The sequence below is a fragment of the Rhizobium herbae genome (assembly GCF_019511375.1).
Taxonomy (GTDB): domain Bacteria; phylum Pseudomonadota; class Alphaproteobacteria; order Rhizobiales; family Rhizobiaceae; genus Pararhizobium; species Pararhizobium herbae_A.
The window spans coordinates 285,872-339,571 of the sequence record NZ_JAEUAO010000004.1 but is presented as its reverse complement, the minus strand read 5'-3'; the positions used below and the strand labels follow the sequence as shown (position 1 = coordinate 339,571).

At 61.5% G+C, this 53,700-nt stretch carries 62 protein-coding genes, 1 other RNA gene and 1 pseudogene (2 of these 64 only partly in view); 24 read left to right on the top strand and 40 right to left on the bottom strand.

Annotated elements, in window-relative coordinates:
- The 8 genes from ftsH to tolQ form a co-directional block, all read right to left on the bottom strand.
- Positions 1–1,189 carry the 5' portion of an ATP-dependent zinc metalloprotease FtsH gene (gene ftsH, locus JNB71_RS18410; RefSeq protein ID WP_018327837.1) on the bottom strand. It extends 755 nt beyond the left edge of the window, so only the first 1,189 of its 1,944 coding nucleotides appear in the window; its start codon is at positions 1,187–1,189; its stop codon lies off the left edge, out of view.
- A gap of 99 nt (positions 1,190–1,288) precedes the next feature.
- On the bottom strand, positions 1,289–2,647 hold the full coding sequence (gene tilS, locus JNB71_RS18405) for a tRNA lysidine(34) synthetase TilS (protein ID WP_431029266.1): 1,359 nt from the start codon (positions 2,645–2,647) through the stop codon (positions 1,289–1,291).
- The gene (ybgF, locus tag JNB71_RS18400; RefSeq protein WP_220373248.1) at positions 2,637–3,632 is read right to left on the bottom strand and encodes a tol-pal system protein YbgF; all 996 of its coding nucleotides are present in this window, start codon (positions 3,630–3,632) and stop codon (positions 2,637–2,639) included. The genes tilS and ybgF overlap by 11 nt, the downstream gene beginning before the upstream one ends.
- Before the next feature lie 179 nt (positions 3,633–3,811).
- Positions 3,812–4,339: a peptidoglycan-associated lipoprotein Pal gene (gene pal / locus JNB71_RS18395; protein WP_018327840.1), complete on the bottom strand. Its 528-nt coding sequence runs from the start codon at positions 4,337–4,339 to the stop codon at positions 3,812–3,814.
- A gap of 177 nt (positions 4,340–4,516) precedes the next feature.
- On the bottom strand, positions 4,517–5,821 hold the full coding sequence (gene tolB, locus JNB71_RS18390; RefSeq protein WP_220373378.1) for a Tol-Pal system beta propeller repeat protein TolB: 1,305 nt from the start codon (positions 5,819–5,821) through the stop codon (positions 4,517–4,519).
- Between the two features lie 39 nt (positions 5,822–5,860).
- Positions 5,861–6,934 carry a cell envelope integrity protein TolA gene (tolA, locus tag JNB71_RS18385; RefSeq protein WP_220373247.1) on the bottom strand — a complete coding sequence of 358 codons (1,074 nt, stop codon included), beginning with the start codon at positions 6,932–6,934 and terminating at the stop codon, positions 5,861–5,863.
- Between the two features lie 9 nt (positions 6,935–6,943).
- Positions 6,944–7,396 (bottom strand): protein TolR, encoded by a 453-nt coding sequence (gene tolR, locus JNB71_RS18380; protein ID WP_037120659.1) that lies wholly within the window; start codon positions 7,394–7,396, stop codon positions 6,944–6,946.
- A 27-nt stretch (positions 7,397–7,423) separates the two neighbouring features.
- A complete protein-coding gene (gene tolQ, locus JNB71_RS18375; protein WP_220373246.1) occupies positions 7,424–8,146 on the bottom strand; it encodes a protein TolQ in 723 nt (240 codons plus the stop codon).
- 316 nt (positions 8,147–8,462) lie between these two features.
- Between tolQ and JNB71_RS18370 the strand changes: the two genes are divergently transcribed.
- A complete protein-coding gene (locus JNB71_RS18370; protein WP_220373245.1) occupies positions 8,463–8,735 on the top strand; it encodes a hypothetical protein in 273 nt (90 codons plus the stop codon).
- A 238-nt stretch (positions 8,736–8,973) separates the two neighbouring features.
- Positions 8,974–11,598 (top strand): DNA ligase D, encoded by a 2,625-nt coding sequence (ligD, locus tag JNB71_RS18365; RefSeq protein ID WP_220373244.1) that lies wholly within the window; start codon positions 8,974–8,976, stop codon positions 11,596–11,598.
- Here ligD and ybgC read toward each other — a convergent pair whose 3' ends face one another.
- Positions 11,599–12,042: a tol-pal system-associated acyl-CoA thioesterase gene (gene ybgC, locus JNB71_RS18360; protein WP_018327848.1), complete on the bottom strand. Its 444-nt coding sequence runs from the start codon at positions 12,040–12,042 to the stop codon at positions 11,599–11,601.
- 122 nt (positions 12,043–12,164) lie between these two features.
- Here ybgC and JNB71_RS18355 point away from each other — a divergent pair, with 122 nt between their 5' ends.
- The 3 genes from JNB71_RS18355 to JNB71_RS18345 are packed head-to-tail and all read left to right on the top strand — an operon-like array spanning position 12,165 to position 15,155.
- Positions 12,165–13,385, top strand: a complete 1,221-nt coding sequence (locus JNB71_RS18355) for an NAD-dependent epimerase/dehydratase family protein (protein WP_220373243.1) — start codon at positions 12,165–12,167, stop codon at positions 13,383–13,385.
- A complete protein-coding gene (locus JNB71_RS18350) occupies positions 13,382–14,254 on the top strand; it encodes a glycosyltransferase (protein WP_220373242.1) in 873 nt (290 codons plus the stop codon). The genes JNB71_RS18355 and JNB71_RS18350 overlap by 4 nt, the downstream gene beginning before the upstream one ends.
- A gap of 13 nt (positions 14,255–14,267) precedes the next feature.
- Complete coding sequence (locus JNB71_RS18345) at positions 14,268–15,155, top strand: NAD-dependent epimerase/dehydratase family protein (RefSeq protein ID WP_220373241.1); 888 nt, start codon at positions 14,268–14,270, stop codon at positions 15,153–15,155.
- Between the two features lie 11 nt (positions 15,156–15,166).
- Here JNB71_RS18345 and JNB71_RS18340 read toward each other — a convergent pair whose 3' ends face one another.
- The 8 genes from JNB71_RS18340 to ruvC all read right to left on the bottom strand — a co-directional run bounded on the left by JNB71_RS18340 (position 15,167) and on the right by ruvC (position 19,715).
- Positions 15,167–16,069, bottom strand: coding sequence for a metallophosphoesterase (locus tag JNB71_RS18340; RefSeq protein ID WP_220373240.1), 903 nt, complete (start codon positions 16,067–16,069; stop codon positions 15,167–15,169).
- Entirely contained in the window at positions 16,070–17,110 is a 1,041-nt protein-coding gene (gene ruvB / locus JNB71_RS18335) for a Holliday junction branch migration DNA helicase RuvB (protein WP_112846852.1), read from the bottom strand.
- Positions 17,107–17,511 (bottom strand): PIN domain-containing protein, encoded by a 405-nt coding sequence (locus tag JNB71_RS18330; protein ID WP_220373239.1) that lies wholly within the window; start codon positions 17,509–17,511, stop codon positions 17,107–17,109. The genes ruvB and JNB71_RS18330 overlap by 4 nt, the downstream gene beginning before the upstream one ends.
- Positions 17,511–17,789, bottom strand: a complete 279-nt coding sequence (locus JNB71_RS18325; protein WP_220373238.1) for an AbrB/MazE/SpoVT family DNA-binding domain-containing protein — start codon at positions 17,787–17,789, stop codon at positions 17,511–17,513. The genes JNB71_RS18330 and JNB71_RS18325 overlap by 1 nt, the downstream gene beginning before the upstream one ends.
- A gap of 63 nt (positions 17,790–17,852) precedes the next feature.
- Positions 17,853–18,470, bottom strand: a complete 618-nt coding sequence (gene ruvA, locus JNB71_RS18320; protein WP_220373237.1) for a Holliday junction branch migration protein RuvA — start codon at positions 18,468–18,470, stop codon at positions 17,853–17,855.
- A gap of 13 nt (positions 18,471–18,483) precedes the next feature.
- Positions 18,484–18,903: a type II toxin-antitoxin system VapC family toxin gene (locus JNB71_RS18315; RefSeq protein WP_220373236.1), complete on the bottom strand. Its 420-nt coding sequence runs from the start codon at positions 18,901–18,903 to the stop codon at positions 18,484–18,486.
- Positions 18,881–19,147, bottom strand: coding sequence for an AbrB/MazE/SpoVT family DNA-binding domain-containing protein (locus tag JNB71_RS18310; RefSeq protein WP_220373235.1), 267 nt, complete (start codon positions 19,145–19,147; stop codon positions 18,881–18,883). Before JNB71_RS18310 ends, JNB71_RS18315 begins: the two co-directional genes overlap by 23 nt.
- 55 nt (positions 19,148–19,202) lie before the next feature.
- On the bottom strand, positions 19,203–19,715 hold the full coding sequence (ruvC, locus tag JNB71_RS18305) for a crossover junction endodeoxyribonuclease RuvC (RefSeq protein WP_220373234.1): 513 nt from the start codon (positions 19,713–19,715) through the stop codon (positions 19,203–19,205).
- A gap of 170 nt (positions 19,716–19,885) precedes the next feature.
- Between ruvC and JNB71_RS18300 the strand changes: the two genes are divergently transcribed.
- Positions 19,886–20,887 carry an LLM class flavin-dependent oxidoreductase gene (locus JNB71_RS18300; RefSeq protein ID WP_220373233.1) on the top strand — a complete coding sequence of 334 codons (1,002 nt, stop codon included), beginning with the start codon at positions 19,886–19,888 and terminating at the stop codon, positions 20,885–20,887.
- A gap of 43 nt (positions 20,888–20,930) precedes the next feature.
- On the opposite strand, the gene JNB71_RS18295 is transcribed toward JNB71_RS18300, so the two are convergent.
- The 5 genes from JNB71_RS18295 to JNB71_RS18275 form a co-directional block, all read right to left on the bottom strand.
- Entirely contained in the window at positions 20,931–21,677 is a 747-nt protein-coding gene (locus JNB71_RS18295) for a YebC/PmpR family DNA-binding transcriptional regulator (protein ID WP_220373232.1), read from the bottom strand.
- A gap of 88 nt (positions 21,678–21,765) precedes the next feature.
- Positions 21,766–22,242, bottom strand: a complete 477-nt coding sequence (locus JNB71_RS18290) for a hypothetical protein (protein WP_220373231.1) — start codon at positions 22,240–22,242, stop codon at positions 21,766–21,768.
- A gap of 31 nt (positions 22,243–22,273) precedes the next feature.
- Positions 22,274–23,113, bottom strand: coding sequence for an MBL fold metallo-hydrolase (locus tag JNB71_RS18285; RefSeq protein WP_220373230.1), 840 nt, complete (start codon positions 23,111–23,113; stop codon positions 22,274–22,276).
- Positions 23,114–23,234: 121 nt separating this feature from the next.
- Positions 23,235–24,059, bottom strand: coding sequence for a TIGR00282 family metallophosphoesterase (locus JNB71_RS18280; RefSeq protein WP_220373229.1), 825 nt, complete (start codon positions 24,057–24,059; stop codon positions 23,235–23,237).
- Complete coding sequence (locus JNB71_RS18275) at positions 24,037–24,648, bottom strand: 5-formyltetrahydrofolate cyclo-ligase (RefSeq protein ID WP_220373228.1); 612 nt, start codon at positions 24,646–24,648, stop codon at positions 24,037–24,039. Before JNB71_RS18275 ends, JNB71_RS18280 begins: the two co-directional genes overlap by 23 nt.
- A gap of 269 nt (positions 24,649–24,917) precedes the next feature.
- Here JNB71_RS18275 and JNB71_RS18270 point away from each other — a divergent pair, with 269 nt between their 5' ends.
- Positions 24,918–25,130, top strand: coding sequence for a transcriptional regulator (locus JNB71_RS18270; protein WP_220373227.1), 213 nt, complete (start codon positions 24,918–24,920; stop codon positions 25,128–25,130).
- Here the strand turns inward: JNB71_RS18270 and JNB71_RS18265 are convergent.
- Complete coding sequence (locus JNB71_RS18265) at positions 25,125–25,349, bottom strand: hypothetical protein (protein WP_220373226.1); 225 nt, start codon at positions 25,347–25,349, stop codon at positions 25,125–25,127. The genes JNB71_RS18270 and JNB71_RS18265 overlap by 6 nt on opposite strands.
- A 106-nt stretch (positions 25,350–25,455) precedes the next feature.
- On the opposite strand from JNB71_RS18265, the gene JNB71_RS18260 reads away from it, so the two are divergent.
- On the top strand, positions 25,456–26,337 hold the full coding sequence (locus tag JNB71_RS18260; protein ID WP_220373225.1) for a LysR family transcriptional regulator: 882 nt from the start codon (positions 25,456–25,458) through the stop codon (positions 26,335–26,337).
- A 15-nt stretch (positions 26,338–26,352) separates the two neighbouring features.
- On the opposite strand, the gene ssrS is transcribed toward JNB71_RS18260, so the two are convergent.
- The 3 genes from ssrS to JNB71_RS18245 form a co-directional block, all read right to left on the bottom strand.
- A non-coding RNA gene (ssrS, locus tag JNB71_RS18255) (6S RNA) lies at positions 26,353–26,512 on the bottom strand.
- A gap of 60 nt (positions 26,513–26,572) precedes the next feature.
- Complete coding sequence (locus tag JNB71_RS18250) at positions 26,573–26,947, bottom strand: cell division protein ZapA (RefSeq protein WP_220373224.1); 375 nt, start codon at positions 26,945–26,947, stop codon at positions 26,573–26,575.
- Between the two features lie 31 nt (positions 26,948–26,978).
- Positions 26,979–27,251 (bottom strand): DUF4164 domain-containing protein, encoded by a 273-nt coding sequence (locus JNB71_RS18245; RefSeq protein ID WP_220373223.1) that lies wholly within the window; start codon positions 27,249–27,251, stop codon positions 26,979–26,981.
- 340 nt (positions 27,252–27,591) lie between these two features.
- Here JNB71_RS18245 and tkt point away from each other — a divergent pair, with 340 nt between their 5' ends.
- The 6 genes and pseudogenes from tkt to JNB71_RS24750 form a co-directional block, all read left to right on the top strand.
- On the top strand, positions 27,592–29,574 hold the full coding sequence (tkt, locus tag JNB71_RS18240; protein ID WP_220373222.1) for a transketolase: 1,983 nt from the start codon (positions 27,592–27,594) through the stop codon (positions 29,572–29,574).
- A gap of 73 nt (positions 29,575–29,647) precedes the next feature.
- Positions 29,648–30,658, top strand: coding sequence for a type I glyceraldehyde-3-phosphate dehydrogenase (gene gap / locus JNB71_RS18235; protein ID WP_220373221.1), 1,011 nt, complete (start codon positions 29,648–29,650; stop codon positions 30,656–30,658).
- A 4-nt stretch (positions 30,659–30,662) separates the two neighbouring features.
- Complete coding sequence (locus JNB71_RS18230) at positions 30,663–31,229, top strand: putative glycolipid-binding domain-containing protein (protein WP_220373220.1); 567 nt, start codon at positions 30,663–30,665, stop codon at positions 31,227–31,229.
- A 13-nt stretch (positions 31,230–31,242) separates the two neighbouring features.
- On the top strand, positions 31,243–32,442 hold the full coding sequence (locus tag JNB71_RS18225; RefSeq protein ID WP_220373219.1) for a phosphoglycerate kinase: 1,200 nt from the start codon (positions 31,243–31,245) through the stop codon (positions 32,440–32,442).
- A 221-nt stretch (positions 32,443–32,663) separates the two neighbouring features.
- The gene (locus JNB71_RS18220; protein WP_220373218.1) at positions 32,664–33,689 is read left to right on the top strand and encodes a class I fructose-bisphosphate aldolase; all 1,026 of its coding nucleotides are present in this window, start codon (positions 32,664–32,666) and stop codon (positions 33,687–33,689) included.
- Positions 33,690–33,808: 119 nt separating this feature from the next.
- A pseudogene (locus JNB71_RS24750) lies at positions 33,809–34,024 on the top strand (PhzF family phenazine biosynthesis protein); the annotation flags it as partial.
- On the opposite strand, the gene JNB71_RS18210 reads toward JNB71_RS24750, so the two are convergent.
- Entirely contained in the window at positions 34,021–34,176 is a 156-nt protein-coding gene (locus JNB71_RS18210) for a hypothetical protein (protein ID WP_018327874.1), read from the bottom strand. The pseudogene JNB71_RS24750 and the gene JNB71_RS18210 sit on opposite strands and share 4 nt — an antisense overlap.
- 171 nt (positions 34,177–34,347) lie before the next feature.
- Here JNB71_RS18210 and JNB71_RS18205 point away from each other — a divergent pair, with 171 nt between their 5' ends.
- The 3 genes from JNB71_RS18205 (at position 34,348) to JNB71_RS18195 (ending at position 36,716) form a co-directional block, all read left to right on the top strand.
- On the top strand, positions 34,348–35,625 hold the full coding sequence (locus JNB71_RS18205) for an MFS transporter (RefSeq protein WP_220373217.1): 1,278 nt from the start codon (positions 34,348–34,350) through the stop codon (positions 35,623–35,625).
- Entirely contained in the window at positions 35,622–35,813 is a 192-nt protein-coding gene (locus JNB71_RS18200; RefSeq protein ID WP_220373216.1) for a DUF1192 domain-containing protein, read from the top strand. Before JNB71_RS18205 ends, JNB71_RS18200 begins: the two co-directional genes overlap by 4 nt.
- A 384-nt stretch (positions 35,814–36,197) precedes the next feature.
- Entirely contained in the window at positions 36,198–36,716 is a 519-nt protein-coding gene (locus tag JNB71_RS18195; protein ID WP_018327877.1) for a DUF1465 family protein, read from the top strand.
- Between the two features lie 146 nt (positions 36,717–36,862).
- Here the strand turns inward: JNB71_RS18195 and JNB71_RS18190 are convergent, their stop codons facing one another.
- The 5 genes from JNB71_RS18190 to rpmE form a co-directional block, all read right to left on the bottom strand.
- Entirely contained in the window at positions 36,863–37,279 is a 417-nt protein-coding gene (locus JNB71_RS18190) for a GFA family protein (RefSeq protein WP_220373215.1), read from the bottom strand.
- A gap of 179 nt (positions 37,280–37,458) precedes the next feature.
- A complete protein-coding gene (locus JNB71_RS18185) occupies positions 37,459–38,217 on the bottom strand; it encodes a DUF899 domain-containing protein (protein WP_220373214.1) in 759 nt (252 codons plus the stop codon).
- Positions 38,218–38,278: 61 nt separating this feature from the next.
- On the bottom strand, positions 38,279–38,761 hold the full coding sequence (locus JNB71_RS18180; protein WP_220373213.1) for an SRPBCC family protein: 483 nt from the start codon (positions 38,759–38,761) through the stop codon (positions 38,279–38,281).
- Positions 38,758–39,087, bottom strand: a complete 330-nt coding sequence (locus tag JNB71_RS18175) for an ArsR/SmtB family transcription factor (protein WP_220373212.1) — start codon at positions 39,085–39,087, stop codon at positions 38,758–38,760. Before JNB71_RS18175 ends, JNB71_RS18180 begins: the two co-directional genes overlap by 4 nt.
- A gap of 141 nt (positions 39,088–39,228) precedes the next feature.
- A complete protein-coding gene (gene rpmE, locus JNB71_RS18170) occupies positions 39,229–39,450 on the bottom strand; it encodes a 50S ribosomal protein L31 (protein WP_018327882.1) in 222 nt (73 codons plus the stop codon).
- 217 nt (positions 39,451–39,667) lie between these two features.
- Here rpmE and JNB71_RS18165 point away from each other — a divergent pair, with 217 nt between their 5' ends.
- Positions 39,668–41,473, top strand: coding sequence for an ABC transporter transmembrane domain-containing protein (locus tag JNB71_RS18165; protein ID WP_220373211.1), 1,806 nt, complete (start codon positions 39,668–39,670; stop codon positions 41,471–41,473).
- Between the two features lie 145 nt (positions 41,474–41,618).
- Entirely contained in the window at positions 41,619–42,608 is a 990-nt protein-coding gene (locus tag JNB71_RS18160) for a Bug family tripartite tricarboxylate transporter substrate binding protein (protein WP_220373210.1), read from the top strand.
- Between the two features lie 225 nt (positions 42,609–42,833).
- On the opposite strand, the gene JNB71_RS18155 is transcribed toward JNB71_RS18160, so the two are convergent.
- The 7 genes from JNB71_RS18155 to JNB71_RS18125 form a co-directional block, all read right to left on the bottom strand.
- Positions 42,834–44,477: an FAD-binding dehydrogenase gene (locus tag JNB71_RS18155; RefSeq protein ID WP_220373209.1), complete on the bottom strand. Its 1,644-nt coding sequence runs from the start codon at positions 44,475–44,477 to the stop codon at positions 42,834–42,836.
- Positions 44,478–44,605: 128 nt separating this feature from the next.
- Entirely contained in the window at positions 44,606–45,637 is a 1,032-nt protein-coding gene (locus tag JNB71_RS18150) for a peptidoglycan -binding protein (RefSeq protein ID WP_220373208.1), read from the bottom strand.
- Positions 45,638–45,640: 3 nt separating this feature from the next.
- Positions 45,641–46,738: a MotA/TolQ/ExbB proton channel family protein gene (locus JNB71_RS18145; protein WP_220373207.1), complete on the bottom strand. Its 1,098-nt coding sequence runs from the start codon at positions 46,736–46,738 to the stop codon at positions 45,641–45,643.
- 156 nt (positions 46,739–46,894) lie between these two features.
- Positions 46,895–47,695, bottom strand: coding sequence for an inositol monophosphatase family protein (locus JNB71_RS18140; protein WP_220373206.1), 801 nt, complete (start codon positions 47,693–47,695; stop codon positions 46,895–46,897).
- Positions 47,696–47,765: 70 nt separating this feature from the next.
- Positions 47,766–48,329, bottom strand: coding sequence for an elongation factor P (gene efp, locus JNB71_RS18135; protein WP_220373205.1), 564 nt, complete (start codon positions 48,327–48,329; stop codon positions 47,766–47,768).
- 219 nt (positions 48,330–48,548) lie between these two features.
- Positions 48,549–49,748 carry a tetratricopeptide repeat protein gene (locus JNB71_RS18130; RefSeq protein ID WP_220373204.1) on the bottom strand — a complete coding sequence of 400 codons (1,200 nt, stop codon included), beginning with the start codon at positions 49,746–49,748 and terminating at the stop codon, positions 48,549–48,551.
- Between the two features lie 9 nt (positions 49,749–49,757).
- On the bottom strand, positions 49,758–50,411 hold the full coding sequence (locus JNB71_RS18125) for a thiamine phosphate synthase (RefSeq protein ID WP_220373203.1): 654 nt from the start codon (positions 50,409–50,411) through the stop codon (positions 49,758–49,760).
- Positions 50,412–50,514: 103 nt separating this feature from the next.
- Here JNB71_RS18125 and JNB71_RS18120 point away from each other — a divergent pair, with 103 nt between their 5' ends.
- Together JNB71_RS18120 and JNB71_RS18115 are read left to right on the top strand one after the other, a co-directional pair.
- Complete coding sequence (locus tag JNB71_RS18120) at positions 50,515–51,294, top strand: sulfite exporter TauE/SafE family protein (RefSeq protein WP_220373202.1); 780 nt, start codon at positions 50,515–50,517, stop codon at positions 51,292–51,294.
- Positions 51,295–51,418: 124 nt separating this feature from the next.
- Positions 51,419–51,679, top strand: coding sequence for an ArsR/SmtB family transcription factor (locus tag JNB71_RS18115; RefSeq protein ID WP_018327893.1), 261 nt, complete (start codon positions 51,419–51,421; stop codon positions 51,677–51,679).
- Between the two features lie 191 nt (positions 51,680–51,870).
- Here the strand turns inward: JNB71_RS18115 and JNB71_RS18110 are convergent, their stop codons facing one another.
- Positions 51,871–52,044: a YdcH family protein gene (locus tag JNB71_RS18110; RefSeq protein ID WP_018327894.1), complete on the bottom strand. Its 174-nt coding sequence runs from the start codon at positions 52,042–52,044 to the stop codon at positions 51,871–51,873.
- 208 nt (positions 52,045–52,252) lie between these two features.
- Between JNB71_RS18110 and JNB71_RS18105 the strand changes: the two genes are divergently transcribed.
- From JNB71_RS18105 to JNB71_RS18095, 3 genes are all read left to right on the top strand, one after another.
- Positions 52,253–52,456, top strand: coding sequence for a YdcH family protein (locus tag JNB71_RS18105; protein WP_018327895.1), 204 nt, complete (start codon positions 52,253–52,255; stop codon positions 52,454–52,456).
- A 78-nt stretch (positions 52,457–52,534) separates the two neighbouring features.
- On the top strand, positions 52,535–52,999 hold the full coding sequence (gene purE, locus JNB71_RS18100) for a 5-(carboxyamino)imidazole ribonucleotide mutase (protein WP_018327896.1): 465 nt from the start codon (positions 52,535–52,537) through the stop codon (positions 52,997–52,999).
- A protein-coding gene (locus tag JNB71_RS18095) for a 5-(carboxyamino)imidazole ribonucleotide synthase (protein ID WP_220373201.1) crosses the window boundary here: on the top strand, positions 52,996–53,700 show its 5' portion. 345 nt of this gene lie beyond the right edge of the window; 705 of the gene's 1,050 nt are visible here — the first part of the coding sequence; the start codon lies at positions 52,996–52,998; its stop codon lies off the right edge, out of view. Before purE ends, JNB71_RS18095 begins: the two co-directional genes overlap by 4 nt.

The following is a 53,700-nucleotide window of genomic DNA, read 5'->3' as shown; positions in this document are numbered from 1 at the left end:
TGTCCTTGGCGTCTTCGAATTCCTGCATGGTGACGACGCGCTTGTTCCGGCGCGCAGCCATCAGGGCGGCTTCGTTGACGAGGTTCATCAGATCCGCGCCCGAAAAGCCGGGCGTGCCGCGTGCAAGGACCTTGAGATCGACATTCGGCGCCAGCGGCACGTTGCGGATATGCACCTTGAGGATACGTTCACGGCCGTTGATGTCGGGGTTGGGAACGACGACCTGGCGGTCGAAACGGCCCGGGCGCAGCAGCGCCGGGTCGAGAACGTCCGGGCGGTTGGTTGCGGCAATCAGGATGATGCCTTCATTGGCCTCGAAGCCGTCCATCTCGACCAGCAGCTGGTTCAGGGTCTGTTCGCGCTCGTCGTTACCGCCGCCGAGACCGGCACCGCGATGGCGACCGACTGCGTCGATTTCGTCGATGAAGATGATGCATGGTGCATTCTTCTTCGCCTGCTCGAACATGTCGCGGACACGCGATGCGCCGACACCGACGAACATCTCGACGAAGTCCGAGCCGGAAATCGTGAAGAAGGGCACATTGGCCTCGCCAGCCACGGAGCGGGCAAGCAACGTCTTACCGGTGCCGGGGGGGCCAACGAGCAGAACGCCGCGTGGAATGCGGCCGCCAAGGCGCTGGAACTTCTGCGGATCGCGCAGGAATTCGACGATTTCCTCGAGATCCTGCTTGGCTTCGTCAACACCGGCAACGTCGTCAAACGTCACGCGGCCGTGCGCTTCGGTAAGCAGCTTCGCCTTGGACTTGCCAAAGCCCATTGCGCCGCGCGAGCCGCCCTGCATCTGCCGCATGAAGAACAGCCAGACGCCGAGGATGAGAAGCATGGGCAGCAAAGTGCCGACATAGCTCAGGAAGCCGGAGGAACCGTCGGTTTCGGGGCGAACCGTCACGGTTACGTTCTTGGCTTCCATGCGTTCGGTCAAAGCCGTGTCGATCGCAGGCGCATAGGTCTGGAAGGTCGCACCGCTCTCGGTGTAGGAGCCGATCACCTTGTTGCCGGTGATCAGCACTTCCTTGACGCGGCTGCCGTCGACGTCCTTCAGGAACTGGGAAAAGGGAATATCCTTGGACCCGGTGCGCTCCGTCGGCTGCTGAAACATGCTGAACAGCGCGATCAGCAGCAGGGCAATGATTGCCCAAAGGGCAAAATTTCGAAAATTAGGGTTCATCGAACTCCCCGGAACCTGTCGCAACCCTCAATGATTTGTGGCTGCATTGTTATGTCTAACATAGGGTTGCGCGACCGGCTTGCCAAGGTAAACTCAGGTTCAACCTGTCTTTTCCGTCAAAACATCGTGAACCGGAGGAGCAAGGTACCGGTCACGGCCAAAGAGCGCAGCAATGCTGTTGGCCATCATCAGGTCGAAACGCGGCAAAAAGGTGTCGTACAAGCCGATACTGGTTTCCACAAAGGGCTTGGAAGACAAGGCGCCCTGGCCCACCCTAGAGAAGACCGGAGCGGATTTGGCCGCGCGCTTGACGATCGCCTCCGGCAGACCTGCGGCATTCGGTCTCGCCGCAAACTCCTTGGCGTCGACACCACCGGCGACCACCACCGGCTCTTGCCCGGTATTCGAAATGAGGAAACGGCCGTCCCAGATCGCTTTCTGGCGAGGCGGAATAACGATTTCCGGCAAATTCCTTGCCTCGCGATAGACATACACACCTGAACGGCGGCGGTCGAAAACCACCCGCCCGGCCGTCATTCGGCCGTCCCGTCCCGCGGCCAGGAACGCGGCAAGCCGCGCCGCCGTCTCGCGCCCCGGCAGATGGCGCCTGCCACCGAGGACCGCGGTGAGCGACAGGATTGCCCTTTGACAATCGAAGTCCGACATATCTTCGCCAAGCGCCGGATCGATCCGTGCGACAGACCCCTCGAAGACAGCGACATGCCGCTCGAGCAGGTCGGCGACGCGTGCGCTGGAGCGGCGCCGCGCTTCGGTGGCCGCCATGATGTGATCTGTGGTCGAGCGAGCGTCATCGTGGAGCGCCTGGCGCACCCGGACCCGCTCGAAGCGAGGATTGGCATTGCTCGGGTCGTCGAACCATTCTTCGCCACGCAGCGCGAGGTAGCCGCGGATATCGGCCCGACGCTGCTTCAGAAAAGGCCGCAGCACCCAGACGCGACGGTCGACAAGCATCCCGTCCGCCATTCCGGCCAAGCCTGGCGCATCCGGCCGCGAGCGGCTTTGCCGCATGACAACGGTTTCAGCCTGATCTTCGGCGGTATGCGCAGTCACGATGCATTGAGCCCCCGCCTCCTCCGCTGCATCAGCCAAAAGCATGTAGCGAGCCTCGCGGGCGGCAGCCTGAAGGCCGGTCGCCGGCTTTTCACCCCGCCAGCGGCGCGTCAGATGAGGAATGTTCCGGCCCGCGCAAAACTGCGCGACGGCATGTGCTTCGCTGGCGGATTCCGGACGCAAGCCATGGTCGACGGTGCAGGCGGAAAGGGAAAATGCGGAAAAGCCGCGCGCAATCGCTTCGTGCAGCGCAAGCAACAGCCCCTTCGAATCGCTGCCGCCGGATACCGCGACCAGGATCATGCAGGGTGTCTTGAACGTCGAGAGAAATTGTCTGGCCGCTTCGACGACGGCGAGCGGCGCATCGCCATCTGCCTCAGCAGGCAAGGCGGCTCTGTTCGCTGGTAACCTTGGCCTTCACCGCCTGGGACGCCTTGGGATAGCGCTTGTTGACCTCGCGCAGCGTCGCGCAGGCTGTGTCCTTGTTGTCGAGGGCTGCGAGAGACATGCCGAGCTTCAACAGCATTTCCGGCGCCTTCGGCGACTTGCCGTACGTCTGGTGCGCATTCAGGAAAGTCTTGGCCGCGTCGTTGAACTTGCCCTGCGAATATTGCGCCTCGCCCATCCAGAAGCTGGCATCGGCGGCTTTTTCGCCATTCGGGAAGACGTCCAGATAGTCGCGGAATTCGTTTTCAGCCTGGCTGTAGTCGCCGGTCAGGACATGGCCGTAGGCGGACTGATAGAGATCGCCGGGATTGTCGAGCGCTGCCGTCTGCTGCTGGCTGTCGGGTGTCTCGTTGATGCCCTGATCGACACCTGGAAGCGTGGCTTCGAGATTGGTTGTGTTTCGATTTGCCGCAACAGGATTGCCGTTCTCATCGAAGACGATTTCCCCAAGCGTCGTCGGCGGAGCACCCATGTTACCGCCCGCAGTCGTCTCCGATCCCAAACCTGCGTTGGGATCGGTCGCCGCTGCCTGATCATCCGTTGCCGGCAAGCCGGCGGATGCAGTGTCGTTTGTCGCCGGCGTTTCCGCCTGGCTCTTCTTGGTCGAGCCCGACTTGCCACTTTCCAGGTCCTGGAAGCGGAACTCGTTGTCTTCCTGGAACTTGCGTATCTGCTCCTGCATCTGCAAAAGCTGGAAGCTCATTTCCTCGATACGCCCGTTGAGCGAGCGGATCTGTTCCTCGAGCTGCCCGATGCGTCCAATCTCGCTGGACTGGACCTTGAGCAGCGGCGCTTCCCCCGGCGACTTGCTCTCGCCCTGGATTGCGCGGTTGAAAAGTGCGGAAAGCGGCATGGCGGTCACTGTCTGCCCGAAACCCGCAAAGGCGGTGAGGCCGATCAATCCCGCCACGACAAAATGTTTCATGTCATGTGTCCCGTTTGTGTATCCACTCTCGCCCGCAACCGTTGCAAATCAGGCGCCGGGCGATTGCCGCACAGTTTTCCAATTGGCCTCAAAAAGCAACGGAGTTCGGTGAAAGTGTGACAAAAAAGAAAGGGCGGCCCGAAGTCCGCCCTTCCATAAGTTTTTCCGAATGTCGGCATTTACATGCCGGCGCCACCGAGAACCGTGACGGCGCGGCGGTTCTGCGACCAGCAGGAAATGTCGTCGCAGACGGCGACCGGCTTTTCCTTGCCGTAGGAGATCGTCTTCATCTTGCCGGCCGGGATGCCGCGCGAAGCGAGGTAGTCGCGCGTTGCGGCAGCGCGGCGTGCGCCGAGTGCAAGGTTGTATTCGCGGGTGCCGCGTTCGTCGGCGTGACCTTCGATCGTGATCGCATAGTTGGGGTAACGCTGCAGCCACTGGGCCTGCTTGTCGAGGGTCGCCTGAGCGTCGGCACGGATCGAGGTGGAGTCCGTATCAAAGAAGATGCGGTCGCCGACATTGACCGTGAAGTCCTGCGCCGAGCCCGGTGTCGCTGCGTTCAGGCCGAGTTCGCCAGCGCTGTTCGGCAGGTTGTTCTTCTTCGAGGCGCAGCCGGCAATCGCGAGCGTCATGAAGAGGGCAACCATGACCGGATTGCGAGCGAGGGTTTGCATGCGGCCTTCGGCCTTGGCGTGAATGCGGCTCATGGGCCGGTCTCCTTGGATGTCTAAATTCAGGGTTGCCAGACTGTAACCGGAAGCGGTTAATCCACTTTCAACAGGTATGGTTAACAGAGTGTCAAAATATGCGTGAAGGCTTGCTAGATCAGCCCTTTGCGGCAAGAAAGCGGCGGCTTGCCACTTTCTTGCCGCATCGCAGCAACGCTATTCGAGCAGCGGCGACCAGGCCGGATCGGATGCAAAGCCCTGGGTGGCGATCAGCTGCTCGTTGTAGCCGGTAAGGTCAATCGAGTAGAGCTGCGGCCCGCCGGCACCGGCGTTCTGGCGGAAGAACATGAGCACGCGGCCGTTCGGTGCCCAGGTCGGGCCCTCATTGTGGAAGCCCGTCGTCAGGATGCGCTCGCCCGAACCGTCCGGCTTCATCACGCCGATCGAGAACTTGCCGCCCGACTGCTTGGTGAAGGCGATCAGGTCGCCGCGCGGCGACCAGACCGGGGTCGAGTACGAGCCGTCGCCGAAGGAGATGCGGTTTTGACCGCCGCCGGAAGCGCTCATGACATAGAGCTGCTGGCGGCCGCCGCGGTCACTTTCGAAGACGATCTGGCTGCCATCCGGCGAATAGGAGGGCGAAGTGTCGATCGCGGCCGTCGAGGTCAGGCGCGTCGTCGTGCGCGAACGCAGGTCCATCGTGTAGATGTTGGCGTTGCCTTCCTGCTGCAGGCTCATGATGACCCGCTGGCCATCCGGCGAGAAGCGCGGAGCAAAGGTCATGCCGGGGAAATTGCCGACGACTTCGCGCTGTCCGGTCTCGAGCTGCAGCAGATAGACGCGCGGCTCGTTGCCCTCGAAGGACATGTAGGTGATTTCCTGCTTGTTCGGCGAGAAGCGCGGCGTCAGCACGATATCGTTGGAATTGGTGATCGCGCGCGCGTTGAAGCCGTCCTGATCCATGATCGCCAGCTGCCGCTTGCGTGCGGTCTTCGGCCCGCTTTCGGCGACATAGACGATGCGGGTGTCGAAATAACCCTTTTCGCCGGTGATCTGCTCATAGATCGCATCGGCGATGATATGGGCGACCCGGCGCCAGTTTTCCGGCTGGGTGAAGAACTGCTGGCCCGTCATCTGTTCGTTGGCAAATGTATCCCACAGACGGAACTCGGCCTTCAGGCGGCCATCGCCTTCCTGCGTCACGCGGCCGGTGACGAGCGCCTGCGCATTGATGACCTTCCAGTCCTCGAACCGCGGAGCGGCATCCGGATTGGAGATCTTCTCGATGAAGGCGGCCCGGTCGATCGGCGCAAACAGGCCGGAACGCTTCAGGTCGGATACCACCACGTCGGAAATCTTACGCCCCAGTTCGCCCTGCAGGAAATCACTGACAGCGATCGGCATGGGCTCGACATTGCCCTTGTTGATGTTCAGTTCGACGCGCGCGGAAACAGGCGAGGTCGACAGCGTGACCACCGCCGCAAGCGCGGCGAATATACGGAAGAAATTGCGTCTCAGCATATATCGAAGCCTTTCAGCCATTCATTCATTCATTTCGTGTCATTGGATCGACATGGAACTCGGGTCGAAATTGACGACCATCTCTCTCCATGAATCGTATTTGTCTGCCGGCAGGCCCTGGAAGGGCAGCGACTTCAGGATAGCCCGGCGTACGCTGCCGATCATCGTCCGGCGGGCCGTTTCCGAGCCGCCCGTGGTCTCCACCTCGGGTTCGCCGACAATGTTGCCCTGCGGGTCAAGCTCGAAACTCACCGTCAGGATCATGCCCTCCAGGCCTTCGATGCCGGCAAAGGAGCTCCAGTTCTTCTGGATCTGCCCGCGCAACGCGTCCATCTCGTTCTGCGAAAGCGTGTTGCCGGTCGTCTTGGATGCTCCGAATGCCTTCTCGGTCTTGCCGCTCTTGGCACCGCCGTTCGCGGGGTCCGTCTTGTTGAGCAGCGCCGCCACCTCGTCCGCATTGAAGTCTGACTCGTTCTGCGACGAGGCCTTCTTCTTCTCTTTCTTGTTTTCTTCGTTCTTGCGCTCAGGCGTCTTTGCGGTCTGGGCGGGTTTTTCCAGCTTCGGCTTGGCCACCGGCGTCGGAACCTTGTCCGGCAACGCCTCCGCTTCGGGATTTTCCGCAGGCTGCTCCTCGACCGGCTGTTCCTCAGGCTTGGGGTCCGGCTTTACCTCCTGCTTGGGCTCGGGAAGAGACGCAACTTCAGTCGCAGGTTCGGAAGCCGGTTTTTCCTCGGTAATTTCCTTGCTGTCTTCCTTCGCCGGATCGGGTGTCGGCAGAGCCTTCTCTGTCTTTTCCGGTGCGGCTGCCGATTCGTTGTTGCTGGGCTTGGCATCCGGCTTGGGCGGGGTCTTTATGTCGACCTTGTTCTCGCCGACATTCTCCGCGTTTTCGACTGTATCCGGGCGCTTGGTCGGCGTGACCGACGGTACTTCGGCTTTGGGCGCTTCCTTGTCGCCTTGCTGCAGCTTGGTCAACTCTTCGATGGGGACCATATCGACAGGCATTGCCTCGACGTCGGCGACCTCGAAATCTGCCGGACTGCCGAGCGAAACCAGCGCCCAGGTCAGCACCAGGGCATGCAGCACAGCGGATGTGACGAGACTGGTCTTCATCGCAGCGCTCTACTGGTCCTTCTTCGGCTGGGTCACAAGGCCGATGTTCTTGAAGCCGGCCTCCTGGATGCGCGACATCACGTCGGCGATCACGCCGTAGGGCGAAGTCGCATCGCCGCGCACGAAGATGCGCTCGCTATAGCCTGTCGTGGCGATCGCCTCGAGCTTGGCTGCGACTTCCTCGACTGGGATCGGCGTTTCCTGCAGGAACACCTGGCCGTCGCTCTTGACGGAGATGGTGATCGGCTGCGTTTCGGAATTGAGCGCCTTTGCCTGCGTTTCCGGCAGGTCGATCGGCACGCCGACCGTCATCATCGGGGCGGCAACCATGAAGATGATCAGGAGCACGAGCATCACGTCTACGAACGGCGTGACGTTGATTTCGCTCATGACGGCCTTGCCGCGGCCACGCCGGCGGCGTCCGCCGCCCGAACCCTTCGATCCGCCTACTGCCATACCCATAGCAAATACTCCGTCTCTTGGGTCCGGTTACTGCGCGGCCTGGCGCGGCTGCTGCAGCTTCTCGTCGATCTGGCGGGAAAGGATGGCCGAGAACTCGTCGGCAAAGCCCTCCATGCGGGCGGTGATCTTGCCGGCGTCGGCGGAGAACTTGTTGTAGGCGATGACTGCCGGGATAGCGGCGAGAAGGCCAATTGCGGTGGCAAGCAGCGCCTCGGCGATACCGGGCGCGACAACCGCAAGGTTGGTGGACTTCGAACCGGCGATCGCCTGGAACGAGGTCATGATGCCGACGACCGTACCGAACAGCCCGACGAACGGACCGGCCGAGCCAATGGTGGCGAGCGAACCGAGGCGCGCCTCGAGCGTTTCGGATTCGCGCGAAAGCGTGACGTCCATTGCCCGGTCGATACGCATCTGCAGACCGATCGGCGAGCGGGCGCCGCGCTCGAACGACTTCTTCCACTCTCGCATCGCCGAGACGAAGATCGCGCCCATGCCGGAGGTCTGCCGATCCGACAGCGTCCGATAGAGTTCCTCGAGCGACTGGCCCGACCAGAACACCTGTTCGAAGGCGTCCAGCTGGCGGCGTACCTTGCCGTATTTGAGTGTCTTGTCGACCACGATCGCCCAGGTCCAGACGGAGGCGCCAATCAGCCCCAACATGACCAGCTTGACGACGAAGCCCGCTTCCATGAAAAGCGACCACAGCGTTACGTCCGTCGTCGCCGCAGCCAATCCAACCTGTTCCATAGTCTCAAATCCCCGAATCCAAACACCCGGCAAGAGCAGTCTCATGCTCACAGCCAGGTAGCTCAAACGTCATTGTTGCAAGATTGACCCGGCAGCTGCCGATAACCGGCCTCATGCCGATCGTTAAGCTTCCTGTCTGCCTTCTTGCGTTCAATCTTGGTGAAAGGATGACGTGCACCGCACAAAATCCTAATACGGGCATTAAGACATCATTATGGTTAAGGGAGCGTTACTTTATTGCACTGCAATCGCGGTGGGCGAAACCAGACGGCGGGCCGCTCCGGGAACATTCCACCGCCCCCCGCGTTAGCCGGCCATGAGCACCAACACGCCCAAGAAATCGCCTAAACGTCCCGCACGGTCGCATTTCGATCACCGCGACCGCCTTATACTTGCACTCTATGCGCAACTGCGGGCCGAACGGGAGACCCGCGAGGCGCTGGAATGGGCGATCGAGAACGATGCGATATCGCCCGAGGTGCTGCAGGCCATGATCTCCGACCCCGTGCCCGTCATTACCAGTGAGGATGTTGCAGCGCTCGAGCGCCTGCTCGCCCGCGACACCAACACCAGGAACATTCCGCACTAGCCCGCTTGAACTCAAAAGGTGGAAACATGGCATCGCGTGCATTGTGGAAAGGGCAATTGCCCATCTCCCTCGTTTCCATACCTCTCGAAATCTCAGGGCGACTTTCGGCAGGAAGCCCGACGCCGCCCCATTCGATGCGGCGATGTCCGCCTGGAAAATCAGCCGCGAACGTGGCGGCGGGAAATCACCGGAGCCCAAGAAAATTGCTGCCCGGAAAAAATCTGCTTGAGGCACCCCCATGGTTCAGCAGCATGATTCCCTGACCGAATACAATCGCAAGCGCGACTTCACCAGGACATCGGAGCCGAAGGGCGCGGCGCGGCGGTCGAAGCCCGGCAAGCTTTTCCTGATCCAGAAACATGATGCGACCCGGCTGCACTATGATTTCCGGCTGGAATGGAAGGGGGTGCTGAAAAGCTGGGCCGTGACGCGCGGGCCGAGCATCAACCCGCACGACAAGCGCCTTGCCGTGCGCACCGAAGACCATCCGCTGGCCTATGGTGATTTCGAGGGTACGATCCCGGAAGACCAATATGGCGGCGGCACGGTGATGCTGTGGGATACCGGCTGGTGGGAGCCGGACAACGACCCGGATGAAGGGCTGAAGGAAGGCAAGCTTAAATTCCACACCCACGGCCAGCGCCTGCGTGGCGGATGGACGCTGGTGCGCATGAAACCTCGCGAGGGCGAAAAACGCGAGAACTGGCTGCTGATCAAGGAAGACGACGAGGAAGCTGACCCCGACGGTGAAAGCCTGCTGATGGAAAACCTGACCAGCGTCAAGACCGGTCGGTCGATGGAAGAGATCGCCGCGGGCCGCGGCGAAAAGAAGGCCCGCATCTGGCAGTCCAACAAACGCACTGCAGAAAATGTGAAGGCGGGCGCCGTTGCGACGGAAAAAGCGCCACCCCGCCCGAGCGCAGAGATGCAGGCGGGCACAAAACCGGCGTTTCAAAGGCCGCAGCTTGCGACCCTCGTCTCTGAGGCGCCCGCAGGCGAGGACTGGCTGAACGAGGTAAAATTCGACGGCTACCGACTGATGGTCGCCATCGGCAAGGGGGGTGTCACCTGCTTCACCCGTACCGGCCTCGACTGGACGGAAAAATTCCCCGACGTCGTCGAGGGTTTTTCCAAGCTCGATTGCCAGAGTGCTTTGATCGATGGCGAAGCAGTCGCAGCTTCCGAAACCGGCTCGAAATTCTCCGCCTTGCAGAAGGCGCTGAAGAGCGGCGGGGAGACGCGGTTCTATGCCTTCGACCTCTTGCATCTGGACGGCAAGGACCTGCGCGGCAAGCCACTCACCGAGCGCAAGCAGGCGTTGAAGACGCTGATCGAGACGCTGGGCGGCAGCCGGTCGGTGCAGTACAGCGAGCATGTCCGGGGCAATGGCGAGAAGGTCTTCCAGGCCATGTGCCGGGCCGGCCAGGAGGGGATCATCGCCAAGCGGGCCGATGCGCCCTATCGCGAGGGGCGCGTCGGCAGCTGGCTGAAGATCAAATGCACCAAAAGACAGGAGTTCGTCATTGGCGGCTACTCGCCCTCCGACAAGCGCGGTCGCGCCTTCGCCTCGCTATTGGTCGGCGCCTATCAAGGCGGCAAGTTCGTCTATCAGGGCCGCGTCGGGACCGGCTTCGATGAGGACATGATGGCTGATCTCGCGTCCCGCTTCGCGAAGCTGAGAATCGACAAGCCAGCCTTCGACGCCGTGCCACGCGAAATCGCGCGTGGGGCCATCTGGCTCAGGCCGAAGCTTGTCGCCGAGATCGATTTCACCGAATTTACCGATGATGGCCATATCCGCCACGGTTCCTTCGAGGGCCTGCGCGAGGACAAGGAGGCGATTGCCGTGACACTGGAATCGGAAAAACCCGTCTCGACGAAATCCGTACGGAAGAACGCGGCCGCACGCGAGGCGCCCTCAACTGTCTCGACGAGCAAGACGACGCCCAAGCGCAAGGAAACCGCCGAGGGCGATGTGCTTGGCATCCGCATTTCCCATGCCGACCGCCTGCTCTTTTCGGATCCGGACATCACCAAGATCGACCTTGCCCGCTACTACGGCGTCATCGCCGACCGGATGCTGCCGTTTGCCGCAAGGCATCCGGCCTCAATCCTGCGCTGTCCGCAGGGGCCGGACCATCAATGTTTCTACCAGAAGCATGCAGGCGAGGGATTTCCCGATGAAATCCACCAGGTGCCGATTGAGGAATCGGACGGCGATGTCGCGAACTACCTCTATGTCGATGACGCCGAAGGCCTCGTCGCTGCCGTGCAGATGGGCACGATCGAATTCCACATCTGGGGCTCGACCATCGACAGGCTCGACGCGGCCGACCGCCTGGTCTTCGACCTTGATCCCGATCCGAGTGTCACGTTCGAAACGGTGAAGACCGCGGCCGTCGATCTGCGCGAGACGCTCGAGGCTATCGGCTTGAAATCTGTTGCCATGGTCTCGGGCGGCAAGGGCATTCACGTGATCGTGCCGCTATCGCGCAAAGCCGCCTGGGAAGACGCCAAGGCCTTTGCCAAGGCGCTGTCCGCCAGGATCGCCGACCAGGACCCCGACCACTATATCGCCACCATGTCGAAGGCGAAGCGCAAGGGGCGCATCTTCATCGACTGGCTGCGCAATGAACGCGGCGCAACCGCCGTCGCTCCGTACTCTCTCCGGGCCCGCAAAGGCGGTCCGGTCGCGACACCGGTCACCTGGGAGGAACTCACCGGCCTCGACGCCGCCAACAGCTTCCATATTCCAGATATCCTCGGCAGGATCGAAGATGGAAATGACCCCTGGGCCGAAGCCGGCGATTGGAAGCAAAGCATCACCAAGGCAATGCTGAAAGCGGCGGGTGCGGAGAGCTGATCAGCCCTGCCCCAAAAATTTCTTGCCCAGCGCTTCCGGCAGCCGGCGCGGCCGGCCCTGTCCGTTGATCACAGCAATGATCACCTTGGCGGCGATCAGCAGCGTGCCCTCACGGCGGATTTCCTGGCCCAGCACCATCTTGGCGCCCCCCGCCTTTTCCGTCGTCGTGGTGATCGTCAGGATGTCGTCCATGCGCGCCGGCGCCTTGAAGTCGATTTCCATGCGATGGACAACGAAGACGAGACCTTCCGCGTCCCCCTCGATCGCCAGCGTCGCCTGCTCGACACCCAAGAGCCGCAGATAATCGGTGCGGGCCCGCTCCATGAAATGCAGGTAGCGGGCGTGATAGACGACGCCGGAGAAATCGGTGTCTTCGTAATAGACCCGCTGCACCAGCCGGTGCCCGTGATCTGTCAGTTCGCCGGAAAGCGCGATCAACGTCATTCACAACCTCGGAAGTTTTCTTTTCCTGTGGCGGAACAAACGCCGTTTGGCAAGCATTGTCGTCTTGTCACATTCCGTCCCTATCACCGTCACATAATTTTCCACGTGAGGAGATTCGCTGCATGAAGATTGCTGTCCTTGGCGGTGATGGCTTCGTCGGCTGGCCGACTGCCCTGCATTTGTCCGACGCCGGGCATGACATTCACATTCTCGACAATCTTTCGCGGCGGTGGATCGACACGGAACTCGGGGTTCAGTCTCTCACCCCGATGGATTCCATTCAGGAACGAACCCGCATCTGGCATGCCGAGACCGGCCGCCGCATCCATTTTCATCTGATCGACCTCGCCCGCGATTACGAACTCCTGAAAAACTGGCTCGCCGAACATCGCCCCGACGCCGTCATCCACTTCGCCGAGCAGCGCGCAGCCCCCTATTCGATGAAGAGCGACCGCCACAAGAACTACACGGTCAACAACAACGTCAACGCCACCCACAACCTCTTGAACGCGCTGGTCGAGATCGGCCTCGACGCCCACCTTGTCCATCTCGGCACGATGGGCGTCTACGGCTATTCGACCGTCGGCGCGGCGATCCCGGAAGGCTATCTGCCGGTTGGCATCGAGACTGAGGATGGCCGCACCGTCGCCCAGGACATCCTCTATCCGGCAAATCCCGGCTCGATCTACCACCTGACCAAATGCCTCGATCAGTTGCTGTTCCAGTTTTACGCCAGGAACGACGGCATGCGGATCACCGATCTGCATCAGGGCATCGTCTGGGGCACCCACACCAAGCAGACCCGCCGCCACACACAGCTGATCAACCGCTTCGACTATGACGGCGACTATGGCACGGTGCTCAACCGCTTCCTGATCCAGGCGGCCATTGGTTATCCGCTGACCGTGCATGGCACCGGCGGCCAGACCCGCGCCTTCATTCATATCCAGGATTCGGTGCGCTGCATCGAGCTGGCGCTGATGAACCCGCCCCAGCGCGGCGCCCGCGTCGAAATCTTCAACCAGATGACCGAGACGCACCGGATTCGCGATCTTGCGGAAATGATCGCCGCCCTCACGGGCTCGGAAATCGCCTGGCTGCCCAACCCGCGCAAGGAAGCTGCGGAAAACGATCTCGTCGTTCGCAACGAGAAGTTCCAGGAACTCGGCCTCAATCCAACGAGGCTGCAGGACGGTCTGCTTGCGGAAATCATCGACGTGGGCAGGACATATGCCTATCGCGTCGACCGCAGCCGCATTCCGGCCGTTTCGGCCTGGACGAAGGGCATTGCCACCAAGATCAACCACGATCCGGAAGGACGGAGGCTGAAATCCGTTTCATGACGCAATCCGGTCTGGTTTGTGATGGCATGACACCTTCCGGTCCCCCCGGATCCCGCAATGCGTTCGTCACGCTGGTGACAAACGCCGACTATGCCATGGGAGCGAGGGCGCTTGCCCGCTCCATCAGGCTTACGGGCACCCTTGCGGATATTGTCGTACTCCATACGGGCGGACTGAGCACGTCGGCACTGGAGCCATTAATCGCGCTGGGCTGCCGGCTGGTTGCCACCGACCTCCTGCCGCTGTCGGGCGCCTTCAACGAACGTCATGGCCGCAAGAATGTTCATGACAACGCCCCTTTCACCAAGGGCCGCAAACCCGACTTCCACTCGCCGCTCGATAACTTCTGCAAGCTGCGGCTCTGGCAACTCACGGGATACGACCGCTGCATCTTCATCGATGCCGACGCGCTGGTGCTGAGGAATATCGACCGTTATTTCGCCTATCCCGAATTTTCCGCAGCCCCCAATGTCTACGAGAGCATTGCCGACTTTCACAGGCTGAACTCGGGCGTCTTCGTCGCCCAGCCCTCACGCCGAACGTTCGAAACCATGCTGGCACGGCTGGATGCGCCCGGCGCCTTCTGGCCGCGCACCGACCAGACCTTTCTTGAGAATTTCTTCCCCGACTGGCACGGCCTGCCTGTCACGATGAACATGCTGCAATATGTCTGGTTCAACATGCCGGAGCTGTGGGATTGGGCTTCGATCGGCGTGCTGCACTACCAATATGAAAAACCTTGGGAAAAGGGACATCCAAAGGAAGAAAGGCTGCGACCGCTGATCAACCTGTGGCACGCTTTCTTCACGGGCGAGAACCTCCCGGACATTGCCAATCTGCCAAATCCGGGCCCGCCAAACCCGGACTGAATTCAGGAAGCTCATGACCCGCGTTCTCGTTTCCGGCGGCACAGGCTATGTTGGCCGCTTCATCGTCGAGCACCTGCTGGCGGGCGGCTACAAGGTCACCGTTGGCGGCCGCACCGCGCCCGAACCGGGCTTCTTTTCAAAGGACGTTCCCTTCGTTCCGTTGATCCTCGATCCCGAAGCAGACCAGATCGAGGCCTTCGACAACATCTACTATTTCGTCCACGCCGCCTTCGATCACCTGCCCGAAAAATACCGCGGTGGCGAAGGAAGCGAGCCAGATCGATTTCGTCGCGCCAATCTGGACGGCAGCGTAAGGCTGTTTGAAACAGCGCGCGATGCCGGTGTGCGCCGCTGTGTTTTCCTGTCGAGCCGCGCCGCCTACGGTCTGCAAGCCGGCGGCACTACGCTGAGCGAAGGAATGCAGGCCAAGCCCGATACGCTCTATGGCGAGGTGAAGCTGCAGGCCGAGCGCAGCCTGCTTGCGCTTTGCGGCCATGGCTTCGTCGGCGTCAGCCTGCGGGCCACCGGGATTTACGGTCCCGCGGGGCCGGGCCGAAAACACAAATGGGCAACACTTTTTGAAAACTACCTGTCGGGAAAGGCTGTCTGTCCTCGCGCCGCGACGGAAGTGCATGGCGAGGATGTCGCCAAAGCTGTGCGGTTGATGCTGGAGGCCGACGCCGTGCGAATCAATGGCGAGACCTTCAACCTGTCGGATATCCTGACCGACAACCATGAAATCCTCTCAATGCTTCAGCGGGTGACCCACTGTCCGCATCCGCTGCCGGGATCAGCGGATGGCAGCGCATATAACCGGATGGCAACCTGCAAGATCGAGGCGCTGGGCTGGAAGCCCGGCGGCAGGGACCTGCTGCGGCGAACGATCGAAGGGCTGGCTTAACGGATCCCAGGTTATCCGAGATCAATAACGACGATTTCCGGCGGCGAGCCGAAGCGGATGGGCGCGATGGAGCAGCCGAGACCACCCGAAATAATGATATTTCGATCATTCTCGACAACATGGCCGTAGGCATAACGATCGCCGAAACGCGACGGCACGACCGGTGAACGGCCGAAAAGACGTACCTGCCCGCCATGCGTATGCCCCGACAGCGTCAGCGAAACGCGTTTCGGGACCTTGGGAAAGATATCGGGCTCATGCGCAAGCAGGATGACCGGCGCATCATCGGTCACTTGCGCCAGTGTTCCATCGAGGTCCTCGAGCCCGGTCATCCATTGGCGGTTCCACTTCTTGCCCGGCAGAAGGGCCAGTTGGTCCTCAAGGCCGGCAAGCCAGAATCCATGCCCATCTTTTTCCAGGCGGACCGCCTTGTTGCCATAGACCGGAATGCCGACATCTCGCAGCGCGCGGTGCCCGAACGTGTCGCCACTACCGATCTGCTGCGCGGCCTTGTCTTCCCACCAGTCGTGATTGCCGAGGATCGCATGGACACCGAGCGGCGCGCTCAAGGTTGCAAGCGCCTTCGACCATTCGTCCGAATGCACGTAGCGCGTCACAAGATTCATGCCCGTGGCGTAGTCGCCAAGAAGAACCGTGACGTCACCGCCGAGCGTGTTGGCATGAGCACAAATGGACGCGATGCGACTGGCCGACATCCAAGGCTCGCAGGCGTGAATGTCGGCCAGGGCAACCACCCGCAGCTTCAGCCCCGGCGTCCAGCCCGGCGGCGTCAGCCTGTAGCGCGTGACATTCAACCGGACAAGCGGCTCGAAGGCGAAGGCATAGCCGCCGAGCGCCATCATCCCGCCGACGCCGCCACCGAGAAATTTCAGAAAGCCGCGCCGTGTGATCACTCAATCGTCCTCTTGGAACAGGCGGAACTGGGTGGCTTCCAGATCCTTGGGCACCTGTAATCCAAGATGTTTCCATGCATTTGCGGTCAAAACACGCCCGCGCGGCGTGCGCTGGATAAAACCCTGCTGGATCATGTAGGGCTCGATGATGTCCTCGATGGCGTCGCGCGGCTCGGAGAGCCCGGCGGCAATGGTCTCGATGCCAACGGGACCGCCGCCGAAATTGAGCGCGATCATGGTGAGATAGCGCTTGTCCAGCTGGTCGAGGCCCATATTGTCGACCAGAAGCCGCGTCAGCGCCTCGTCCGCGATCTGCTTGGTCACCGCTTCGGCCTTTGCCACCTCGGCGAAATCACGCACCCGGCGCAAGAGCCTGCCGGCAATGCGCGGCGTTCCGCGCGAGCGCCGGGCGATCTCGCGGGCGCCATCGTCGGTAATGCCAAGCCCCATCAGCCGGGCGCCGCGCCGAACGATCAGTTCCAGTTCTTCCACGGTATAGAAACTGAGCCGCACGGGAATGCCAAAACGGTCACGCAGCGGCGTGGTCAGAAGGCCGAGCCGCGTGGTAGCGGCCACCAGCGTGAATTTCGACAGGTCGATCTTCACCGAGCGCGCCGCCGGCCCTTCGCCGATGATCAGGTCGAGCTGGAAGTCTTCCATCGCCGGATAGAGGATTTCCTCCACAGCCGGGTTGAGCCGGTGGATCTCGTCGATGAACAGCACGTCGCGGTCTTCGAGATTGGTGAGGAGCGCCGCAAGGTCTCCCGCCTTGGCAATCACCGGACCAGAGGTCGAACGGAAATTGACGCCCAGTTCCTTGGCCATGATCTGCGCCAACGTCGTCTTGCCGAGGCCGGGCGGGCCGACGAACAGCACGTGATCCAGCGCCTCGCCGCGGTTCTTCGCCGCTTCGATGAACACTTTCAGATTGGCGCGCGCCTCCGCCTGGCCGGTAAACTCGTCGAGCGATTGCGGCCGCAGCGTCGTATCAAGGTCCTCGCCCCGCTTTTCCGGTGTGATCAAACGTGCGGCATCGGTCATGCGAGGAGTTCCATTCCGGGGACAGTTTTGGCAGCTTTGGCATCGAAAGTGAGAGTACGGTCGCAACCGGAGAGCCGGTTCAATTCACCGATCAGCGCGTCGGATATGTCCGCACCCAAAAGTCTCGAAAGATTAATCGCGTTCCCGACGATTTCATATTGATCGATTTCGAGGTCGCCGCGCTCCAGGAGTGCTTGGACCAAAGCAAGCAGTTCCGATTTCCGATAGCCGTATTGTCCGCGCAACGTCCATAGCGTTTCGATCAGGACAACAATATTGATGAAGAATACGTCTTCCTCCCCAAGGCTTCGAACTAGGCGCGCAATAGTCGCAAATTGTTCGGCGTCGTCCTTCACAAACAGGCGAACCAGAATGTTGGTGTCCACACCAATACGCGCCATCAGTCTGGGTCTGCCTGCCGAATGGAACGCATCACGTGATCCGCGGCGCCATCCATGGCCGCCTTAGACAAGTCGTCAATCGTCGCACCTGTTCCATAAGGTGGCTCACCCAGTATGCCAGCCAAATCGGCAAGGCACTTGTTGCGAGGAATAACGATCATTTCTCCATCGCGAACCCAAACATAGCATTTGTCGCCGGGCTTAATATTGAGCGCCTCCCGAACGGCCTTAGGCACTGTCATCTGGCCTTTTGACGTAATCGTCGCATGATGTCCCATCACATATCCCGCCGATATTCTTACTTTTCTAAAATAGTAAGGCGATCTCTAAAAAGCAACGCACTATCGCGCCAGTTCCTTCAACCCCAGCCGGATCAGCTTGGCGCTGTCGGCGCCCTCGCCCCCATTCTTCAAGGCCGCCGCAACGGCGTTTGCCGCCTGATCACGCGAGTAGCCGAGATTGCTGAGCGCCGACACCGCATCAGCCACCGGTGCTGCGGCGACACCTTCGCCAAGCTCCTGCTTCAGACCGATATTGGCCGCCGCCTCGCCGGCGAAGGCGGGCGCCTTGTTCTTCAGTTCGGTCACGATGCGCACCGCGACCTTCGGGCCGACACCCGGCGCCCGCGACACGGAGGTCTTGTCCTGCAGCGCGATCGCATTCGCCAGTTCGCCGGGCGTCAGGACCGAGAGCACCGCCAGCGCCACCTTGGAGCCGACGCCCTGGACGCTCTGCAAGAGCCGGAACCACTCCCGCTCCAGCGCCGTCAGGAAGCCGAACAGCCGCAACTGGTCCTCGCGCACATAGGTTTCGATGAACAAGACCGCGGCCTCGCCAGGAGAGCCGAGCTTCGACAATGTCCGCGACGAGCAATGGGCGACATAGCCGACGCCGTGTACGTCGAGAACCACGTGGTCGTCGCCGATCTCGTCGATCGTTCCCTTGAGTTTGCCGATCATGGCGCAAAGTCCTTCATGGGTGGCTTTCCGGCGTGATCAGTTCGACGGAAGGAAAACAGGAACTGTATCTGGCTCCATCGCGCGTCAAAAGACGATAGCGCCGCCAGTCTGCATGGGCGCCGATCAGGAAGTCGGGCAAGGTTCTTTCCCGCTGACCACCCGCGAGACGATAGGCGCGATGCGCCTTTCCCGCACGGAAAGCGGCTTCGAACGGTATATTTTCGCGCTTCGCATCCAGCCATCCCAAAGCGGCAAGCAACTCGCCTTCGGAAATGGGCGATGCGGCAAGTTCCGACCAGACGACGGGACTAAGGATTAAAATTCCATCACGCAATGACTGCCGCAAGGCCTCCAGCGACCAACGGCGAATAGGCGTTTCAGGACCAAGAACATCGATAAAGACATTCGTATCAACGAGAGTGGAGATCGTCACGCTCGCCCCTCAGCCAAAGCATAAACTCGTCCGTCGTCATGCCACCGGTATCAAATGTTCCCTTGACGCGCGCGGCCCAGTCGTCGAAATCCCGTATGACATTTTGATCTTCGGGATTATCGACGCGCACCAGCAATGCGCCGTTACCCGACGCAACGAAATCAACTTCCGATCCCGGCACGATGCCTAGACGGTCTCTGATTTCCTTCGGGATGGTGACCTGGCCTTTTTCAGTAACGCGCATGGTAATACCTCTGCAGTATTACTTAGCCGCCAATACGGAACAAGTCAAGAACAAATCAACCCGCCAGCGCTGCCAGCCGCATCCGTGCCGCACCGCGATTGTGCGCATGGCAGATGGCGATGGCCAGCGCATCGGCCGCATCATTGCCCTTGAATTCGGCCTTCGGCATCAGGATTTTCAGCATCATGTGGATCTGCTGCTTCTCGCCGTGGCCGACACCGATTACCGCCTTCTTGACTGCATTCGGCGCATATTCTGAGACCTGCAAGCCGGCCCGCGCCGGGACCAGCATGGCGATGCCGCGCGCTTGTCCGAGCTTTAGTGTCGCGACCGCATCCTTGTTGACGAAGGTCTGCTCGACCGCCGCCTCATCCGGTTTATGACCGTGGATCACGTCGGCCAATCCGTCATGCAGCTGGCAAAGGCGCGAAGCAAGGTCCAGGTCGCCATCGGAGATGACGGTACCTGAAGCGACGAAGCGCAAGGAGTTGCCGAGCGTGTCGATAATGCCCCAGCCAGTGCGGCGAAGCCCGGGATCGATGCCGATGATACGAATCGTATTTTGCATGTTGAAATCCTATTCCCGATACCGGGACGCTGCCAGCGAAATGTGAACAAAACAAAAACATTCGCATGATTGAGCAAGAAGTGATCCTGCACCTCCTCTACGGCGGGCTTGGATTTACGAAATTCGATCTTACATAGGGTTCCATCAAAATCGTTGATCGAAGGCTAATCATGGTCCCCTTTTCCATCCTCGACCTCTCGCCGATCACGCAAGGGTCCGACCCGTCCCAGGCCCTGCAGAACTCGCGCCGACTGGCGCAGGAAGCGGAAGCAGCGGGCTACAAGCGCTTCTGGGTGGCCGAGCATCACGGCATGAAAGGCATTGCCAGTGCCGCAACCTCGATCGTCATTGCCCACGTGGCAGCCGGCACGAAGACGATCCGCGTCGGCTCCGGCGGAATCATGCTGCCGAACCATTCGCCGCTGGTTATCGCCGAGCAGTTCGGAACACTCGAAGCGCTTTATCCGGGCCGTATCGATCTTGGCCTTGGCCGCGCCCCCGGAACGGACATGCGCACCGCCGCAGCGCTTCGCCGCAACATGGAAACCAGCGCTAACAATTTTCCGAACGATGTGGTCGAATTGCAAGCGCTGCTCGGCCCGGTCAAAGAGGGGCAGGACCTGATCGCCATCCCCGGCGCCGACAGCAACGTGCCGATCTGGCTGCTCGGCTCCAGCCATTTCAGCGCCCATCTTGCCGGCATGCTTGGCCTGCCCTTTGCCTTCGCCTCGCATTTTGCGCCCGATATGCTTATGTCGGCGCTGGAGATCTATCGCGAGCGCTTCGAGCCGTCACAATATCTCGACCATCCGCATGCCATGGTCGGCATCATGGGTGTCGCCGCCGAGACTGACGACGAGGCAAACCACCTCTTCACCTCGATGCAGCAATCCTTCGTGGCGCTACGCCGCAATGCGCGCGGCCAGTTTCCTCCGCCTGTCGTCGCCATGAACGGGCTGTGGAGCGAGACGGAAAAGATCTTCGTCGATCACGCGATGACCTATGCGGTCGTCGGCGGTCCGGCAACGATCAGGACGAAGCTCGACCGCTTCCTCGGAGAAACGCAGGCCGACGAGTTGATCATCTCGATGCCGATCTACGACATGCCTGCGCGGCTTAAATCCGTACGCCTGTTTGCCGAGGCGCAACGGGACCTGGCGAAGGCCGCATAACAAAAAGCCCGGCAAAAACCGGGCTTTTCGACGAAGTGCTCGATCAGGCCGAAAGCTTGGCCATGACTTCGTCGGACACTTCGAAGTTGGTATAGACATTCTGCACGTCGTCGTCGTCTTCCAGCGTGTCGATCAGCTTCATCAGCGACTGGGCACGCTCTTCATCGACGGGAACGGTATTCTGGGGCCGCCAGATCGCCTTGACCATGTCGGCTTCGCCGAGGGTTGCTTCAAGCGCCTTGGAGACCTCGCCGATATCCTCGAAACCGCAGGTGATGTAATGGCCGTCCTCGTCGGTCGTCACGTCTTCGGCACCGGCTTCGATTGCCGCTTCCATGACCTTATCCGCACTGCCTGCCGACAGCTTGTAGGAGATTTCGCCGACCCGGTCGAAGGAGAAGGAAACGGATCCGGTTTCGCCGAGCGCACCGCCGGCCTTGGTGAAGGTCGAGCGGACGTTGGAGGCGGTGCGATTGCGGTTGTCGGTCAGCGCCTCCACGATGACGGCAACACCACCCGGGCCATAGCCCTCATAGCGGACGGCCTCGTAGTTTTCGCCATCGGCGCCGGAGCCCTTCTTGATGGCGCGCTCGATATTGTCCTTCGGCATCGACTGTGCCTTGGCGTTCTGGATCGCCAGACGCAGCCGCGCGTTCATGGCCGGGTCAGGCAGGCCGCCCTTGACCGCGACGGTGATTTCGCGCGCGAGCTTGGAGAACATTTTCGACCGCACGGCGTCCTGGCGGCCCTTGCGGTGCATGATGTTTTTGAACTGTGAATGGCCGGCCATGGCGCCCTCTTCGCATCTTTGTCATGTTTTGGAATTGGGCGCCTTATAGTTTCATTGGCGCTGTGCGTCCAGCAGGGGCGGTTTTTTTTCAGTTGGCCTCAATCCGGCGGCGACTGAGAAAGAAGGAGTGGCCGTCATTACGCTCGCAGGAAAGGCCCCTGCGGGTGGAGCGGCAGGAAAAAGGCCCTGCCGCCCAGGTCTGCCCATAATCAAGCACCGGGCCGGCGGAGCAGCAGCCCTGGTCGCCTACATCATGAAGCAGGGTCGCCGCACCGTTTCGCGCCAGCGCGGCCCGAACGTAGCGCGGCGCGACGCGGTCGCAGGAAAGCTCCGGGCCGCCGTCGGCTGGCTGGTAGACCTCGGTTCCACCCTCGGGCGTATAGACACAGCCAATGTTGCCCGATGGCAGCACGAATTCCTGCTGCTGACCGAAAGACTTCGTTTCCGGCACGGCGACGACCTTGTCGCCTTCTGCCGTCGGCATGCGCGGTGGCGGGGCGCCATCAGCGATGGCAAGGGAAGTCATGGAAAGGAGGGCAAGCATACAGACGGCGACGAATCTCATTCCATGGTTCCCGACTATGTATCCCCGAGGGTCAGACGCCCTGCAGGATATAAATCAAGGGCTTGCTTGGCAAGGAACGCACCGAAACGCTGATGCTTGCTTCCACCGCAAAACTCTTGTCGAAAGTATCGCCGAACATCTGCAGGAAATTCGTGACCGGCGGCCCGCGCCGGTGCATCGGCAGGATCAGCGCCGAGCGCAACCGCGTCACCACCCGGCTCATGCTTTCCGCGCCCATGGTCAGACCGCCATCGACCGGCACCATCAGCACGTCCAGGCGGCCGATCTCGGCATAGTCGCTCTCGTCGAGTTCATGATGCAAGTGGCCGAGATGGCCGATGCAGAGACCTGCGACTTCGAAAATGAAGATGGAATTGCCATCCGGCTCCATCATCCCGCCACCGGCGCGAATGTCGGTCGTCACATTGCGGATATAGGTGTCGCCGATGACGACGTCGTGATCCGCCGGATCGCCATCGTCGCCCCACCCATGCAAGACATGCTTGATCGCCGGATCGGGCGTCAGCGTGTAGTGGCTGGAATGCGCCTTGTTCATCGTCACCACGTCCGGCGTCTTCGGCGGCACATACCAGCCGCTGTAATCAGTCGCGATCGACACGCCGCCGGGCGTCTCGATGAGGAAGGTCGAATGGCCGATATAGGTTATCTTCACCTCGTCGCTCGCCAAAGCCTGCGCATTGAACGCGCTCTGCGGCTTGAAGCTGGCAAAGGCGACATCGGGAAGCGTCTCGGCAATCGCCTGGCACTGGCTGACCGGCCGCGCCGATCCCTGCGCAAGCGCCGGCATCGGCGCGAGAAAGTGCAACAGCGAGATGGCGGCAAACGGGAGAAGGAGAGATCGCAGCATCATGCACCCCGCGGTCAAGGATTTGCATGGACCTTGAGGATAGGCAGGACGAACGCGACGTCCAGCGGCGATTGTGTGCGCTCGCTCACAATCGCGTCATTGGCTTCCGTGCGATGCGGCGGCTTCAAGCCCAGAAGGCCGGTATCGTCTCCGCCAGCCTGGGTCCGATCCGAAGCGGCGCGATGTTTTCCGCAAGGCCGGTACGATCGGAAATCTCCACGCCGACGCCACAGATGGTGGCCGGGCCGGACGCCGCCTCGAAGCGGCCCTTCGGCATCTTCGAGATGAAGCGGTTCAGCGGCTCTTCCTTTTCCATGCCGAGCGACGAGTCATAGTCGCCGCACATGCCGGCATCCGACATGTAAGCGGTGCCGCCATTGAGGATCTGATGGTCGGCGGTCGGCACATGCGTATGCGTGCCGACGACGAAGCTGGCGCGTCCGTCGACGAAATGGCCGAAGCACTGCTTCTCGCTCGTCGCCTCCGCATGGAAATCGAAGATGATGGCGTCCGCCTGTTCCTTCAGCGGGCACGCGTCAAGAATGGCCTCCGCTGCCTTGAAGGGATCGTCCAGTTCCGGATGCATGAACACTCTGCCCATGACATTGGCGACGAGCACGCGCGCGCCGTTGCGGGCGAAATAGAGATTGGAGCCGCGGCCGGGCGTGCCTGCCGGATAGTTGGCCGGGCGCAGGAACTGGTCGTGCCGTTCGCAGAAGCTGACGGCCTCCTTCTGGTCCCAGACGTGATTGCCGGTGGTCACGACATCGGCGCCGGCATTGATGGTTTCGAGAAAGATATCCTCGGTGATGCCGAAGCCGCCGGCGGCATTCTCGCCGTTGACGATGACGAAATCGAGCTTCAGGTCGCTGATCAGACCGGGCAATCGGTCCCAGACCGCCGTCCGGCCGGTCTTGCCAACCATGTCACCCAGAAACAAAAGTCTCATATTTGCTTATTCCTAGCCCGAAGATCCTGAGCCCGCTTTCGGTCAGCAGGGCGTCCAGCGCCACGTCATGCGGCTCTGCCGGCACTGATGCCACTTCCTGGCAGTCGAATGCAATCCCGATCAGTCGCGGCATATGGCCTTTGCGGCGCAAACGTTCGATCGCCCGGTCGTAGTATCCGGCGCCGTAGCCGATCCTGTGGCCTGTCTTGTCGAAAGCCGACAGCGGCACAAGCATGATATCGGGATCGACCACCGCCGCATCCTCGCCCGGCCCGGTCGTGCCGAACCCCGTCTGGACAAACGGAGCACCCGGCACGAATTCGCGAAAGACGATGGTCTTCTTGTCGAGAATGACGGGAAGGCACAACCGCGCGCCGCGCTCGCGCAGGCGCTCCATCAACGGCCGGATATCGACTTCCGAGCGGATCGGCCAAAAGCCGGAAATCACCTGCCCGGGCTCGAACTCGATAATGTCGCCGGCATGATCCAGCATCCTAAGGCTGGCTTTCATGCGCGCTTCCGGCGGCATCGCATCCCGCAGCGCCAGTCGCTCCCTCCGCAGCGCAGCCTTCAGTTCCCTTGGTGTCATGCCCATGCCCTCTTGCCTGCCGATGTGCATTTCTAGTGCATCGAACCATAAGAGGGAAACCACGCCGCGTCGGCTATACAACCTTTTGCGACGAAAGACGTCTCATTCTCGATCCGGAACACCGTTAAAGCCCCGTTCTTTATGTCACGCGGTTTTGCCTTCACGCACTTGCCGCCAATGCCAGAAGAATTGCCGCTTGCATCAGAAAACGACGCGGCAGCCGCTTCCGGCGTTGCGGCAACCGTTCGTTTCGAGGCGGAGACGGGGCGATGAAGGACGAACTGCGACCGGAACTCGACGCGCTGGAATTGCGCTGCCTGTCCCTGGCGGCGCGCGCGCGGACCCGGGAAGACATTACACGCGAAGCGGATATTGCCCGCGACCGGATCGACGACGCCTTCGCTACGGCCACGAAAAAGCTCCAGGCCGGCAACGTCGCCGAAGCGATTTTTCGCGCCGTCCGCATGAAGCTGATTTCATAGCATCCAGAAGCGGTGCCTTTCGCCGTTTTGGCCCCGCCGCCGGCAGTCTACGCCGGCCGGCTCGATTCCCACGTCATCAAGCAGATAGACGTTCGCCCGCCGACCCAGCTGGGCCACGGCCTGCTTCATCAGGCGTCTGGCCCGCCATTGCTCGATTGCCCGCCAAACGCCGATTGTCATCGAGACGAGCCATCGTCGTGTCCTCAGATCGTGCTTCATGTCCGAACTCCGCAGGTGTTCTCGCCCTGAGTATCGGCCGTGCGTTGACATCAATCCAACGAATTGCGAAGATGCCTGCCATTAGAAAATCTGATGGAAAGACGTGATGTCTCCACCTCTTGATAGCGATCTCCTGAGAACCTTCGTCGCGGTGGCCGAAAGTGGGAATTTCACCAAGGCGGGCGAGACGGTCGGCCGGACGCAATCGGCCGTCAGCATGCAGATCAAGAAACTGGAGGATATTCTTGGTGAGCCGCTGTTCGAGCGCGGATCGCGCGGCGTCAATATTACGGGACACGGCGCGCGACTTCTGGATAACGCCCGTCGCATCATCTCCCTTCTCGACGACACGGCAGCGTCCATCCGGCTACCTGTTCTCGACGGGTCGGTCAGGATCGGAATTTCGGAGGAATACATCAATTCGACCTTGCCGAAGGCGCTCGGCGCTTTCGCCTCCATTCACCCTGGCGTCGAGGTGACGGTGCAGCAAGGCGTCTCGATGTCCAATCTGGCGGCGCTCGAGGCGGGGGAAATCGATATCGCGGTCGTTTTCGAGCCCGGCGGCCAGACGAAGAACGAGGTCCTGATGGTCGATCCCACCGTCTGGGTGACGTCGGATACGCATCATATCCACGAGCGCAACCCCGTGCCGATCGCCAGCTATACCTATCTGAAGGGCGGGTGGTGTGACGTTCTGGCGCTGAAGGGCCTGAAGAAACGGGGGATCCAAAGCCGCGTCGCCTTTATCAGCCGCACGAGCAGCGGCCTGATCGCCGCGGTGACATCCGGCCTTGCCATCGCGCCCCTTTCCCGCAGCAGCATCCCGGCCGGGTGCCGGGAACTGACAGCCGCGGACGGCTACGACGTCATCGACTTTTCGAATGTCGTGCTGAAGACAAGGGCGAGAAACGCAAACAACCGGATCGTTGAAAGCATGGCCAACGCCATTCGCGAGGCGTTCCGTGCTCCGGCGGCTGCACAGGCTTGAGCATCAGGAAGATAGGTGCGATCCACACAGCCGATGGACTGTTTACGATCCTGGGTGCCTACAAACGTAGGTGGGCACCGTGTGTCCAGGCCCACGAGCCTGGTCAGGGACAGCTCCCTTTGGATCGAGTATGGCCCCAGGGATTGTGGTGTCCTGTCGGGAAGCGCAGACCGCGACGTAGAATATAGAGGGCATCAACGGCTTGCGCCAGTGCCAACGCCCAACTTCTCAAAATTCAGTTGGCGGAAGCAGTCTTGCCGGACAGCTTCGCCGCTATCCCATGGATTTGTGACGTGACTTCTGAAAGCATGGACGCCAGCGCTTCCTCCGCCCGCTGCTGGTCGGCTACGGTCGCATCGCGTCCCTGCCTCAGATTGTCCGCCTCCGTCTGCAGGCTTTTCAGCTTGCGGTTCACTTCGCTGAGTTCATCCATGACCATGATGCCGGCCATGACGGTCAGCCTGAGGTCACCGATCTCGCCGAACTGGGATTTCAAATGGCCGACATACTGGTCGAAGCGGTTGGCGAGGTCCGTCAGGTGATCTTCCTGGCCTTCTTCGCATGCCATGCGATAGGCCTTGCCATCGATCGTCACCGTTACCTGTGCCATTCCAGTCACCTGCCCGCAGAAGGACCGCGCCTCAGCGGTCCAGCACTGCCCTTATCGTTTCCATGGCCGTCACCAGACGGCGCGAGACTTCGCGGTTGACTTCCTCAAGACGGTTTGCCCGGAACTGCGATTGGTCGAGTTCCTGCGCCAGCCGCGACCGATCGGTGTTGACCCGACGCACTTCGCCTTCGATTTCGCTGTGATCACGCTCCTGGTCGAAGCGCCCGTCAATGGCATTTTCAAGGCTGCTGACCGCGCTGCGCAACTCCTCGATCGCTGCCTTGACTGTCTTTCCTGCCGCCATCACGCTTTCCCGATACACACCAGACGGCCTCGAATCGCCGTCCGGCCTCTGTATTTCAAGCTGGTTACATTCTTAGACCCATTCGGCACTTCTCCACAACGGCAAGGGCTTCGCAGGTCCGCAGAAGCTGTGGATCACGCCTCCTCAAGGCGATTTGCATCGCTTTCCGCCTCCTGATCCTCCCAGCGAAGAGCGTCCGAAAAAGGCTCTGCCGAGACACTCAAAACGGCCGTATTTGTTGACTCCCTCGAAGCAGGTGCTATGTGTCACCCGCTTTCTTAATACGGTCTTTGGAGGATAGAGACCGTTCCCTGTCCACCGAACTCAAGCGGAACAGTCAATGATCTCTCGCGAACAACATGACCGGATGGCAAATGCGATCCGTTTCCTTTCCATGGATGCCGTCGAAAAGGCCAATTCCGGACATCCAGGCCTGCCGATGGGCGCGGCCGATGTAGCAACGGTTCTGTTCTCCCGCTACCTGAAATTCGATCCGAAGGCGCCGCTCTGGGCAGACCGCGACCGCTTCGTCCTGTCGGCCGGCCACGGCTCCATGTTGCTCTATTCGCTGCTCCACCTGACAGGCTACGAAGACATGACGATGGAGGACCTCAAGCAGTTCCGCCAGCTCGGCTCGAAGACTGCCGGTCACCCGGAATACGGCCATGCGTCGGGCATCGAAACGACGACCGGTCCGCTCGGCCAGGGCATCGCCAATGCCGTCGGCATGGCGATCGCCGAGCGCAAGCTTGCCGAAGAGTTCGGCAGCGACCTGCAGAACCATTATACCTATGTCCTCTGCGGCGACGGCTGCCTGATGGAAGGCATCAGCCACGAGGCGATCGCGCTTGCCGGCCACCTGAAGCTCAACAAGCTGATCCTGTTCTGGGACGACAACAACATCACCATCGACGGCGCCGTCTCGCTGTCGGATTCGACCGACCAAATCGCCCGTTTCCAGGCCGTTCACTGGAACACCATCCGTGTCGATGGCCACAACCCGGATGAAATCGCAGCCGCGATCGAGGCCGCCCAGAAATCCGATCGCCCGACCTTCATCGCCTGCAAGACCACTATCGGGTTCGGCGCGCCGAACAAGGCCGGCACCCACAAGGTCCACGGCTCGCCGCTCGGTGCGGAAGAAATCGCAGCGACCCGCAAGGCACTCAACTGGGAAGCCGAAGCCTTCACCGTCCCGGCCGACGCTCTCGAGGCCTGGCGCGAAGCCGGCAAGCGTTCGGTTGGCGCCCGCAAGGAATGGGAGGGCCGCCTCGACGCGACCGAGAAGGCCAAGAAGTCCGAGTTCACCCGCCGCTTTGCCGGCGAGCTGCCGGGCAACCTCGATGCGGCGATTGACGCCCTGAAGAAGAAGCTCGCCGAGGCACCGCCGACGGTTGCCACCCGCAAGGCCTCCGAAGATGCGCTCGAAGTGGTCAACGGCACGCTGCCCGAGACGCTCGGCGGCTCGGCTGACCTGACGCCGTCGAACAACACCAAGACCAGCCAGATGCAGTCGATCACGCCGACCGATTTTTCCGGCCGCTACATGCACTGGGGCATCCGCGAGCACGGCATGGCGGCTGCCATGAACGGCATCGCGCTGCACGGCGGCCTTATCCCCTATTCCGGTGGCTTCATGATCTTCTCGGATTATTGCCGGCCGTCGATCCGCCTCGCCGCCCTGATGGGCATCCGCGTCATCCACGTGCTCACGCATGATTCCATCGGCGTCGGCGAAGACGGCCCGACGCACGAGCCGGTCGAGCACATGGCTGCGCTGCGCGCTATCCCGAACCTCGTGATGTTCCGCCCGGCCGACGCGGTTGAAACCGCTGAGTGCTGGCAGCTGGCGCTCAAGCAAAAGCATCGTCCGTCGGGGCTCGCACTGACGCGCCAGAACCTTTCTCCGGTCCGCCTGAAATATGAGGCTGAGAACCTCTGCGCCAGGGGTGCCTACGAACTCGTCGCTGCCGACAATGCCAGGGTGTCGATTTTCGCATCCGGCTCGGAAGTCGAACTCGCCGTCAAGGCTGCCGCCGACCTGAACGGCAAGGGCATCGCCACCCGGGTCGTATCCGTGCCGTGCGTCGAACTCTTCCAGGAACAGCCGGAGGACTACCGCAAGGCCGTCATCGGCACCGCACCGGTCAAGATCGCAGCAGAAGCCGCAGTCCGCCAGGGCTGGGATTACTTCATCGGCACCGACGGCGATTTCGTCGGCATGCACTCCTTCGGCGCGTCCGGCCCGGCCAAGGATCTGTTCAAGCATTTCGGCATCACCGCGGACGCGATCGTGGCTGCCGCCGAAAAGAAGCTCGCCTGAATTTTACCCTTCGCAGCGCGGGCCACCGCGCTGCGTTTTCTAAATCGAGACCTTAGCCAGGGAGAGACCTGAAATGACTGTAAAAGTTGCCATCAACGGCTTTGGCCGCATCGGCCGCAACGTCCTTCGCGCCATCGTCGAATCCGGCCGTACCGACATCGAGGTCGTTGCGATCAACGATCTCGGCCCGGTCGAGACCAATGCGCACCTGCTGCGTTACGATTCGATCCATGGCAAGTTTCCGGCCGACGTGAAGGTCGAAGGCGACACGATCAGCGTTGCCGGCGGCAAGCCGATCAAGGTCACCGCGATCAAGGATCCGGCAACCCTGCCGCATGGCGCAATGGGCGTGGACATCGCGCTCGAATGCACCGGCATCTTCACGGCCCGCGACAAGGCTGCCCTGCATCTTCAGGCCGGCGCCAAGCGCGTCATCGTTTCGGCACCGGCCGACGGTGCTGACCTGACCGTCGTCTTCGGTGTCAACCACGATCAGCTGACCAAGGAACACCTGGTCATCTCGAACGCCTCGTGCACGACCAACTGCCTGGTTCCGGTCGTCAAGGCTCTCGACGACGCTGTCGGCATCGATCATGGCTTCATGACCACGATCCACTCCTACACCGGCGACCAGCCGACGCTCGACACCATGCACAAGGACCTGTACCGCGCCCGCGCAGCCGCCCTGTCGATGATCCCGACGTCGACGGGTGCGGCCAAGGCCGTCGGCCTCGTCCTGCCGCACCTTAAGGGCAAGCTCGACGGCACCTCGATCCGCGTTCCAACCCCGAACGTCTCGGTCGTCGACTTCAAGTTCGTCGCCAAGCGCGACACGACGGTCGCGGAAATCAACGGTGCGATCAAGGCTGCTGCCGATGGCGCGCTCAAGGGTATCCTCGGCTACACCGACGAGCCGCTGGTTTCGCGCGACTTCAACCATGACAGCCATTCGTCGATCTTCGCCAACGACCAGACCAAGGTTCTGGAGGGCAAGTTCGTGCGAATCCTTTCCTGGTACGACAACGAGTGGGGCTTCTCCAACCGGATGGCCGACACGGCCGTTGCGATGAGCAAGCTGATCTAACGCCATGTTCCGCGCCCTTTCCCCAACAACGGCACGCTGGCGTCCGCTGGAAGGGGAAGGGCTCGAACATCTGACGATCAGCCCGGTCGACGGCGCGGGTATCCGCGCAACGAGCGTACTGATCGGCGAGCGCGGCGGCCGCCCCTACGGCGTCCGCTATGTGATCGACTGTGACCCTCTGTGGACCGTGCTCGCCTTCACCGTCGACACGACCGAAGGCCAGCGGCTTTCGCTCACTTCCGACGCAAGGGGCCACTGGCGCGACGCGGACGGCACCGCCCTTCCCGCCTTCGACGGCTGCATCGATATCGACCTGGCCGGCACGCCGTTTACCAATACGCTGCCCATCCGCCGCCTTGGCCTGACGCCTAAGGACGGTACCGTCAAGTTCACCATGCTCTATGTGCCCTTCGACACGTTCGAGCCCTTTCCCGACGGCCAGAACTACACCTGCCTCGCGCAGGACCAGCTCTACCGCTACGAGGCGGAGGACCGTTCCTTCACCGCGGAGCTACCGGTCGACGAGGATGGGCTGGTGACGGATTATCCCACCCTTTTCTTAAGACTATGACCGGAGACCGATCATGACTTTCAAGACCCTCGACGACCTCACCGACATCGCCGGCAAGCGCGTGCTTGTGCGCGTCGATCTCAACGTTCCGGTCAAGGACGGCCAGGTGACCGACGCAACCCGCATCGAGCGTGTCGTGCCGACGATCCGCGAACTCTCCGAAAAGGGCGCCAAGGTCATCCTGCTTGCCCATTTCGGCCGGCCGAAGGGTGAGCCGGTGGCCGACATGTCGCTGTCGCTGATCGCGCCCGCCGTCGAAGACATCCTCGACCAGCGCGTCCACTTCGCTGCCGACTGCATCGGCGAGAAGGCTGCCGCTGCCGTTGCCGGTATGAACGACGGCGATGTCCTGCTCATGGAAAACACCCGTTTCCACAAAGGCGAGGAAAAGAACGACGCGGAGTTCACCAAGGCGCTCGCCGCCAACGGCGACATCTATGTCAATGACGCCTTCTCGGCCGCACACCGCGCGCATTCCTCGACGGAGGGCCTCGCCCATCTGCTGCCCGCCTATGCCGGTCGCACCATGCAGGCCGAGCTCGAGGCCCTGGAAAAGGGCCTCGGCAATCCGAAGCGCCCGGTCGTCGCCATCGTCGGTGGTGCCAAGGTCTCGACAAAGATCGACCTCTTGATGAATCTCGTGAAAAAGGTCGACGCCCTCGTTATCGGCGGTGGCATGGCCAATACGTTCATCGCCGCCCGCGGCACCAGTGTCGGCAAGTCGCTCTGCGAGCATGACCTGGCCGGCACCGCCAAGCAGATCATGACGGAAGCCGCATCGGCCGGCTGCGCCATCGTGCTGCCGGTCGACGGCGTCGTTGCCCGCGAATTCAAGGCAGGCGCCGACAATGAGGTGGTCGATATCGAAGCAATCCCGGCGGACGCCATGGTGCTCGACGTCGGTCCGAAATCGATCGCTGCCGTCAGCGACTGGGTGAGCAAGGCCGAAACGCTCGTCTGGAACGGCCCGCTCGGCGCCTTCGAGATCGCACCTTTCGACAAGGCAACCGTCGCTGTTGCCAAGCATACGGCTGCCCGCACCAAGAGCGGCGCGCTCGTCTCCGTTGCCGGCGGCGGCGATACCGTCTCGGCAATGAACCATGCGGAAGTGGCCGACGATCTCAGCTACGTCTCCACGGCAGGGGGCGCCTTCCTCGAATGGATGGAGGGCAAGCCGCTGCCGGGCGTGGACATCCTTCACCAGCAGAAGTAACAGAGCGTCACGGCTGCAACCGACCGTCCCCTTCCTTCAACCCCCGGCCGCAGCCGGGGGTTTCTCGTTGCGTCGCCCCAACCTTGAAAGGAACCACGAAAATAATCCCTACATTTCAAACGATTAAATTTATTTCAATCGTTTTAAACAATTTAACTTTCATTTTCGTTGGCCTATTCTTCTGCTATCGGCGAGCCCGTAGGACAATCAGGAGAACGCATATGAGCGAAAGACTTGAAGACATTGCAGCCGCCATGGTGGCGACCGGCAAGGGCCTGTTGGCGGCCGACGAATCCACCGCGACGATCGGCAAGCGCTTCGACACAATCGGCCTTGCATCGACCGAAACATCGCGCCGCGACTATCGCGAGATGCTGTTTCGCGCCGACGAGGCTATGAAGACCTATATTTCCGGCGTCATCCTGTATGAGGAGACCCTGTTCCAGAAGGCAGCGGACGGCACGCCCTTCGTCGATATCATTCGCGCCGCAGGCGCCGTTCCCGGCATCAAGGTCGATACCGGCGCCAAGCCAATGGCAAAATTCCCCGGCGAGACGATTACCGAAGGCCTCGATGGCCTGGCCGGACGCCTGAAGAACTATTATGACGCCGGCGCCCGTTTCGCCAAATGGCGCGGCGTGATCTCGGTATCCGATGTCCTGCCGAGCTTCGGCGCGGTCAAGGCCAATGCGCAGGCACTGGCGCGCTACGCGGCTCTCTGCCAGGAAGCCGGCATCGTGCCGATCGTCGAGCCGGAAGTGCTGATGGATGGCACGCCGGGTGACCATTCGATCGACCGCGCGGAAGTCGTGACCGAGGAGACGCTACGCATCGTGTTCGAGGAACTGAGCGACGCACGCGTCAGCCTGGAAGGCATCATCCTCAAGCCGAGCATGGTCATCGACGGCAAAAAGGCGCGCAAAGCATCAGTCGCCGAGGTCGCCGAGCGGACGGTGAAGGTCCTGAAGCGCACCGTGCCAGCAGCCGTTCCGGGCGTCGCCTTCCTGTCCGGCGGCCAGTCCACCGAGGAAGCAACGGCCCATCTCTCCGCCATGAACGCCGGTTACGACCTGCCGTGGGGCCTGACCTTCTCCTATGGTCGCGCCTTGCAGACCGAGGCGCTGACGGCCTGGAGTGGCAAGCCGGAAAACGCCGCTGCCGGTCAGCGCGCCTTCACCCACCGCGCCAAGATGTGCAGCCTTGCTGCAACGGGCGGCTGGAAGAAGGAATTCGAAAAGGCTGCCTGATCTAAGTTGCCAGGGAGGGGAGAAGATCCGGTTCGCGTCTGCGGCCGGGTCTTCTTTTTTGGCGTCCACCCTTGATCATCGCGACGCTGCATTTTGCTCGAACGCGAGGTACATTTGTCCCGGCGACGGGAAGCGCCTCGGGAGTGTTGGGTACACTTCTGGTCTCGCTGCAGCCGGATCCCGACCTCGACATCCATGTTACCAACGAGCAGGGCGTCGAAATGGGCCGCCGAAGCCTGATTGCATTGCATGTGCGCAATCGGGCGGCCTAGTTGGCGATGTGCGGATTGCCGGGCGATGCGGTGGCGGTCATGCGCGGCAGCGACCGTCTCTAGGGCCGGACCAGCACCGTCAGCATCATAACGGCGATCGCAAAGACGGCGATCTTCCAGAAGTCTCGGCGCTGGCGCAGTCCGGGCAGATTGAGCGGCTTCAGAACCTGGATGACCATGGCCAGAAGCAGGAGCACCGTTAACGCTTTCGACATTCATATTTCTCTGTTGTGGAAAAGAACTTGGCTGGACGTCAGGGCGTCACACTTTTGAGCGCGAACAGGGTTAGAACGCCTTTTCCAATCTCACTCAATAAGAATTTCCGGCTGGCAATTGTGCTGGCATCGCCCTACCTTTCGGCGCAACCCGGAACCCGCGGATTTCACATGCGAAAAAACCTCCTTCCCGTCGCCTCTCTTCTGCTCGGCACGCTGTTTCTCTTCCTTGGAAATGGACTGCACAGCCTGTTGCTGCCGGTACGCGGCACGACGGAAGGCTATTCGACGACGCTGCTCGGCCTGCTCGGCACCTCCTGGGCGAGCGGCTTCGTGCTCGGCTGCCTGCTGGCGCCAGCCATCGTCAAACGCGCCGGCCATGTGCGCGCCTTCAGCTGCTTTGCCTCAATCCTGGCGATCATCGCGCTTTTGACCGGCATTCTCGTCGATCCGATCTGGTGGGTGGTGCTGCGCGCCTTTACAGGCTTCTCGACAGCCGGAACCTCGATGATCATCGAGAGCTGGCTGAACGAGCGCGCCACCAATGAGAGCCGGGGCGCGATCTTCTCGCTCTACATCGCCATCACCCTGATGGGCGTCGTCGGCGGCCAGTTGATGATCCCGTTCGGCGATACGTCGACGACGCTGTTCTTCATGTGCACTGGGATCGTCTATTGCCTGGCCATGCTGCCGACGCTCCTGTCGACTGCGGCCTCGCCGCAACCGCTGAAGCAGGTCCGGCTCGACCTGCCCGCTCTCTATCGCAACTCGCCGATCTCCTTTCTCGGCATCCTGCTCGTCGGCATCGCCAATGGCGCCTACGGGACGCTCGGCGCGGTCTTCGGCCGTCAGGTGGGACTGACCGACAGCGACGTGGCGCTGATGATGAGTACGACGATCTTCGCGGGCGCGCTGATGCAGTTTCCCGCCGGGCGCCTCTCCGACATGATCGACCGGCGCTACGTCCTGTCTGCGCTTGCTGCCGTCGCCGCGACTGCCGGCGCATTGATCTTCCTGATCGAGCCGACCGGCGTCATCCTGCTGATCGCGCTGGTCTCCGTCTACGGCGCGACCGCCAATGCGCTCTATCCCATCGCCGTCTCGCATGCCAACGACTTCGCCACGCCGGAGGATTTCGTCAAGATTTCCGGCGGCCTGCTCCTGCTCTACGGCATCGGCACGATCATCGGCCCGACCATCGGCGGTCCGATCATGACCGTCACCGGCCCTTACGGCCTGTTCATGATCACCGCCTGCGCCCATGTGCTGATCACGGCTTACGCGATCTTCCGCAGCCGCATGCGCGCCGCAGTGCCGGCATCGGAACGCGACTCCTACTCGACCATCAACCCCGGCACCCTGACGACGCCGGAAAGCCTGCAACTGTCGCCGCGGGCAGCCCCTTTCGAGGAAAGAAGCGACGACGAGCCTGAACGGAGGATCGCATGAGCCTGTTTGACGACGACCGCCCCAAGAAACAGCCGGTCCACGAAATCGGCTGCGACCTCTCGCTTCTGTCGGCCGACGAGCTTTCCTTGCGTATCGACATGCTGAAACAGGAAATCGCGCGTCTGGAAGCGGAAAGAGCAAACAAGTCGGCAAGCAAGTCGGAAGCCGAGAAATTCTTTCGGTCGTGATGCTGCACGTGCAGACACAACTGTAAGCCAACTTTAAAAAAACAAGAGATTACATCGCGCCCGGCCGGCAGCCATAACGCTTCATTAAGCCTTATAAGGTATTACTGAGGCATCCAGATCGCTCTGGACTCAGGCAATTTCCCGTTTGGCGAATGGTCTGATTTTTCTCCCTGTTTTACCTTGAGAGCCGCTTTTGCGGCTCTTTTTTTGTCTTTTTTTCCCAATCGCCAAAGAATTGTGGAGATTAACCCTTTATTAAGAATGCGCTTGCGCGAAATGCGCTATGGGATCATGTTCCAACTAATTGAGCGAACGGCCCGAAACTTTCTGTTAACCCGTTCGTTGCCTGTCCGAGTTGATGCGTTTAACCAGGGAAATCAGACCATGTCCGAACGGGGATTGAATACGGTGAGCTTCGCGGGACACGCTGCGTCTTCGGCGCAGTTCAAGGCTCTCTATGCCGAAGGCATGGGTCTGGTTGAAGAGACCGCAAGCTATCTCGATGGCCCCGGTCGTGCCGCCTCCAAGGTTCTGCCGCGCATGGCCTCGGTGCTCTATGCCGCGGAATCGATGCGCCTCACGACCCGTCTGATGCAGATGGCATCCTGGCTGCTCCTGCAGCGTGCCGTCAACAATGGCGAAATGAACCGCGAGCAGGTTCTTTCGGAGAAGAACAAGGTCCGCCTCGACAGCTTCAACGTCGATCGCACGGCACCCGGCTGGAACGACCTGCCGGAAGGTTTCCGCGATCTGATCGACCGCTCGCTGCGTCTGCAGAACCGCGTCGCCCTGCTCGACCGCGAAATCTACCGTCCGCAGGAAGCCCAGAACTTCACGCCCGACAACCAAAACGGCGTCAAGGCCCAGCTCACTTTGCTGCAGACGGCTTTTGGAACCAACTGATCGGGTCGGACAGGCCACCCGAATGCTCAAGACCCGGCCATGGTGCCGGGTCTTGTGTTTTTGGGGATGCAAGCGGCACAGTGGCAACGAACAGGCGACGAAGCCTGTCGGTTCACATAGCTCGAGGCGAGACCGGGTCAGGGTTGTCATGCCGGCGGCATCCTGTCGAATTTCGGCAGGGCCGGATCGATGTGGTCCCATGCGTAACCGCGCATCCCATACGTCACCATCTGCGGCGCGTACCGGCTTGGGTCGTCGAGGCTTGCGGCGTGCACCGTAAACAGGTCCGGCATGGCCGCGAACGTCAAATAGACCGGTGATCCGCAGATTGGGCAGAACGAATGCGTCTTGATATTGCCGCTGTCGCCGGCGACGGCCCAATGCCGTGCTTCGCCTTTAAGTTTCACGTTCGGCTTGTCCGTAAAGGTCAGGTAGGACCCGTGCCCGGTGCCGCTCCTGTGCTGGCAGTCTCGGCACTGGCAGTCGTTCATCACCAGCGGTTCGGCAGAAATTTCGTAGCGGATGGCGCCGCAGGCGCATCCGCCCGTATAGACCTTGCTCATATCGTTTCTCCTGTAGCAAAGCGCGGCTTGCCCACCCGGTAACCCGACTGGGTGTTCCGCTTGACAAAATTGAGAGGAGGCTGATCATCTCACCGGATGCCGCACGATCGCACCAAGGGCGACCACTTCCCGCTGCCGCGTTTGGGATGAGCAGGCATTGCGTCTTCGGTCGTGCGACGTCAGCCGTCGTCATACTCGTCGTGATGACGCCACCACATGCCCTTTTCGTTGCGTCCCTTGGGCGCTCGGTCGAGCCACTGGTACATGCCCCAGAGGCTATCCAGTCCCCGCGCATAGGCGGAATAGGTGTGGTAGACGACACCGTCTTCGAGAACGAAGGCGCTCATGCCCGGCCTTTCGCGCACGAATGCAGCAGCGTCGGTGCCGCTCATGGCAGCGGCAGTAGCGGGCCCGTCGGGTGCTTCGCCTGCAGGCAATGCAGGCTCGCGCCGGTAGTTGTATTCGACGGTCCCATCACGCTGTTGTCTCTCGGTGTTCGAAACGTTGAAGTCGAGATTGAAGTCGCTCCCGTGCGAGGAGGCCCAGGGAAACGTCCATTCCATCCGCCGCTTGAACGCCTGCAGCTTGCCGAGCGGCGCCCGCGACACGGCGGTAAACGCCACGTCGTGGTTTTCCAGATGGACGACGAAGCCGTCGAAGCCGTCGGCGATCGCCGAACAGGACGGACATCCGGCCTTGTAGTCGGGACCGAACATGAAGTGGTAGACGAGAAGCTGCGACCGCCCCCTGAACAGGTCTGCCAGCGTGGCATCCCCTTGGTCGGTCTCGAAACGGTATGCCTTGTCGATCCGGACCCACGGCAGGTCCTGTCGTCGCCGCGCGAGTTCGTCGCTGCGCCGCGTCAGCGCCTTTTCTTCCGCAAGCAGTGCGACCCGGGCCTTCAGCCACTCGTCGCGCGAAACGATCTGATGTTGCATAACGAACCTCCTGTTTGTCGAAGTGCGTGTTGCATGCGATCTGTCAATTCCGTTTGACGTGTCAGTGCAGGCGCTTCGAGGCATCCTGTTCCGCAGCGACGGCGTCGAGGTTGCGCACGACCTTCTTCCACCCTTCGCTCATGCTGCGGAAGGCAGTGTCGTTCTTCGGCAGTACGAAACCGGAATGGACGAGGCGAAGGCGTGTTCCACCGTCAGCCCTGGAAAGGATGAAGGTGACGACCGTGTCCAGCCGCGAGCCATATCCGATGTTACCCTCATCTCCGCCCTTCCAGGCATAGGCGAAGCGCTCGTAGGGTACGACCTCCAGCACCTGGCAGCGAATAATCCCATCCCATGCCCCGGCCGGCGTCGTCTGGAATGTGAAGTGCTTGCCCTCCACAGGTTCGAACCCGGTCGGCGCCATCATCCAGCGCGCGATCAGTTCGCCGGATGTCAGCGCCGTCCAGATCGTCTCCGGCGCATGCGGAAAGACCTCGTCGAGAACGATATCGTGCGTGTCGGGCTTCAAAGCGGCGTCGGTCATGGATCGATCTCCTTGAGCAAGGTTCTGAGATTGGCGAAACGTTCGCGCCAGAAGTCGCCGTAGTGGCTCAGCCAATCGACAAGCGGGGCGAGGCCCTCGGGCTCTGCGCGATAGTAGACGTTGCGTCCTTCCGGGCGCTCGGCAACCAGGCCGGCCTGCTTCAATGATTTGAGATGCTGGGAGATGGCGCCCTGCGTCACCCCGCTTCCGCGCGTCAACTCGACCACGGTAATCTCGTCGGACCGGACGACCCGCTCGAAAACGGCCCGCCGCGTCGGGTCGGCAAGGGTACGCAGGACAGCGGTGACGTTTGCAGCTTCGATCATGACTTATCAAATAGCGCGTACTAATTGATGAGTCAATACTAATCTTTTTGCACCGCCGCTGCCAATCGGGAACCCATATTCCAAACGCAAAAAAGCCCGGTGAACCGGGCTTTCCTGAAGTCAAAATCCAGCAGGAAGAGATTAGAGGCCGAGGCCTTCGAAGCGCTTCTTGAACTTGGAAACGCGGCCGCCGCGATCCATGAGCTGCTGGTTGCCGCCGGTCCATGCCGGATGCGACTTCGGGTCGATTTCGAGGTTCATGGTCTGGCCTTCCGAACCCCAGGTCGAGCGGGTTTCGTATTCGGTGCCGTCGGTCATGACCACTTTGATCATGTGGTAAGCGGGATGGATATCAGCCTTCATAACAATCTTCCTGCAAGTTCCAGGGTCCAATTGTCGCAAGCCATTTGCGGGCCATTGCGGCATGGGGACCGAACACGTAAATGAAGCCGCAGACCACGTGCGGGACTACGGCTTCCCAATTTGATGCCGTGCCTATACATGATGGTCACCTGGATAACAAGTACCGCCGGAGAAGACTTGTGCAAGTTCTGCCGCTTCTTCCGGTATTGGAGGTCATGTGTCGAATGAGGTCGTTCACCCGGCGGCGCGCAGGTCCGTGCGCCCGCTGGCAAAGCTGTTGCCGTATATCCGGCGCTACCGCAATCTTGTCATCGGCGCGGGCATTTCGCTGGTCGTTGCAGCCGTCACGACGCTGACGCTGCCGATGGCTGTGCGCCGGATGATCGACCACGGATTCTCCGCCTCCGACGCCGGCTTCATCAACACCTATTTCTCGATGCTGATGGTTCTGGCCGTCGTCCTCGCGGTCGCCAGTGCGACCCGTTACTACTTCGTCATCACGCTCGGCGAGCGGATCGTCTCGGATCTGCGCCGTGACGTCTTCGACCATGTGACGCGGCTCTCGCCCTCCTTCTTCGACGTCAACCAGTCCGGCGAGATCGTCTCCCGGCTGACCGCCGATACGACGCAGATCAAATCCGCCGTCGGGGCCACCGCCTCCGTTGCTCTGCGCAACACCATCCTGTGTCTCGGGGCCATCGCCATGATGGTCTATACCAGCCCGAAGCTGTCGAGCCTGGTTCTCATCGCCATCCCCGTCATCGTCTTTCCGCTGGTCGGCTTCGGGCGCTCGGTGCGTCGGCGCTCGCGTGAGGCGCAGGATACGCTGGCGACCGCCTCCGCCTATGCCGGCGAGGCGATTTCCGCCTCCCGCACCGTCCAGGCCTTCAATGGCGAGGCCGTCGCACAGGCGCGCTATGGCAGCGCCGTCGAAAGTGCCTATGCGGCCGCGCGCGCCGCCATCAAGGCCCGCTCGGTCCTCACGGCCTTTGCCATCACGATGATCTTCGGCAGCGTCGTCGCCGTCCTGTGGTTCGGCGCGCAGGATGTCCTATCCGGGTCACTGTCGGCCGGCACGCTCGGCCAGTTTCTCCTGTATTCGGTCTTCGCCGCCGGCAGCCTCGGTGCACTTTCGGAGGTTTGGGGCGAACTCTCGCAGGCCGCAGGCGCTGCAGAGCGCTTGAGCGAGTTGCTGGCCGAGCAGCCGGACATCACGGCGCCCGAAAACCCGGCCGCCATGCCCGAGCCGGCGCAGGGGGCCGTGATCTACGATGACGTTCATTTCGCCTACCCCTCGCGGCCGGGCTACAAGAGCGTCAAGGGCCTGAGCTTCACCGTCAAGCCGGGCGAGACGGTTGCCATCGTCGGCCCCTCCGGCGCCGGCAAGAGTACCGTCTTCTCGCTGCTTCTGCGCTTCTACGACCCGGCCAAGGGCTCGGTGCGCGTCGATGGCGTCGACATCCGCTCGGTCGACCCGAAAGCCCTGCGCAGCCGCGTCGCCATCGTTCCCCAGGACGTCACCATCTTCGCCGCCTCGATCCACGACAACATCGCCTTCAGCCTGCCCACCGCGTCGCGCGACATGGTGCGCGCCGCAGCCGTTGCCGCCCAGGCCGACGAATTCATCGCAAGGCTCGATCAGGGTTACGACACCCAGGTCGGCGAACGCGGCATCACGCTCTCCGGCGGTCAGCGCCAGCGCATCGCCATCGCCCGCGCCATCCTGAAAGATGCGCCGATTCTTTTGCTCGACGAGGCGACGTCCGCGCTCGACGCCGAGAGCGAAACGCTGGTGCAAAAGGCGCTTGACGGCCTGATGCGCGAACGCACGACGCTGGTCATCGCCCACAGGCTGGCAACCGTGCTCAAGGCCGACCGCATCCTCGTCATGGATCAGGGCCGGATCGTCGAGGAAGGCACGCACGCGTCGCTCGTTCGTCAGGGCGGGCTCTACGCCAAGCTCGCGCGACTGCAGTTCGACTATGACAGCCCGGAAGCAAGCAACGTGGTGACGCTGGGCTGACGCAGGCGCTCCAGAATAAAATCGATTGAGTGCAACCCATAATCCCTCTCCCAAGGTTGCCCTTCGGTGCATCGACGCTATTGTTTGCCGGCGGAAGCGGCTTTCCGCCGCTTTGCCGATTGGTAGGTCCCGGGAGGAGATTTGAATGGCATTGTCTTTATGGAAGCGGCGCACGGCACTCGCGCTCGCCCTGATGGCGACATCGGCGCTAGCGCTCGGCGGTGAAGCAAGGGCACAGGAGTTTCCCGATCGTCCGGTAACGCTGGTCGTGCCCTTCGCAGCCGGCGGCTCGACCGACGTGGTTGCGCGCATCATCGGCCAGAAGATGTCCGATGATCTCGGCCAGCAGGTGGTGGTGGAGAACGTTGCCGGCGCCGGCGGCAATCTCGGTGCCGACCGGGTGGCGCGGGCCGAGCCCGACGGCTACACGATCCTGATGGGAACGGTTGCGACCCACGCGCTCAATCCGTTGATCCTGAAGACAAAGCCCTACGATCCGGAAAAGGATTTTGCGCCGGTCTCGCTGCTGGTGCTTGTGCCGAACGTGCTCGTCGTCAACCCGCAACTGCCGGTAAAGAACGTCGAGGAACTTCTGGCGCTTCTGAAGGCATCGCCCGACCAATATGCCTACGCATCGTCCGGCAACGGCACGCCGCTGCATCTCTCCGGCGAACTGTTCAAGAAGATGGCCGGCGTCAGCATGCAGCATGTTCCCTACAAGGGTTCAGGTCCGGCGCTGAACGATGTCATCGGCAACCAGGTGCCGATCATGTTCGACAACCTGCCCTCGTCCTCGGGACACATCAAATCCGGCACGCTCAAGGCGCTCGCGGTGACGACGAAGGAACGTGCCGCCTCCTTCCCGGATGTGCCGACCATCGCCGAAACCATTCCCGGCTACGAGACCTATACCTGGAATGCCCTGTTTGCCCCGGCAGGTACGCCGAAAGACGTGATTGATCGGCTCAACGCTTCCGCCAAGAAGGCGCTTGGCGATCCGGACGTGGCCGAAAAGATGAAGGGCTTCAGCGCCACCATCGTCGCCTCGACGCCGGACGAATTGGGCGCGCACGTGAAGGCCGAACTTGCGAAATGGGGCCCGATCGTCAAGGAAGCCAACGTTCAGATGGACTGAGGCATCCGCGGCCCTCCGGCCATCCGGAGAGCCTTTTTCACAGTGCACGACAGTGCCAGCGACACCCCCCTCTGTCACTTCGTGACATCTCCCCCTCAAGGGGGGAGATCGGCAGCAAGAGGCTAGCCCCACGCCAATCTCCCCCCTTGAGGGGGAGATGCCCGGCAGGGCAGAGGGGGGTGAGAGGCCACTGTCGTGGGCTGTGAGCCTTTTACCTTTCAGTCGTCATCCGCCAATGCTGCGCCCCACGATCCTTCCCGAGAAGATGCAGCCACCCAGGAACGTGCCCTCCAGGGCGTTGTAGCCGTGCATGCCGCCGCCGCCGAAACCCGCAATCTCTCCCGCTGCATAGAGCCCTGCGACCGGCTCGCCCGAAAGCTCCAGCACGCGACCGTTGAGATCGGTCTGCAGCCCACCTAGCGTCTTTCGCGTCAGGATGTTGAGACGCACCGCAATCAGCGGCCCGGCCTTGGGATCGAGCAGGCGATGCGGCTTGGCGGTCCGCATCAGCCTGTCGCCCAGGTAATTGCGGGCGCCGCGGATGGCGGTGACTTGCGCGTCCTTCGAAAAGGCATTGTCGATCTCCCGATCGCGCGCCTCGATCTGGCGGCGCAGATGTTCGAGCGAAAGGCGCCCCTCGCCGGTGAGGGCATTCATGGCCTCGACCAGATCTTCCAGCCGGTCGCGGATGACGAAATCCTCACCCTTGTCCATGAAGGCCTGCACGGGTCCCGGCGGATTTTTGCCCAGGCGCTTCAGAAGCAGCGGAATGTCCTTGCCGGTGAGGTCGGGGTTCTGCTCGGACCCCGAAAGCGCGAACTCCCGTTTGATGATCGCCTTGGTCAGGATGAACCAGCTGTAGTCGGCACCGCTCCTGCGGATCGCCTTCAGGGTGCCGAGCGTGTCGAAACCCGGCATAGCAGGCGCGGCAAAACGGTTGCCGTCGGCGTCGCACCAGAAGGAAGAGGGGCCGGGCAGGATGCGGATGCCATGGTTCGGCCAGATCGGATCGAAGTTGCGCAGGCCTTCGGTGTAATGCCACATGCGATCCTTGTTGATGACGGAGCCGCGCGCCTGCTCGGCAATCGCGACCATGCGCCCGTCAACATAGTCCGGGACGCCGCTGACCATGACGTTCGGCGGCGGGCCAAGCCGGTCGACCGGCCACTGCTTGCGCACCAGATCGTGATTTCCGCCGATGCCACCGGACGAGACGACGACGGCGCCAGCCTCGAACCAGAACTCGTCGACAACCTCGCGCGAACTGCGCTGACCACGCTTGACGCCGTCGCTCTTCAATACCGATCCTCTTGCGCCCGTCACGGCACCATTGGTCATGATCAGTTCGTCGACCCGATGGCGAAAGCGGAAGCGGATGCGCCCCCTGCTCTCGGCTGCACGCGCCCTGGCGATGAATGGCGCCAGCACGCCAGGGCCCGTGCCCCATGTCACGTGAAAGCGTGGCACCGAATTCCCATGGCCATGTGCAAGACCGCCTCCGCGCTCCGCCCAGCCGACGACCGGAAACCAGCGCATGCCCTGGCCGTGCAGCCAGGCGCGCTTTTCGCCAGCGGCAAAATCGAGATAGGCCTCCGCCCAGCGCCTTGGCCAATAGTCCTCCGGCCGGTCGAATTGCGCCGAACCCATCCAGTCCTGCCGCGCCAGCTCGAGCGTGTCGCGGATCCGCATGCGCCGCTGTTCCGGATTATCGACGAACAGCAATCCGCCAAGCGACCAGAAGGCCTGGCCGCCCAAATTCTGCTCGCCTTCCTGATCAAGCACGATGACCCTGAGACCCCGGTCGGCAGCCTCGACCGCCGTAACGAGGCCGGCAAGCCCCGCCCCGATCACAAGAACATCACAATCCATGCCGTCCTCCAGCAACTCCACCCTGCCGCGACATTACGCACACGTAAACGTCAGGGCAACGAAGAAACGCAACTGGAAAACACTGCTTGTGATGATTGCCGATCGCCGGAAAGCCGGGCAGGCTCCAGCTATTTCTCGGTCAGCTTCAGTTCGATGCGGCGGTTCTGCGAGCGCGCCTCCGGACTATTTCCTTCGGCAATCGGCTGGAATTCTCCGAAGCCCGCAGCAGCGAGGCGATCGGCCGGAACACCACGCGAGATCAGGAACTTGACGACGGACGTCGCACGCGCCGAGGAAAGTTCCCAGTTGTCGATGTAGCGCCCTGCCCCCGAAAGCGGAACATTGTCCGTATGCCCGTCGACCCGCAGCACCCAGTTGATCTCGGAGGGAATTTCCTTGGCAAGGTCGAGCACCGCCGTAGCGAGCTTGGCCATTTCCTCCTGCCCTTCCGGGTTCAGTTCATTGCCGCCGGACGGAAACAGAACTTCCGACTGGAAGACGAAGCGGTCGCCGACAATACGAATATTTTCACGATCGGAGAGGATTTCGCGCAGCCGCCCGAAGAAGTCGGAACGGTAGCGGTTGAGTTCCTGCACACGCTGCGCCAGTGCCACGTTCAGCCGCCGGCCAAGATCGGCGATTTTCGTCTGCGACGCCTCGTCCTTGGCTTCGGACGCCTGGAGCGCACCCTCGATGGCAGCGATCTGGCTGCGCAGCGCAGCGATCTGCTGGTTCAACAGATCGATCTGGCTCATCGCCCGGGCGCTGACCTGTCTTTCTGCGTCGAGCTTGCCCGTGAGGTCGCCGATCTGCTGGTTGGCGGCATCGGAGCTGCCGGCGCCCTGGTCGAGCAGTGCCTGCAGCCGCGAGCGCTCGCCTTCCGATGAAGCGAGCGATGCCTGCAGATTGGCAAGCGAATCCTCGAGATCCTGCTTGCCGCCCTTTTCCAGCGCCAGAAGCTGGGTCAACTCGTTGATCTGGCTGTTCAACCGGTTGAGCACATCCTCCTTGCCGCTGATTTCGCGGCTGAGCAGAAATTGTGCCAGGACGAAAACGGAAAGCAGGAACATGATGGACAGGAGCAGCGTCGAAAGCGCATCGACGAAACCCGGCCAGTAATCGACGGTTCTCTGTGTCCGGCCCTTGCGCGCAAGCGACATCGGTTACTCTCCCCCGGCGTCTTCGACGCGGGCGAGCTTGTGGGGTCTTTCCGACTGCGCGGGTATCTTGTCCGCATGTCCGATCCGCGCCGACAGCTTGTCCAGCGTCTTGCGCATCGACTTTGCTTCGTCCTGCTGGGCTTCGATCCAGTCACGCAGCATCTGCTGCTCGCCGCGCATGTTCTTCACCAGCCCTTGGATGCCCTCGGCAAGGCTCGCCATGGCGGCGGTGGTACGCTGGTTCATGCCGCCATCGTGGTTGAGGCGGGCGAGCTGTTCGGTCAGCTGCCGAAGCTCGTCGCCGGGTGCCACGGCCGACGCGCCGGGGGCAATCGTCAGATCCGAACTGACGTCGGTCACGGATGACAGCCAGTTTTCGAGTTCGGTATAGAAACGGTTCTGAGCACGTCCGGCCTGCAGGTCGAGAAAGCCGAGGATCAGCGAACCGGAGAGACCGAAGAGCGACGTGGAAAACGCCGTCCCCATACCGGACAGCGGAGCGGACAGGCCATTCTTCAGAGCAGCCAGAACATCCTGCGTGCTTCCCGTCCCGGCATCGAGCGATTGAATGACCGTATTGATCGACCCGATCGTGCCGAGCAGACCCCAGAAGGTGCCGAGCAGGCCGAGGAAGACCAAGAGACCGGTCAGATACCTCGAGGTGTCGCGCGATTCGTCGAGGCGTGTAGCGATCGAATCGAGAATGGACCGCAGCGCCGTCGTCGAGATCGCCATAGAATGGCGCTGGCCGATGAGGGCGCGCATCGGCGCCAGGAGCACCGGGTCGCGGCCGACCTTCTCTGCACTTCCGGCGGCACGGAAGGAATTGAACCAGCGAACCTCCGGCCGCAGCCTGAGCACATGGTTGAAAACCAGCAGGATGCCGATCAGCAGAACGCCGAGGATCAGGCCGTTCAGTCCGGGATTGCTGGCAAAGGCGGCGTGCGCCTGTCGAAACAGGATGGCCGCGACGAACCCGACGATGATGAGGAAGATCACCATCGTCCAGAAGAAAACCATCGGGCTCGTCAGCTTGTTGGGATTATACCCCTCGTTCAAAGCTCCGCCGGCATCCCATCCCGACAGTTCCAATTTCGCCATGGGGTTATTCTCCGGTTTTCATGTGCTGCAGCCTGCCCGCACACGCGGACGCAGCTATGCTTGCGCCGGAGACTAGAGGAAGTTTGTGCCAAATTGAAGGGGAAACAACGGGCAACATCAACAGGATGAAACAGCCGCCGTCCAGGCCGTTCCGGCTTATTTTCCCGGCACGGGGCGATGCAGCACCTCGTGCAGCGCCTTGCGGATGTATTCGTTGCCGGCAACGATCGAGCCGTCGTCCATCGGCTTGTTGCCGCCGTCGATATCGGCGACCCAACCGCCAGCTTCGCGAATCAGCAGAATTCCCGCGGCAAGATCCCAGGGAAACAGACCGCGCTCCCAGAAGCCGTCAAACCGGCCGGCAGCGACGTAGGCCAGATCGAGGGATGCAGCGCCCATGCGGCGTACACCGGCGACTTCACCCATCACATGGCGCAACTCGACGAGGTAGGTGCCGTGGTTGGCAACGCCCAGATGCGGTGTGCCGGTGCCGATGACGGCATCCGACAGGCTCTTGCGGGCAGCGACGCGCAGCCGGCGGTCGTTGAGGAAGGCGCCGCCGCCGCGCTCGGCGGTGAACAGCTCGTCTGTCGCCGGGTTCATGACGACAGCGGCGACGATCTCGCCCTGGCGCTCGAGCGCGATCGAGATCGCAAAATGCGGAATGCCGTGCAGAAAGTTCGTCGTGCCATCGAGTGGGTCGACGATCCAGCGGTGGGCGCCGTCCGTGCCGATGATCTCTTCGCTTTCCTCGCCGAGGAACCCATAGGTCGGGCGGGCCTTCAGAAGCTCTTCCCGGATCAGCTTTTCCGCCTTGCGATCGGCCTGCGAGACATAGTCGCCCGGCCCCTTCAGCGAGACCTGCAGGTTCTGGACTTCGCCAAAATCACGCGCCAGCGACTTGCCCGCCTTGAAAGCGGCCTGAACCATGACATTGAGAAGAGCTGAGCGTGCCATTTTGGCTTTCCTTCGAAACAGAAAACCGGCCGCAGCAACGACCGGAGAATTTTAAACGTGCCGCTGCGGATCAGTCCGCGCGGCGAAGATAGGCGATTTCATTGGTGTCGACCAGAATGCGCTCACCAGCCTCGACGAACGGCGGAACCATGACGCGCACGCCATTTTCCAGGATCGCCGGCTTGTAGGACGACGCGGCCGTCTGCCCCTTCACCACCGGATCGGCCTCCGCGATCGCCAGAACCACCTGGTCGGGCAGCGAGATACCGATCGGCTTTTCGTCGTAAAGTCTTACCGAAACCATCATGCCGTCCTGCAGGAAGGTGGCGCGGTCGCCGACAAAGTCCTTCTGCAGTTCCAGCTGTTCATAGCTCTCGACGTCCATGAATACCAGAGCGTCGCCCTCTTCATAGAGGAACTGGAAGTCCTTGAGATCGAGTGTCACCAGTTCGACGGTTTCGGACGAGCGGAAGCGCTCGTTGAGTTTGGTACCGTCGATCAGGTTCTTGAGTTCCACCTGGTTGAAGGCGCCGCCCTTGCCCGGCTTGACCGTGACGCTCTTGACCGCAGCCCAGAGGCCGCCATTGTGCTCGATGACGCTGCCGGGGCGAATTTCGCTGCCGCTGATTTTCATGGGAAGCAAGTCCTAAAGAAGTCCGGGCCGCGCCCGCCGGCCAGCCAATCCGGCGCTTCAAGACCACAAAACCCCCGAAAGTTCAAGTCTTGCGCTTTGACCGGACGATTTTTGCTCGAACCGACCCGAAATCTCAGTCCGCTCAAAATTGAAGAAGCGGAGCATGATGCCGCCCCAAAAGCTGCTTTAGCTTTTCGGGATCATGCCCTGGAAACTCGCTCAGGACGACCGGTGTTTGTTGGCAGCGCTCAACGCCGCCTTCTGCTGCGCTTCGGTCAGCCCGAGATAGAAATCCTCCAGCGCAGGGTCCTTCAATCCCGCCCGGCGCGACAGCACGTACCATTTGGCAGCCTCGACCGGATCAGGCCGCGTGCCGATCGCATTGACATAGAGATGCGACAGCTTGTTCTGTGCCACGACATTGCCGCCCTCGGCCGCCCGCCTCATCCATTTGAAGCCTTCTTCGAGATTGCGATCGCCGCCGATGCCGTCGACCAGCCAGATCGCAAGGTCGAGCTGGGCGGTATCGAAGCCGGCACGCGCTGCGCGCAACAGCCAGTCGCGCGCCTTTGCCCGCTTGTTGTCGTCGATGCCGTCGACGTTCAAATAAATCTGCGACAGCGCATATTGCGCATCGGCGATGCCCTGCTCGGCCGACTTCTCATAATAGGGCAGCGCCGCCTTCAGCCCCCTTTCGCCCGGCATGTCGGCGACAAGCAACTGGCCATAATTGAACTGGGCGGAAGAATTGCCAAGGTCGGCAGCCTTCTTCATCAGCTCTTCAGACCTTTTCTTGTCGCGCGGAACATCGCGCCCTTCCATCAGCAGAAGAGCGTATTTGAACATGGCGCCGGGATCGCCCGCATTGGCCGCCTGGCCATACCAGAAAGCTGCGTCCTTGGTATTGCGCGCCACGCCGAGCCCTTGCGCGAAGATTTCCGCGACCAGCGTCTGCGCCGCCGCATCGCCGAGTTGCGCCCGCGGCAAGGCCAGTTCCAACGCGGTCAGATAGTAGCCGCGCTGAAACGCGCCGTAGGCATCGTCGGCCTTGCCGGCGAACGCCTTTTCCTGAGGCAGAGCCGGCAATTCCGCGCCCATCCGATCAAGCACGTTGACGCCGCCCGATGGCGTGCGTTTTTTTTCATCGGCCTTGCCAGCATCTTCCGGAGGCTGCAGCTTCGGTATTTCGTCTTGCGGCAGCGCGGCGCCGTTGAACGGCGTGATCCGTCCGCGTTTGCCAACGGTGCCCTCGTCGATCTCGCCTTGCACCTGGGGCGTGTTCCCCTCCTGCGCCGGCGTGGCCGTGGTCACGCCGGGCAACGCGTCTTCCGCGCGCAAGCAGGCGGGCGCGCCAAGCAACGTGGCGCACATCAGGAAAAGCGAAAGGCGGCGCCGCGGTGGCAAAGCAGTGATCAACATGGAAATGTCTTAATCTTCAAACCGTGGCGCTTTTTCGTCAAGGAGCGCGTTGACCTGCCCAACAATGACGGCCGCCTGTTCCGGCTCAGAAAACACGGCAAGACGCAGCGCGACGAATTCCGCGCCACTCTCGGCAACGGTGAGCGCCGACTGAGGATCCGTGCCGCCCATGACGATGCAGGGGATTTCGATCATCGAGGCCCACCATTCGGCAAGTGCGACGTTCTTCGGATGCGCCTCCGGCTTGATGTCGCCGTCGAGCTTGCCGAAGAAGACATAATCCGGGCGGATCTCGCCCATCTCCAGCGCATGGTGCCGGTCGGTGGCATTGCCGCCGCCAACGATGAGTTTCGGCGAGAATTTTTCAACCGCCTCGGCGAGCTCCGCCGCATTGCCGGTAACATGCAGGCCATCGGCCTTGGCGCGGCCGGCAACCCGCGTATCGCCGGCCAGCAGCGCCGCCGCACCCGCCTTCTGGATCAGTGGCACGAGCGCCTCCGCGTGTTTCTGGAAAGCGTGATCGTTAAGGTCGTACTGCGGCAGGATGACCGAGGCAACATCGCCGCCTCGCAACGCATCGCCGAGGACTTGCCCGCGGCTTTCGACATCGGCGATGTCAGGCGCAATGAGGACGAGGCGGCAGCGGTTGTCTGTATTGCTCATGGTGTCTTTGTTCCCGGTGAAATGCGCGTTACGCGCCATCCCCTACTCGATTTCGATCCGCAAAAGCGATAGACCCTGCAGGCAAAAGGATCAACCGATACCCATGCTTCCCGATTTTCAGTTCTATGCCATCGCCGTTCCCGCGGTTCTGCTTGTCGGCTTCAGCAAGGGGGGAATGGGCGAAGCGCTGTCCCTGATGGGCGTGCCCCTCCTGTCGCTCGCCGTTTCTCCGGTCCAGGCGGCAGCGCTGCTGTTGCCGATCCTGATCGCCATGGACCTCGTCTCGCTGTGGATGTGGCGCCAGCATGGCGATACCAAGACGCTGACGATGCTGCTGCCCGGCGCCCTTGTCGGCATCGCCATCGGCTGGGCGACCTCGGCCTATGTGCCGCGTGATGCGCTGCGACTGATCATCGGCGTCATCACCATCCTGTTCGTGCTGCGTTATGTCTACAACGTGTGGCGCGCCCGGCGCGGCATAGTCATTCCGGCAAAGCCGCACCGGCCGCTACAGGCGAGCTTTCTCGGTTCCTTTGCCGGTTATGGCAGCTTCGTCGCCCATGCCGGCGGTCCGCCCTTCCAGATCTACGCCCTGCCGCTGAAGCTGCAACCGCGCGAATATACCGGTACCATGGTGCGCTTTTTCGCCATCCTCAATGCCGTCAAGCTCATTCCCTATTTTGCCCTCGGACAACTCGATCTCAGCAACCTGGCGACGTCGATGACGCTTTTTCCGCTGGCTATGCTGGCAACGATGACCGGCGCCTGGGTCGTGCGGCGCATGCAGCCGCAAGTCTTCTATCCGTTCATGTATACGATGGCGTTCCTCGCGGGCCTGAAGCTTGCCTACGACGGCCTGACCGTGCTTGTCATGGGTTCGTAAGGCGCGCACTTGCTTGGCGGCGGCTTACGGTTACACGCGCCGCTTGCATACCGCAAAGCAAAATTATTATGCCGCATTGCACAATTTGCTTGCCGAGCGCTGTGAATTCTCCTAGCGTTTGCGCATGTCAAACACTGATCCCTTTGATGCAATCTCGGATCCGAACCGGCGCTATCTGCTGGAGGAACTGCGGCGCGCGCCGCGGACAGTGAATGAACTTGCTGAAGGATTGCCGATCAGCCGCCCGGCCGTATCGCAGCATCTGAAGGCCCTGCTGGACTCAAACCTCGTCTCCGTTTCCGCCAGCGGCACGAAGCGGATTTATGCGATCAACAAGCCCGGCTTCGACCGGGTCAATCTGTGGCTGGATCAGTTCTGGTCGTAATCGTTGTGACCTCGAAAGGTCAGACATCGGGAAACTCGGTACCACGGTACTCTGGCGAACGTCATGTCCGCGCGGAACGCGTTCCGTCTCTCAACAACGCTGCAACCGGATTTGCGAAATTCATTTCGTCTTTCGGATGGGTTTCTCGCGCTGGAACAAAAGTTTCCCGATGAATGAGATTGCTTACCTAATCAGTGAGAGGAAGACCGAATCTTTTCGATTTCGTCCTTCAAGCGCAGCTTCCGACGCTTGATGTCGGCAATGTGCTGGTCCTGCACCGAGGGCTGCAGGAGAGCAGTGTGGAGCTCCTGCTCCAGAACACCATGTTTTTTCTCAAGCGTTGCAAGATGAGCCTCAATGGTCATGTGGCAGTCCCTTCCTTTTGCTTGCACCCGGCGGGGGAATGCCGGATGTTCGACGTTAACCGAGTTAATGTGCCATGCTATTTTTCATTTGTCGAAGGCGAAATCGTGGCGAAGGATAACTTCCCGTTACCAACAATTCTGTGCTAGAGCGACGCTCGATTTGATGCGGATAGCAGACGATGCTGCCGGCGCCGACGGGGAAGATTGCATGCCAGATCAGGACCAGGCCGAACTCAGACTGAGCGTAGCGCGGCTGCGGCAGGAACACGAGGATTACGATGTCGCGATCAACGCTATGATCCAGACAGGCTGCGATGCGCTGCGCATCCAGCGGATGAAAAAGAAGAAGCTGATCATCAAGGACAAGATCACCAAGATCGAGGACCAGATCATTCCCGACATCATCGCCTGAACCGGCTCGGGATTTCGGCCTCACAACATCGGAACGAAGAACGTGACGAAAGCATCCCCCCCTCCCGTCGCCATCATCATGGGAAGCCAGTCCGACTGGGAGACGATGAAGAACGCCGCCGATACGCTTGATGCGCTCGACATCGCCTATGATGCCCGCATCGTCTCGGCGCATCGCACGGTCGACCGGTTGATCAATTTTGCCAGGGGCGCGCGCGACGAAGGCTTCAAGGTGATCATCGCTGGCGCCGGCGGTGCCGCCCACCTGCCCGGAATGACAGCTGCCATGACGGCACTGCCGGTCTTCGGCGTCCCCGTTCAGTCCAAGGCGCTCTCCGGTCAGGACAGCCTTCTTTCGATCGTCCAGATGCCGGCCGGCATCCCGGTCGGTACGCTGGCGATCGGCCGCGCCGGCGCCGTCAACGCGGCCCTCCTTGCTGCGGCCGTCCTGGCGCTCAGCGATCCCGACCTTGCTGACCGCCTTGACGACTGGCGCGAACAGCAGAGCGCCGCGGTTGCCGAATATCCCGTGGATCAGGCATGAAAACGATCGGCATTATTGGTGGCGGCCAGCTCGGCCGCATGCTTGCCATGGCAGCCGCCCGGCTCAATTTCCGCACCGTCATCCTCGAGCCGCAGGCCGACTGTCCGGCCGCACAGGTCGCCAGCAGCCAGATCGTCGCCAGTTACGACGATGAAGCGGCGCTGGCCAAGCTCGCGAAAGTCTGCGACGTCGTCACCTATGAGTTCGAGAACGTTCCGGTCGCTGCAGCCGACCTGCTTGCGCGTTCGCTCCCCGTCTACCCTCCGCCCAAGGCGCTGCAAGTGGCGCAGGACAGGGTGACGGAAAAACAGTTTCTCAATGGCTGCGGCCTTGCGACCGCGCGCTTTCATCCCGTCGACAGCCAGGATGACCTCGAACGGGCACTCGCCGATTTCTCCGGCGTCGGCGTTTTGAAGACCCGGCGCCTCGGTTATGACGGCAAGGGCCAGCGCGTCTTTCGCGGCGCAAGCGACAGCGCCACAGGCGCCTACGTGGCGCTCGGCAACGTGCCGCTCATCCTCGAAAGCTTCGTCGCATTCGAGCGGGAGATATCCGTTATTGCTGCGCGCAGCATCGATGGAAAGATCGCCTGTTTCGATCCGGCAGAGAACGTGCACCGCAACGGTATTCTTCATACATCCACCGTTCCCGCCTCCATCGCGGACGCAACCACGGCGGCAGCGCGTGCCGCTGCCGGAGCG

Bases quoted from the DNA above. Each gene is read 5' to 3' on its own strand.
- ybgF (WP_220373248.1), bottom strand. From the start codon at position 3,632: ATGAAACATTTTGTCGTGGCGGGATTGATCGGCCTCACCGCCTTTGCG.
- pal (WP_018327840.1), bottom strand. From the start codon at position 4,339: ATGAGCCGCATTCACGCCAAGGCCGAAGGCCGCATGCAAACCCTCGCT.
- tolB (WP_220373378.1), bottom strand. From the start codon at position 5,821: ATGCTGAGACGCAATTTCTTCCGTATATTCGCCGCGCTTGCGGCGGTG.
- tolA (WP_220373247.1), bottom strand. From the start codon at position 6,934: ATGAAGACCAGTCTCGTCACATCCGCTGTGCTGCATGCCCTGGTGCTG.
- tolR (WP_037120659.1), bottom strand. From the start codon at position 7,396: ATGGGTATGGCAGTAGGCGGATCGAAGGGTTCGGGCGGCGGACGCCGC.
- tolQ (WP_220373246.1), bottom strand. From the start codon at position 8,146: ATGGAACAGGTTGGATTGGCTGCGGCGACGACGGACGTAACGCTGTGG.
- JNB71_RS18370 (WP_220373245.1), top strand. From the start codon at position 8,463: ATGAGCACCAACACGCCCAAGAAATCGCCTAAACGTCCCGCACGGTCG.
- ligD (WP_220373244.1), top strand. From the start codon at position 8,974: ATGGTTCAGCAGCATGATTCCCTGACCGAATACAATCGCAAGCGCGAC.
- ybgC (WP_018327848.1), bottom strand. From the start codon at position 12,042: ATGACGTTGATCGCGCTTTCCGGCGAACTGACAGATCACGGGCACCGG.
- JNB71_RS18355 (WP_220373243.1), top strand. From the start codon at position 12,165: ATGAAGATTGCTGTCCTTGGCGGTGATGGCTTCGTCGGCTGGCCGACT.
- JNB71_RS18350 (WP_220373242.1), top strand. From the start codon at position 13,382: ATGACGCAATCCGGTCTGGTTTGTGATGGCATGACACCTTCCGGTCCC.
- JNB71_RS18345 (WP_220373241.1), top strand. From the start codon at position 14,268: ATGACCCGCGTTCTCGTTTCCGGCGGCACAGGCTATGTTGGCCGCTTC.
- ruvB (WP_112846852.1), bottom strand. From the start codon at position 17,110: ATGACCGATGCCGCACGTTTGATCACACCGGAAAAGCGGGGCGAGGAC.
- JNB71_RS18330 (WP_220373239.1), bottom strand. From the start codon at position 17,511: ATGGCGCGTATTGGTGTGGACACCAACATTCTGGTTCGCCTGTTTGTG.
- JNB71_RS18325 (WP_220373238.1), bottom strand. From the start codon at position 17,789: ATGGGACATCATGCGACGATTACGTCAAAAGGCCAGATGACAGTGCCT.
- ruvA (WP_220373237.1), bottom strand. From the start codon at position 18,470: ATGATCGGCAAACTCAAGGGAACGATCGACGAGATCGGCGACGACCAC.
- JNB71_RS18310 (WP_220373235.1), bottom strand. From the start codon at position 19,147: ATGCGCGTTACTGAAAAAGGCCAGGTCACCATCCCGAAGGAAATCAGA.
- ruvC (WP_220373234.1), bottom strand. From the start codon at position 19,715: ATGCAAAATACGATTCGTATCATCGGCATCGATCCCGGGCTTCGCCGC.
- JNB71_RS18300 (WP_220373233.1), top strand. From the start codon at position 19,886: ATGGTCCCCTTTTCCATCCTCGACCTCTCGCCGATCACGCAAGGGTCC.
- JNB71_RS18295 (WP_220373232.1), bottom strand. From the start codon at position 21,677: ATGGCCGGCCATTCACAGTTCAAAAACATCATGCACCGCAAGGGCCGC.
- JNB71_RS18290 (WP_220373231.1), bottom strand. From the start codon at position 22,242: ATGAGATTCGTCGCCGTCTGTATGCTTGCCCTCCTTTCCATGACTTCC.
- JNB71_RS18285 (WP_220373230.1), bottom strand. From the start codon at position 23,113: ATGATGCTGCGATCTCTCCTTCTCCCGTTTGCCGCCATCTCGCTGTTG.
- JNB71_RS18280 (WP_220373229.1), bottom strand. From the start codon at position 24,059: ATGAGACTTTTGTTTCTGGGTGACATGGTTGGCAAGACCGGCCGGACG.
- JNB71_RS18275 (WP_220373228.1), bottom strand. From the start codon at position 24,648: ATGACACCAAGGGAACTGAAGGCTGCGCTGCGGAGGGAGCGACTGGCG.
- JNB71_RS18270 (WP_220373227.1), top strand. From the start codon at position 24,918: ATGAAGGACGAACTGCGACCGGAACTCGACGCGCTGGAATTGCGCTGC.
- JNB71_RS18265 (WP_220373226.1), bottom strand. From the start codon at position 25,349: ATGAAGCACGATCTGAGGACACGACGATGGCTCGTCTCGATGACAATC.
- JNB71_RS18260 (WP_220373225.1), top strand. From the start codon at position 25,456: ATGTCTCCACCTCTTGATAGCGATCTCCTGAGAACCTTCGTCGCGGTG.
- JNB71_RS18250 (WP_220373224.1), bottom strand. From the start codon at position 26,947: ATGGCACAGGTAACGGTGACGATCGATGGCAAGGCCTATCGCATGGCA.
- JNB71_RS18245 (WP_220373223.1), bottom strand. From the start codon at position 27,251: ATGGCGGCAGGAAAGACAGTCAAGGCAGCGATCGAGGAGTTGCGCAGC.
- tkt (WP_220373222.1), top strand. From the start codon at position 27,592: ATGATCTCTCGCGAACAACATGACCGGATGGCAAATGCGATCCGTTTC.
- gap (WP_220373221.1), top strand. From the start codon at position 29,648: ATGACTGTAAAAGTTGCCATCAACGGCTTTGGCCGCATCGGCCGCAAC.
- JNB71_RS18230 (WP_220373220.1), top strand. From the start codon at position 30,663: ATGTTCCGCGCCCTTTCCCCAACAACGGCACGCTGGCGTCCGCTGGAA.
- JNB71_RS18225 (WP_220373219.1), top strand. From the start codon at position 31,243: ATGACTTTCAAGACCCTCGACGACCTCACCGACATCGCCGGCAAGCGC.
- JNB71_RS18220 (WP_220373218.1), top strand. From the start codon at position 32,664: ATGAGCGAAAGACTTGAAGACATTGCAGCCGCCATGGTGGCGACCGGC.
- JNB71_RS18210 (WP_018327874.1), bottom strand. From the start codon at position 34,176: ATGTCGAAAGCGTTAACGGTGCTCCTGCTTCTGGCCATGGTCATCCAG.
- JNB71_RS18205 (WP_220373217.1), top strand. From the start codon at position 34,348: ATGCGAAAAAACCTCCTTCCCGTCGCCTCTCTTCTGCTCGGCACGCTG.
- JNB71_RS18200 (WP_220373216.1), top strand. From the start codon at position 35,622: ATGAGCCTGTTTGACGACGACCGCCCCAAGAAACAGCCGGTCCACGAA.
- JNB71_RS18195 (WP_018327877.1), top strand. From the start codon at position 36,198: ATGTCCGAACGGGGATTGAATACGGTGAGCTTCGCGGGACACGCTGCG.
- JNB71_RS18190 (WP_220373215.1), bottom strand. From the start codon at position 37,279: ATGAGCAAGGTCTATACGGGCGGATGCGCCTGCGGCGCCATCCGCTAC.
- JNB71_RS18185 (WP_220373214.1), bottom strand. From the start codon at position 38,217: ATGCAACATCAGATCGTTTCGCGCGACGAGTGGCTGAAGGCCCGGGTC.
- JNB71_RS18180 (WP_220373213.1), bottom strand. From the start codon at position 38,761: ATGACCGACGCCGCTTTGAAGCCCGACACGCACGATATCGTTCTCGAC.
- JNB71_RS18175 (WP_220373212.1), bottom strand. From the start codon at position 39,087: ATGATCGAAGCTGCAAACGTCACCGCTGTCCTGCGTACCCTTGCCGAC.
- rpmE (WP_018327882.1), bottom strand. From the start codon at position 39,450: ATGAAGGCTGATATCCATCCCGCTTACCACATGATCAAAGTGGTCATG.
- JNB71_RS18160 (WP_220373210.1), top strand. From the start codon at position 41,619: ATGGCATTGTCTTTATGGAAGCGGCGCACGGCACTCGCGCTCGCCCTG.
- JNB71_RS18155 (WP_220373209.1), bottom strand. From the start codon at position 44,477: ATGGATTGTGATGTTCTTGTGATCGGGGCGGGGCTTGCCGGCCTCGTT.
- JNB71_RS18150 (WP_220373208.1), bottom strand. From the start codon at position 45,637: ATGTCGCTTGCGCGCAAGGGCCGGACACAGAGAACCGTCGATTACTGG.
- JNB71_RS18145 (WP_220373207.1), bottom strand. From the start codon at position 46,738: ATGGCGAAATTGGAACTGTCGGGATGGGATGCCGGCGGAGCTTTGAAC.
- JNB71_RS18140 (WP_220373206.1), bottom strand. From the start codon at position 47,695: ATGGCACGCTCAGCTCTTCTCAATGTCATGGTTCAGGCCGCTTTCAAG.
- efp (WP_220373205.1), bottom strand. From the start codon at position 48,329: ATGAAAATCAGCGGCAGCGAAATTCGCCCCGGCAGCGTCATCGAGCAC.
- JNB71_RS18130 (WP_220373204.1), bottom strand. From the start codon at position 49,748: ATGTTGATCACTGCTTTGCCACCGCGGCGCCGCCTTTCGCTTTTCCTG.
- JNB71_RS18125 (WP_220373203.1), bottom strand. From the start codon at position 50,411: ATGAGCAATACAGACAACCGCTGCCGCCTCGTCCTCATTGCGCCTGAC.
- JNB71_RS18120 (WP_220373202.1), top strand. From the start codon at position 50,515: ATGCTTCCCGATTTTCAGTTCTATGCCATCGCCGTTCCCGCGGTTCTG.
- JNB71_RS18115 (WP_018327893.1), top strand. From the start codon at position 51,419: ATGTCAAACACTGATCCCTTTGATGCAATCTCGGATCCGAACCGGCGC.
- JNB71_RS18110 (WP_018327894.1), bottom strand. From the start codon at position 52,044: ATGACCATTGAGGCTCATCTTGCAACGCTTGAGAAAAAACATGGTGTT.
- JNB71_RS18105 (WP_018327895.1), top strand. From the start codon at position 52,253: ATGCCAGATCAGGACCAGGCCGAACTCAGACTGAGCGTAGCGCGGCTG.
- purE (WP_018327896.1), top strand. From the start codon at position 52,535: ATGGGAAGCCAGTCCGACTGGGAGACGATGAAGAACGCCGCCGATACG.